This is a genomic window from Streptomyces fungicidicus, from assembly GCF_003665435.1.
Lineage (GTDB): Bacteria > Actinomycetota > Actinomycetes > Streptomycetales > Streptomycetaceae > Streptomyces > Streptomyces fungicidicus.
The window spans coordinates 1,922,357-1,978,669 of sequence record NZ_CP023407.1; the positions used below are offsets into that span (position 1 = coordinate 1,922,357).

Here is a 56,313-nt window from a genome sequence, read left to right on the forward strand (position 1 = left end):
GGGCGGGGTGTGCGCAGCCCGGCGCCAACGGGGTGCCGTCGCGCCCACCCGTGCCGCCCCAGCGGCACGACTGCCCGCGGAGTGCGAGGGCTGGCGGCCGGCGGCACGACTGCCCGCGGAGTGCGGGGGCCGGCGGCATGGTTGCCGCGGAGGGTGGAGGTGTGGATGGGCTCGGGGAGCGGAGGGGGCGAGTGCTCGCGGGGTGCGGCAGATGGAGCGGATGGCCGCCGTCGGCGCGGAGGGGGCGGGGCGGGGGTGGCCGCCCGCAGTGGCTGGCGCGTCCGCGCCCCGAGGTATTCCAGCGGGCACAGTCGCGCCAGTCCGAGGACGGCCACCCCCGACCCGGCCCCGACCCACCCACCCACCGTGGGGCGGCGGCGGAGTGGTGCCGGAACGCAGGGCCCTGACGGACCCCACCACCCCGCCGCCTGGTCTACGGCTTGCGGGCCACCGCGCCGTAGCCCGGAATGACGCCGTCGTCCTGCCCCGGCACCGGTTCACCCAGCTCCGGGTGCCACTGCTGCGGAACCTGGACGCCGGGCTCGACCAGCTCCAGCCCGTCGAAGAAGCGCGCGAACTCCTCACGGGAGCGGAGCGCCAGAGTGACGCCCGCCGCCTTGAGCTTGTCCGTGGCCGCCTTCGACTCCTCCGGAGTGAAGTCGGCCGTCGCGTGGCTGACGACCAGATAGCTCCCGGAGGGCAGCGCGTCCAGCAGCCGCCCGACCAACTCGTGCGCCCCGTCCTCGTCGGAGACGAAGTGCAACAGCGCGATCAGCGACAGCGCCACCGGCTCCCCGAAGTCGAGGACCTTCCGCGCCCCCTCCAGGATCACGTCCGGCTCACGCACATCGGCCTGGAGGTACTCGGTCACCCCCTCGTCCGTGCCGCGCAGCAGCGCCGCCGCGTGGGCCAGCACGATGGGGTCGTTGTCGCAGTACACGACACGGGCGTCGGCCGTGATCCGCTGAGCCACCTGGTGCAGGTTGGGCTCGGTGGGGATACCGGTGCCGACGTCCAGGAACTGGCGCACCCCCTGCCCGGCCAGCCACCGCGTGGCCCGCTGCATGAACGCGCGGTTCACCCGCGCCATCACCGGCACCCGCGGGTCGAGGGTCAGCATCTGCCGGCCCATGGCCTCGTCGACCGGGTAGTTGTCCTTGCCTCCGAGATACCAGTCGTACATCCGCGCGGGATGCGGCCTGCTCGTGTCGATCTGCACGGGGTTCTGCCCGGTCATGACGGACTCCGTAATTCTCTGCAACTGTTAGTGATCAATTCAGTGCCAAGCCGAAATGGAAAACAAACAAGGTGGAGCGAGCAACAGACCTCAGGACAGCAGGAAATCCGCCTCCCCCGCCTTCGCTCCTTCGATGAAGGCCGTCATCTCGGCCGAGGTGTAGATCAGTGCCGGCCCGTCCGGATCAGTGGACTGACGCACCGCGATCCGGCCGTCGTCGAGCTTCATCGCCTCCAGGCAGTTCCCTCCGTTGCCACCGCTCCACGGCTTGTGCCAGCCCTCGCTGCCCAGCTCCCGCGCGGGCATTCCGTTGTAGATCCGCCCGGTGCGCACCCGCCGCGAGGACAGGGACTTCTGGGGCTTGGTGAGTTCCATTCACAACTCCTTGCGGAGATCCCGGAGGATCTCCTTCGTGCGATGTGCCGTAGCGGCCTGCGCCGCCATGCGGTCCATGACCTCGAGGTGGGTCGACACCTCGGCACGCGCGTCCAGGTAGACGGCGCCGGTCAGGTACTCGCTGTAGACCATGTCCGGAAGTTCGGGCATGGCGAATCGGAACAGCACGAACGGCCCGTACGTGCCGGGGTGCGGCCCCCCGGCGAACGTCGCGATCTGCAGCGTCACATTGGGCAGTTTCGTGGCCTCGAGCAACTTGTCGATCTGGGCACGCATCACCTCCGGGCCGCCGACCGGGCGGCGCAGCACGGTCTCGTCCATGACGACCCACATGCGGGGCGCGTCCTCACGGGTGAGCAGGTCCTGCCGCTGCATGCGCAGGGCGACGTGGCGCTCTATGTCCTCGGGCTGGGTCTGCCCTATCGCACCGGAGCGCAGCACGCCGCGCGCGTAGTCCTCGGTCTGGAGCAGTCCGGGGACGAAGTGGGGTTCGTAGCTGCGGATGAGGGAGGCGGCGCCCTCCAGGCTGACGTACATGGAGAACCAGCCGGGCAGGATGTCGTGGAAGCGCTGCCACCATCCGGGGCGGTTGGCGTCCTCCGCCAGCTGCACGAAGGCGTCGGCCTCGTCGTCGGAAACGCCGTACGCCTTGAGCAGCATCTGGAGGTACGGGATCTTGAGCGCGACCTCGGCCATCTCCATGCGGCGGACGGTCGCGGGTGCGACACGGAGGATGCGGGCCGCTTCCTCACGCTTGAGCCCCGCGCGTTCCCGCAGGTCCAGCAGGCGCCGGCCGAGGACGACCTGTCCGACCGTCGGCGCGGACCGGGGTTCGCTCACACTCCACCTCCCTCGAACAAATCCTGACAGCCCGGCGGCGCCATTCGAAGATCCTTTCGAAGATCCTTCACGCTCGAACTGATATTCGAACGGATCTCCGGCGATCCCAACTGGCGCCGCGCGAAGTGCTGTTGCGAGCAGTGTGCCATGACCGTCCAGACCGTCATACCGCACTCTGCATTTTTCATAGTGACACTTGCCAAGTGTTCACGGCGGGGCGATAGTGGCAAGCGTGATTCCGTCCGCGCCCTTAGGAACAGACGCCGCCGCAGGTTCCGTCAGCCTCGGCGCCGCCTCGGCATCCGACCTCCCGAGGTCCGTCGCCGAGCGCCGGTTCCGCTTCGAGCTGGCCGCTCATCCGGGTTCCCCCGCCCAGGCGAGACGCCTGACACGGGCGAGGCTGACCGGCTGGTCGGTGTGCGCGGACACCTGCGACACGGCGGCCCTGGTCGTCTCCGAACTGGTCACCAACGCCATCGTGCACACCGCGAGCAGCCGCATAGTCTGCGAGCTGCACGACGGTGGTGAGCTGGTGCGCATCGCCGTGGGCGACGAGGGCTGCGCACCGGACCAGCCGCGGGCCAACACCCGGCAGCAGCCGGAGGACGAACACGGCAGGGGACTTCTCCTCGTCGACTCCCTGTGTCACTCCTGGGGCGCCCACGAGAACGGCACCGGCCTCCTGGTCTGGGCCGACCTCCCCCGCACGGCGGACGCCCCCGCCGAACCCGCGAAACCAGCACAAACCGCCGAACCCGCGGAGCCCACCGGCGACCTCGGCTGGGGCGCCCGTCCGAAGCCCGGCCCGCCCGGCACCCCGGACGACAGCGACCCCGACGAGCCCGAGCAGTCGCACCGCACCAGGGCGGCCGCCCCCGGGCACCGGCACCACCCGGTCCCCGCGGGCCGGCGCGCCCCCCGCACCTGGGGCCGGGCGTGACGGCCCTGTCCGGCACCCGCGTGCTGAGCCTGGACTCGCTGGTGCGGATCCAGCGCGGCCGGAGCACCCCCGGCACCCCCCGGCGGCTGCCCGTCCCGGAGGGGATGACCGCGCCCATGGGCTGTGACGCGGTCGCGGCGCCCGCCCGCCTCGGCCCGCTGGTGCTGCCGAGACTGCCCCGCGTGGGCTGCGTGTACGCCGACGACGCGCACTGGTGGTGGCTGGTCCCGTCCGATTCCGACTACGCCCTGGAGTGGCCCGCCCCCGCGCACTACGCGACCGGCGCGGTCCTCCCCGGCCCGTCGGACGCCTCCGGCGCCCCGGGCCTTCCCGGACTGATCCACCGCCCCGACGGCACGCTGCCCTACACGCCGCCGATCCCGCTCTACCTCACCCTGTGCCGGCTGACCGGCACCACGCCCACCTGGTCGCGCCCGGTCACCGCCTGAACACCCCCGGGCGCTCGGCCCGGCCCGGCGACACCCGGCGGTACCCGGAGCTCCCTGGTCACGCCGTCGCGTCACCCCCGCCGCCGTCGCCGCGGACGATCACCAGGAACATGTCGGTCGCGAGGTCCATGACGACCTCAGCGGGCAGGCCCTCCAGGCGTCGCGCGTGCGCGAACTCCTCCGCCGGCCAGGAACCGCGCGGCCCACCCGCGGGAAAGCGTTCGAGCACCGTTCGCCCGTTCACCCTGCCACCTCCATGTTGCGTTGTACTCGTAAGAGTTAAACGCCAACCATGGGGCGAACGCCCTGCTCAGTGACGGTACTGAGACGTAGTTGACACCCGTTCACCGCCAAGTGTGATCCGGGCCTCGGCTCTACGGAGCAATCCGTCACCTTGTGTGTCAGTCGTCGTACTCGTCGTGATAGCGGACGCGGTCGCTTCCCGCGGGCGCCCCGAGAGCCGACGCGCGCCCCCTGGGTTCCTCCCACTCCTCCTGCCGGCCGAGGGCGGTGAGGTCCAGCAGGCTGGTCGTCGAGCCGAGCCCGTCGAGACCGCGCTCGTACGTCGAGTACGTGTGGAAGACCCGGTCGCCGTCGCGCAGGAAGCAGCTCAGGCCGGGCCGCTCGGTGAGCTCCCCCTCGTCTGCGACGGTCACCTCGAAGTCCGCGTTGAACTCGGAGAGGTACGACGAGTACCAGGGCAGCGTCCAGCCCATCCGCGCCTTGAACGGCAGGATCTTCGTGTACGGCGCCCGGGAGACGGCCGCGAACGTGGTGCCCCGTGCCCTCAGGTGGGCGAGGTGACCGATCTGGTCCAGGAACCCGGAGCAGCTGCGGCATCCGGCGTCCCATTCGGGGGCGAACATGAAGTGGTACACGACGAGCTGGCGCCGCCCCTCGAAGAGGTCGGCCAGCGTGACCTTGCCGTCCCCGCCCTCGAAGACGTACTCCCGGTCGACGGCGACCATGGGCAGCCGGCGCCGCTCGGCGTTGAGCGCGTCCCGCGCGCGGGTGGCGGCCTTCTCCTTGACCAGCAGTTCCTGGCGCGCCGCGCGCCATTCGGCGCGTGAGGCGACTTCCGGAAGCGACATGATTCCTCCTGTGCGACGAATCCCGTTGCCAGGAATGACCGGCGGTCGCACCGGAACTCATCGCCGCGCCGCGAAAAACTCTTCAGCAGACGACGCGGTCGTGGCCCGGGGGAAGCCGCACCGCGACGCCCCCACGGGTCCGCACCCGGTCCGCGAGCTCCGCCAGCCGTTCGACGTGCCGGGGGTCGGGACCGCCGGTGTCGTCGAGGTGGACGGCGCAGGCGGTGGTGGTGTCGACGAGGAGTTCGAGGGTGGCGGCGATGTCGTCGGTGCCGTCGGCGTGCCGGGAGAGCGACGGGAGTTCGGCGGAGGCGAGGGCGATGGCGGCGCGGGCCTCGGCGAGGGTGCGGTAGGCCTCACGGCGCAGCGCCCAGCGGGCCCGGCGGTCGCCGGACCCGCCCAGTACGTGGTCGAGGTAGGCCTGCGCGGCGCCGCCGGCCTCGGTGAGCCGGGCGCGGATGGCGTCGCCGCCGCGCTGTCCGGGCAGCGGGAGATGGCCGGCGACCAGGACGACGGCGCAGGCCAGCAGGGTCTCGCCGATGCGTCCCAGGGAGGCCTGGGGTTCGCCGCCGGCCATCACCAGGGCCAGCACGAGCACGGTGACGACGGCGGTCTGCGCGGCGAAGTGCCGGGTGGCGACGGGGATCAGCGCCCCGCTGACCGCGACGAGGGCGACGAGGCCTTCCGGCCGGGGCAGCACGGCCGCCAGCCCGGCGAACAGGAGCGCCCCGAGCACGGTCCCGGCGGCCCGGGACAGCACCCGGGAGGCCAGCGGACCGAGGTCGGGTTTGACGAGGAAGACGGCGGTGGCGGGAAGCCAGTACCAGTGGGTGTGCTGCCCGTACCAGTGGGTGTGGTGCAGGGCCTGGGCGAGGCCGGCGCTCGCCCCGAAGCAGAGCGCGACCCGCGTTCCGTACTCCCGGCCGCGGGCGCCGAGGACGGTGCGCAGCCGGGCGGCGCGGGACCGCTTGCGGGCGTGCAGGCCGCCGCCGTCGGCCCGGTCGAAGGCCTCGGCGGCGTGCAGCAGTGCGTCGTCGAGGGCGCGCAGTGCGGGGACGGTCCGGGAGGGGGCGGGCAGCGGGCCGGTCGGGGCGGCGCCGCGTACGGCGGTGGCGAGGCGCCGGGGTCCTTCGGAGGCGCGGGCCGGCACGGGCTCCCCGGCCCAGGCCAGCGCGGTGGCCGCCTCGGCGAGCGGCAGGGCGGCGGCGTACTGGGCGTGCAGCCGGCGTTCGGCCGCGGTGGAGGGGTGCGGCCGCAGCCGGGGCCCGGCGAGGGCGTCCTGCGCCTGGTCGAGGGCGGCGGTGAGGGCGGCCCGGCGTGCGGTGGCCGTCTCCGAGCCGGTCGCTTCGAGCAGCGCGGCGACGGCGTCGTACACCCCGGCGACGGCGTCCCGCTCGCCGTCGAACCGGAAGTTCCCGGCGAGCGAGCCGGGCGTGGGCAGCGCGAGGCGCAGCAGGAGCAGCCATCCGGCGCCGGCGAGGAAGGCGGACGCCCGCAGCCAGCCGGGCTCGGGCAGCGGCATCCCCGCCCCGACGGCGGCCCCGACCAGCAGCTGTGTCCCGACGGCGGACCCGACCGGCCCGAGCGCGCTGACCGCCCCGGCGGCCAGGCCGAGCAGGGTGAGCAGCAGGGTGAGCAGGACGGCCGGCAGATGGTCACCGGCGTACGTGCCGACGACCAGCCCCGCCGCCCCGGCGAGCGCGGGCCCGCCGATCCGTCCGACGGAGGCCCGCCGGCTGCCGGGCCGGTCGTTGATCCCGGCGAACATGGCGCCGATGGCGGCGACCACGCCGAGCGTGGGCCGCCCGGCGAGGACGGCGGCGAGCAGCAGCGGCCCGCCGCCCAGCGCACCGCGCGTGACCGCGCTCCACGGCACCGGTCCCCGCTGGGCGCGCAGGGCGTGGGCCAGCCACGGGGGTACGGCACGGGTCACGGGGCTCCAGTCGTCGCGTCAGGGCGGAGGGTGCTCGCGGGCGACGATGACCGGGCGGAACGAAACGCGCCTCCCACGGTAATCGCTCCCGTGGAAACGAAGCGAACGCTCCCGTTTCCACGAGATGACAATGCGGACCGCGCGCCACGTCAGCGGCGCGAGACCTCGTACCGTCCTACGCTCCGTGTGGACACGGCTGTCGCCTCGACCTTCCGGGTGGGCGACCCTGCGGTCATCCCTGGTCTCCATCAAGGTGAACGGGCCAGCCGACCCCGCGTATTCCGACGCCCGGTCGCCGGACCGCCGGGGCGCGGCGGGCACGGACGCTCCAACCCCCGTCTCTCGTAACGCCGTTGTCACGTGTTCCACGGGTTCGGGGAGGCCGGTCCGCCCGAGGTGCGCACGGAGTGCGCCGGGAGGACGATGGAGAAGTGTGGAGATGCCCGGAAAGTGGTCAACACCGGGGTGTGAGCAGGATGGTTGACGGTGGGACAAGGGGGCGTGGGGCCGGGGAACGGGCGGCGGACGACCCTTGTGGCGCCCGCCGTCACGACCGGCCCCGCCACCGGGCCCGTATCCCGGGATTCGCGCGTGAGGGAGCGGAGATCGGGCTGGGCGACGCCGTCACCCGGTTGACCACGGCCGTGGGGGTCCGGCCCTGCGGCGGCTGCGGCCGCAGGGCCGAGGCGCTGAACCGGTGGATGACGATCGGCGGCCGGGACCGCTGAGGCGCCTCCGGGGCGCGTAGACGATCAGGACGGCCGGAGTCCGGGCCCGCCGTGGCCGGAGGGCCCGGCAGAGCATGGGTGAGGAGTGACCGATGGACCCCGAGACCACCGACGTCGTCACGGACGTGAGCCCTCCGGCGGAGACCGGGGTGCGGCCGGCGTCCGCTCCCAGCCCCGAGGACCCGCGTCCCGCGCCCGGTGAGCCCGCCGTCACCCAGGCCTCCTGCGGATGCGGAGGCGGCACAGCCGCCTCCGACGAGGCCGGCCGGGCGTCCGGCGGCGACACCGACGCGGGCTACGTCTACGTCCTGGGCCGGGTCCACGCAGTCTTCCCCGACCTCTCCGTACAGCACGAGTTCTTCCAGGCGGCGAGCGCCTCAGGCACCGCCGACGCCACCGACGCGGACGCGCTCCACCGCGTCCTGTCCGACCCGGAGAACCACTACATCGCGCGGCAGATGTGCTACGTCCTCTCCGTGCAGGGGGTCGACACCTACATCCTGGAGCCCGCCGACCCGGCCGGTCTGGACGACCTCGTGGACGCCCTGCGCCCGGTCACCGGCCGGCGCGACCTCGCCGTGGCCGTCGGCCGTCTCGGGCCGGTCGCGCCGCCGGGCACCTGCCAGGGGCTCTCCGTCCCGCTGGTCCGCGTCGAGAAGATCTGGGCCTTCGACAGCAAGGAGCTGATCCGAGCGGTCGACCGTCCCGACGACACCTCCCGCAAGGAGTTCGAGAGGACCGCCGGAGCCCTGCTCGACCGGCTGCTCCAGCTCGGCGACAACGCGGGCACCGAACCGGCCGACCGGGCGCTCAACTACCTGGCGGTCAGGGACCAGGAGATCTACCGGAAGACCCACGAGCGGTACGCCGAGGGCTACACGCTCTCCGCGGTGGAGGCCGGGCCCTCCCGGCTCAGCTCCGGATCGCACATCGTCATCACGGTCGTCTTCTCCTACACCCACCGCAGGACCAACGTCACCGAGCAGTGGTCCGCCCGGGTCGGTCTGGCGGGGCTCTTCCCCTTCCGGGTGACCGCGCTCCAGCCCTACTACGCCCGGTGAACCACGAGAGACACGAGAGAGAGGAAGAGGCGAACGGACATGCGTATCCCCGGATTCGCCGTCGAACCGGCGGCTCGCGGAGTGAAACCCGGTGATCTGTTCCTCCCCCAGCAGTTCACCTGCGAGGAGGAACTGGCCCCGGTCTGCCGCCACAAGTGCCAGGGCTCCCACAACTTCCCCGTGTGCGTGCGGAAGTGCGTGAAGGAGTTCTGCTCGGAGAAGTGGTGACCGCGGGATGAGCTACCTCCGGGCCGCACGCGCCCGGAGGAGCGGCACCACCCGACGCCCCGGCGGCCCTCGCCCCGTCCGGCGGGGCCGCGGGGGCGGTGACCGGCCCCACCCGTACCCCGGCCGCAGACGGGAGGGCACCCGTGGACCCCTTGGACCTGATCCGCCTCACGCCGCTCAGGGCGCGCACCTCCGGCCGGTCCTCGGTCGTCGTCGGCCTGATCGACGGCCGTGTCGCCCCGGACCACCCCGCCTTCGGGGGCCGCCCGGTGCGGGAACTCGGGCCGGCAGCCCGTGCGGGAACCTGCCACCGTGCCGACGTCTGCTGTGCGCACGGCACCGCCGTCGCCGCGGTCATCGCCGGGGCCGAAGGCGTCTGCCCCGGCTGCACCCTGGTGTCCCGGCCCCTCTTCACGGACCGGCCGGCCGGCGGCGGACCCGCGACCTGCCTCCTGGGCGTGCGGACGGCAGAGCTTGCCGAGGCCATCACGGAGACCGTCGACGCGGGCGTCCACGTCCTGAACCTCAGCATGGCCCAGCCCGCGCCCTCCGGTGCCCGCGACCCCGCTCTGGAGGCCGCCCTCGACCATGCCGCCGACCGGGGCGTGATCCTCGTGGCCGCCGCGGGGAACCAGGGGCGGCTCGGCTCCTCCGTCCTCACCGGACACCCCTGGGTCGTCCCGGTGACCGCGTACGACCGCGCCGGGCGCCCCATGCCCCAGTCCAACCTGGGCGCGTCCATCGGCCGCCATGGAGTCGGCGCCCCCGGCGAGCGCGTCGTGGCGCCGGGACCCGGCGGGCGGCCCCTCGTCCTGAACGGCACGAGCGCCGCCGCGCCGTTCGTCACGGGTGCGGCCGCCCTGCTGTGTTCGGCGTTCCCGGCGGCCGCCCCGGCGGCCGTACGGCACGCGGTCACCCACGGACCCGGCCCGCGGCACTCGGTCGTTCCGCCGCTGCTGGACGCGTGGGCCGCCTATACGACGCTCCGCGACCGTTCCTGAGCGGTGTGCGTTCCGCACTCCCGGCCGCGGGCGCGGGGGGCGGGGTCCGGAACCCGGTGGTCTCAGGAGCCCAGTGGCTCCAGGTCGTTGAAGTGGAGGGGGTGCAGGATCACGGGCTCGTCCGAGAGCCAGTCGTCCTCCACGACGTAGTAGCCCTTGGCGCGGCTGCGCCCCTGCGCCCATTCCGTGAGGCTGCGCAGGGCCGCCGCCCCGTCCGAGAAGCTGCGCCAGGCGGTGCGGCCGGCGCCGAGGCCGTACAGGGCCGCGTGCGCCCCGTCCTTGATCCGGTCCTTGGCGTGGTAGGAGAACCCCGAGGCGTGCCCGGTGTCGAAGTCGGTGACCCGAACACCGTTGAGAGCCGTCCGGTTGCGGATCCGTGCGAAGGTGCCCGCCAGTTCACGGGCGTAGTAAAGGATCAGCGCGATGTCCTCGGCGGTGTGGCCGGCGCGGGTCGCCAGGCCGGGGTGGTAGGCGATCTCCAGCCGCTCGTGTTCGCGCGCCACGAAGAAGTGCTGGACGACCGGATTCCGCTGCCGGAGGACCGGAAACTGCACTTGGTGCGGAGGGTAGAGGAACTGCACGTCCTCGATGTACAGGGTCGCCGGCTCGCCCGACGCGAGCTCCACCCGCGCCAGGTATCGCCGGTGCGCCGTCAGGAATCCCGGAATCACATTGCTCATTTCGCGCCCCCCTATTCTCTGGTGTGGTTGTACTTGAGCACCGCGGCCCTGCTCCCCTTCGCCACGACCAGGACCTCGTATGCGTCGGCGCCGGACACGAAGACGAATCGCCAAGCGGCTTCGCTCACTTCGTAATCCTGTTCGCGGATCTCCAGCGGCTCGTCCTCCGGAAGATCGAATTCCTCGATCAGTTCCCGACGAGCGAGATCCACCAGATCGGAGCGCTTCAGCCTGACTTCCTCCTTCGGCTTCTTCTCGCTCCGCGCGTCCTGCGCCGGCGGAAGCCCGCGGTCGCCGGGGTCCGGCGCCGCGCCGGTCCCAGCGGCGTCGGCGTCCCGCTTCCTGCGCCACCAGGACTTCGCGTCCCGCAGCGACCGCCAGGTCAGCAGCGCGGCCGCCGCGGTACCGGCGCCCTCCGCCGCGAGGTGCAGCCCGTCGTGCAATGCGGAAGAGTCGTCGCCGGTTTCACCGTCCGGTACGTCAAGGCCCGCGACATGACCCCCTCGAACAAAATCGAGCACAACTGGATCGACTTCGCTCAGCATTTGTCTCAGTCTTTCCGACCCCATGACGCCACCCCCCGCGTTCCGGAACACTCCGGCTCCGCCTTCAGGTCGTTCCCCTCCCCATGACGGGTTAATCGCCTTATGCTGCGGGCACATTCCCTTTCTCGCGGGGCGCACGGCGCACTCTCGGCACACCGGAAACCGTCCCAGGAGTTTCATGACCGCACGGGAATACCGCGCCAGACTGGAACAGGCGAGAAAGGCACAGGCGGACGCCGAGCGGCGGGCGGCCTCACTGCGGCGGAAGGAGGCCTCGGCCCGTGCCGCCGCCACCCAGCAGCGCGCCTCGGCGGCACGTACCCGGAGCGCCGGCATCCGCGACAGCAGGCTCCGCACCGCCGCCCGGCGCGAGAGGGACGCCAACACCGCGGCGCGCGACGCCGCTTCGTGGGAGGCCCGCGGCGCCCGCCTCGGCACCCGGGCGGCGGCACTGGACGCACTCCGCGCGGAGGCGGAGGCGGAGGAGCGCGAGGCCGTGGAGACGGTACTGCGGCAGGAACGGCGGGAGGCGATACTGCGGATCGCCTCCGAACAGGCACGGATCGACGCACGACTGACCCTGACGGAGGGGAAGATGAACGACGTCCTGAGGCACCTGCGCGCACCCAGGCCGGAGCCCCTGCGGGTCCTGATGCTCGGCGCGGCGGCCGGCGGCGACCTGCGCATCACCCGCGAACAGGCGCGCATCCGCGCGGCGGTGGAGCGCGCGCTCCACCGCGACCTCGTGGAACTGGACGCCCACCCCGCGGCGACGGCCGCCCACCTCCTCGACGGACTCACCCGGTTCCGGCCGCACGTCGTGCACTTCTCGGGTCACAGCGCGGAGGACCTCATCGTCTTCGAGCAGGACACCGACCACTTCCACGACGGCGCCGTCGTCTCCGCCAGGGCCTTCGCCCGTGCCATCGCCGCGGTGGACGAGCAGCCGCTGCTGGTGCTGCTCAACTCCTGCGACTCCGCTCCCCAGGCGTCCCGCCTGGTCGACACCGTCCCGCTGGCGATCGGCATGTCGGCGTCCATCGGGGACATCGACGCGATCACCTACGCGGCGCGCTTCTACGCGGCCGTCGCCGACGGCCAGTCGATCCGCTCGGCTCACGCCCAGGGCCGGGTGGCGATCGAGATGGCGGGCCTCCTCGACCACGACCTGCCCACCCTGTTCCACGCCGGCGACGTCGACCCGTCGGCGGCCTTCCTCGTCACACCACCCACCACTGCCCCGCCCCCGCTTCCGCACCCGACGGACGAGGACCCCGAAGCCCTGCCCAGCCCGTGAGACCGTGACCCGGCGGGCCACCCCCGCCCCTCGGCCGACGCTCAGCCGGAGCGCCGCACGGCCGCCTCGACGGCACCCTCGAACAGCGCCTCCGCCGCCGTGACCACATGGACGAGGGCGTCCGGGCTCGCCGTCAGCGACTCCAGCAGGGCATCGGCTCCGGTCAGCCCCGCACGGCGGATCAGGCCCTTGTCGTTGGTGACCCACTCGCCGCGCGCCGCGAGTACCGCGTGGGCGGTCTGGGTCGCGGCGACGGCGATGCTCCCGGCCACCTGGGTGAGCGCGCCCCGGGGAGCGTGCCCGTCCTTCGCGTAGGCCAGGGTGGCGGTGGCCGTGCCGTGCCAGCGGGGCGGGGCGGACTCGCGCAGTGCCCGCGGATAGGCGGCGGGGCGGGGCAGTTCGCCGCGCAGCACCTCGTTGACCGCGAGTTCGGCGGCCAGCAGGTACGTCGGGATGCCGGCCAGGTGGAACATCAGCGGCTCGACGCGGAAGCGGCCCTCCGCCGCCTCCGCCAGTTCGTGCTCGACGACGTCGAGGTCGCGGTAGTGGACGTCGGCCCGGCGCCCGTCGATGGTGAGCCACGCGCCGCCGTTGAAGACGCCGCCGCCCCAGCCGCCGATCTCGGAGACCTCGCCCTCCCAGCCGACCGCGCGCAGGTCGTCCGGGTCGAAGGCGCCCCGGTAGTAGACCGCCAGGTCCCAGTCGCTGTCCGGGCGCTCGGTGCCCTGGGCGCGCGAGCCGCCGAGTGCGACGGCTCGGACGCCGGGGAGGGCGGCGAGCCGGCCGGCGGTCGCGTCGAGGAAGGCCCGGTCGGAGGGGGAGGGCGGCACGGCGGCGGCTCCTGGCGGTCGGCGACGGTCGTCCGGGCGGCGGGGCCGGCCCGTGGGCAGCGTACGGGGACGCCCGCGCACGGTCGAACGACATACGTGCCCCCCGCCCGCGGCCCGTCCCGCGTGCGGCGCGGGGCGGGCGGGGGCGGCTGAGTTCCCGGGCCGGTCCGGGTCAGCGTCCGGACTGGAGGGCGCTCCAGGTGGCCGGTCCGGCGATGCCGTCCGCCGTCAGACCGCGGCTGCTCTGGTAGGAGACGACCGCGCTCTCGGTGGCGGAGCCGAAGGTGCCGTCGACGGCCACCGTCCTGCCCAGCGCGGCGGTCAGCGCACGCTGCAGCCGCTTGACCGCCTCGCCCGTGCTCCCGCCGCGCACCGTGACGACCTGGCCGGCGGAGAGCAGCGCGGTCCATGTCTTCGGGCCCACCGCACCGTCTGCCACCAGCTTCCGCGACGCCTGGAAGGCCTTCACCGCGCTCTCGGTCGCCGGCCCGAAGCTGCCGTCCACCGTGCCCGGGTCGAAGGACTGGGCCTTCAGCAGCGTCTGCAGCGCCCTGACGTGTTCGCCGGTGGCACCCCTCTTCAGCGTCGGGTAGGAGCTGAAGCTGATGCCGTCCGTGCTGCCGGCGGTGCCGCCGACCAGCTCCATGTAGTACGCCCAGTTCCAGTGCGCGCCGGGGTCGGTGTGGTCGTTGTCCGGGAGCTCGCTGTGGCCGCGGATGTGCGTACGGTCCTTGGGGATGCCGTAGGTGTCGCACAGGTGCCGGGTGAGTGCCGCCGAGGAGCGGTACATCGAGTCGGTGAACCAGCTCGGGTCGTCCACCCAGCCCTCGTGCTCGATGCCCAGGGAGGACGAGTTGGCGGAGCGGGCGTGCCAGGCGGTGTCGCGGTCGCGGACCGTCTGGGTGACCTCGCCGTCCGAGGAGCGGATGACGTAGTGCGCGCTGACCTGGGCGGCCGGGTTCTGGAACCAGCTGATCGCGCCGGCGTAGGAGCCCTGGGTGACGTGGACGACCACCTTGTCGATGGCCGCGGAGCGCCCGGCCGTGTAGTTGCTCGGCGAGGCGGGCACCCACCGCGCCGGCCCGTAGTCGGTGCTCTGGACGCCGAAGGAGGCGTCCCCGGCCGACGGGGCGGCGTAGGCGCCCTTGTCGGGGCTGACGCGCCGCCCGACGACCACGATCTCCTCGGCGCTGTCGGCGCCGCCCGGCCGGGCGAGCAGCCCCTTGGCGAGGAAGTCGTAGACGGTGTCCGCGTAGCGGGCGGCGGCCTGCTTCCCGGCGCCGCTGTAACGGGCCACGGCCCGGTACCAGGCGCCCGGGTCGCGGCGCTCGGTGGCGCTCAGCCGGAGGTCGTCGGCATAGGAGCGCAGCACGGCGGCGGCGCCGTCGATGTTGGCCGCCGGGTCGGCGCGCAGCTGGGCGAGCGGGCGGCCGGTGAGTTCGGCGGCCTCGCGCAGGGTCCGGTGGCCGGGGTTGTCGACGAGGTGCATGACGCCGAAGCCGTGGGCCTGGCTCGGCGCGCCGTTGTGGCCGTCGAGGTGCGTCTCGCTCCAGCCGACGGCGACGAGGAGGTCGCGGGGGACGCCGTGACGGGCGGCGGCCTGGGCGAAGTCACGAGCCGAGGGGGCCTGTTGGGCCTGGGCGGCGGCCGTAGGCGCCGGGGAGGGGGCCGCACCGGCGGGCATCGCGGTGAGGGTGAGCGCGGAGACGGTGGCCGCGACCAGGGTCGCGGTGGTGAGGCGCCGGCGGGTTGCTGCGATGCGCGGGGGCATGGGGGCTCCTGGCGGTTCGGGACAACGGACACAACATGACAGGCGCATGACAATCACGCATGACCGTCACGACCTGATGCGTTACATGCACCGCTCAGCTTGCACCTACGCGCGTTGACAACTCAAGAGCCCACGAACGTCCGTCAGTTGCGGGGCGGGGCCGAGACACCGGCACACCGGGGCGGGCGCGCGCGGCGCGGCCGGGAAACTCGGGTGCGGCGGCAGGCCCACCGGGGGACGATGCGGGGTGCCTTCCGTCCCCCCGAGATCGGAGCCCGCGTGATCCGGCGCGTCACCGTCCCCACGCTCTTCCCACCGCCCGTCTACTCCCACGCCTCCGTCGTCGAGGCGGGCACCAGGCTGGCGTTCCTCGCCGGGTCGGTCCCGCTGGACGCCGCGGGAGACCTCGTGGGCGAGGGCGATCCGGTGCGGCAGGCCCAGCGGGTGATCGCCAATCTCGAGGAGCAACTGCACGCGGTGGGGAGCGACTTGGCACACGTCGTCACGACCGACGTGTACGTGGTGAGCAGTGAGCCCGCGGTGCTGGCCGCCGTGTGGGAGGTGGTCAGGGCGTCCGGGCTGAGCACGGGCCCCCACTCGTCGACCCTGATCGGCGTGGCCTGCCTCGGGTACACCGGGCAGCTCGTGGAGATCACGGCTACGGCGGTCGTGCCGGAGGCCGGGGACTCATGACGAACGGCGCACGGGACGTGCTGCTGCGGCGGGCGCTGGCGTCCGACGCCGAGGCCGCCGCCGCGGTCTGGCTGCGGTCGTTCGCCGCCGCGCTGCCGGGCGTGGTCCGGCCGCGGTCCGACGACGAGGTCCGCGCGTACTTCCGGCACGTGCTGGTGCCCGCGCGGGACACCTGGCTGGCGGAGGCGGCGGGCGGGGCCGTGACCGGGGTGATGGTGCTGGAGGGCGAGGAACTCGAGCAGCTGTACCTCGCCCCCGAGTGGCGCGGACGCGGGATCGGCGACCGGTTCGTCGCGCTGGCCAAGGAGCGCAGCCCCGGGGGCCTCACGCTGTGGACCTTCCAGGTCAACGGCCCCGCGCACCGCTTCTACGAGCGTCACGGCTTCACGGCCGTGGAGTGGACGGACGGCGCCGGGAACGAGGAGCGGGAGCCGGACGTCCGCTACGTGTGGCGGCCGTAGCCGCCGGCGCGGCTACGGGTGCAGTACGACCTTGGTGTAGCCCTCGATCCGCTTGTCGAACTTGTCGTACGCCGACGCCGCCTGGTCCAGGGGCAGCTCGTGGGAGACCACGAAGCTGGGCTTCGCCCTGCCCTCGATGATCATGTCGCGCAGCTGCCGGTTGTAGCGCTTCACGTTGCACTGCCCCGTGCCGACCCGCAGGCCCTTCTCGAAGAGCTTGCCGATCGCGACGAGCAGCATGCCCTGCTTGGCCTGCTCGTCCGGGGCCCCGGGGTCGGACGGGACGTACAGGCCGGGCACGCCGAGCGCTCCGGTCGCGCGGACCGTGTTGACCAGCGAGTTCAGCACCGTCGCCGGTTCCTCGCGGTCCGTTCCGCCCTTCGTGGCCTGGTAGCCCACGGCGTCGACGCCCTTGTCCGTGCCGACCCCGTCGGTCTGGTCCTTGATCTGCTCGACCGGGTCGCCCTCGGCGAAGTTGATGGGGACCGCGCCGATCTCCTGGGCCTTCTGCAGCCGCTCGGCGACCCGGTCCACGACGAACACCTTCTTCGCGCCGCGCAGCAGCGCCGAGTAGGCGGCCATGAGCCCGACCGGCCCCGCGCCGTACACCGCGACGCTCTCACCGGGGCGGACCTGGGCGAGTTCGCAGCCGTGGTAGCCGGTGGGGAAGATGTCGGCGAGCAGGATGAAGTCGGTCTCGTGCTCCTTCCCCTGCGGCAGCTTCAGACAGTTGAAGTCGGCGTAGGGCACGCGCAGGTACTCGGCCTGGCCGCCCTTCCAGGGGCCCATGGCGACATAGCCGTAGGCGCCGCCCGGGAAGCCGGGGTTGACCGTCAGGCAGTAGCCGGTGAAGCCCTCGGCGCAGTTGCGGCAGAATCCGCAGGCGACGTTGAAGGGCATGACCACGCGGTCACCCTGCTTCAGCGAGGTGACGCCCTGGCCGACCTCCTCGATGATCCCCATGTTCTCGTGGCCGAAGACGATGCCCGGCTCGGCCGCGGTGCGGCCCTCGTACATGTGCAGGTCGGAGCCGCATATCGCGGTGGAGCTGACCTTCACGATCACATCGTTCGGATGCTGGACGGTGGGCTTCTCGACGTCTTCGACCTCGACGCTGAACGGTCCCTTGTACACGACGGCCTTCATGGCTGAGACCTCCGATCTCGGGTGAGTCATCTCTCATGGTTCCGCTCTCCACCCGGTCGGGCAAACCGGTAATCTGCGGCGACATGGGGCATACGAGTCCGATGCCGATCCAGCACGAAGAGAGGAAGAGGCGGGGAAATGGCAGCACAGCGACTGGGAACTCTGCTGGTCCCGGTGCCGGGGCTGTCCGGCACCGTCTACCCGCCGGGAACGACCGTCACGGTCCGTGGCCGCGGCTCGTCCGTCGACGCCTTCGTCCACGGCGACTGGCTCTCGCTGGCGTGGTGGGAGTTCTCCGACGGCCTCCGCGAGGACATCGCCGACCGCTGACGCGGGCCGGGGCGGACCGGGCCCGGGGTGGAGCCGGGCCCGGGTGCGGGCTCAGGTGACCTTGACCCAGTCCAGGGTGCGCTCCACGGCCCGCTTCCAGTCCTGGTAGCCCTCCTGGCGCTGCTCCTCGGACCACTCCGGGCTCCAGCGCTTCGACTCCTGCCAGTGGGAGCGCAGCTCGTCCGTGTCGTTCCAGAAGCCGACGGCGAGCCCGGCGGCGTAGGCGGCGCCCAGCGCGGTGGTCTCGGCGACCACCGGACGGCTGACCGGGACGCCCAGCACATCGGCCTGGATCTGCATGCACAGGTCGTTCGCGGTCACGCCGCCGTCGACCTTGAGCACGTCCAGGTGCACGCCCGAGTCCTGCTCCATGGCCTCGACCACGTCGCGGCTCTGGTAGCAGATGGCCTCCAGCGTGGCCCGCGCGATGTGCGCGCCGGTGTTGTAGCGGGCCAGCCCGACCATGGCGCCCCGGGCGTCGGAACGCCAGTAGGGGGCGAACAGGCCCGAGAAGGCCGGGACGAAGAACATCCCGCCGTTGTCGTCCACCTGGCGGGCCAGCTGCTCGCTCTCCGGGGCGCTGTTGATGATCTTCAGCTGGTCGCGCAGCCACTGCACGGCCGCGCCGGTGACGGCGATGGATCCCTCCAGCGCGTACACCGCGGGCTGCCCGGCGAACTGGTACGCCACCGTCGTCAGCAGCCCGTGCTGCGAACGCACCAGCTCCGTACCGGTGTTGAGCACCAGGAAGTTGCCGGTGCCGTAGGTGTTCTTGGCCTCGCCGGGTGAGAAGCAGACCTGGCCGACGGTCGCCGCGTGCTGGTCGCCCAGGACACCGGTGATCGGGACGGCGGCGCTCAGCGGCCGCGAGGTGCGGGCCGTGCCGTACGCCTCGGGGTCGGACGAGGCGTGGATGGCCGGCAGCATCGCGCGCGGGATGCCGAAGATGCCGAGGAGTTCGTCGTCCCAGTCCAGGGTCTCCAGGTTCATCAGCATGGTGCGGCTGGCGTTGGTCACGTCGGTGGCGTGCACACCGCCGTTGGGTCCGCCGGTGAGGTTCCACAGCACCCAGGCGTCCGTGTTGCCGAACAGGGCATGGCCGGCCTCGGCGGCCTCGCGCAGTCCGTCCACGTTCTCCATCAGCCACTTGATCTTGCCGCCGGAGAAGTAGGTGGCCGGCGGCAGCCCCGCCTTGTGCCGGATGACGTCGCCGTGGCCTTCGCGTTCGAGGGCCGCGGCGATGCGGTCCGTGCGGGTGTCCTGCCACACGATGGCGTTGTAGTACGGGCGGCCGGTCCGGGGGTCCCAGACCACCGTCGTCTCACGCTGGTTGGTGATGCCGATGGCCCGCAGGTCCTCGGCCGTCAGACCGCCGGCCCGGAGGCCGTTCTGGATCACCGTGTTGGTGCGCTCCCAGATCTCCACCGGGTCGTGCTCCACCCAGCCCGAGCGCGGCAGGATCTGCCGGTGCTCGAGCTGGTGCCTGGCCACCTCGTTGCCGGAGTGGTCGAAGATCATGAAGCGTGTGCTGGTGGTCCCCTGGTCCACGGCACCGACGAATTCGGGCATCGCTGCCACCTCCTGGCGTTACGAGGGCTCTTCCGTGGCCGGGCCCTCTTCGGCGTCGCCCATCCTGGCCTTGAGCACCGGGCTGATGATCAGGTCGTACGCGAACACTCCGAGGACCCCGCCGATGAGCGGTCCGACGATGGGGATCCACCAGTAGTCGCTGAACCAGCCGAACGTCCCGGGCAGGGCGATCGATCCCCAGCCTTCGAAGAACGTGAAGAGCCGTGGGCCGAAGTCTCGCGCGGGATTGATCGCGTATCCGGCGTTGGTGCCGAACGTCAGACCGATGGCGACGACCACCAGGCCGATGATGAACGGGTGGAGATTCGCCATCGGAGCGGTGTTGCGGGTGTCGATGAGCGCGCAGATCAGCAGGAGCAGGATGCCGGTTCCCACGATCTGGTCGAGCAGGGGTCCCCACCAGGAATCCCCGAAGTATTCGGCGGGAAACGTGGCGAAGATGGAATAGGTGCCCAGCGACTTGTCACGCGGGAGGCCCGCCTTGGTGTTGGACGCGTCGATGGCCCAGTGGTAGCAGGCGTAGATGAGTGCGGCGGCCACGAAGGCGCCCAGCACCTGGGCCAGCCAGTAGGGCAGCACCTTCCGCCAGGGGAAGTCCCGTCGTACGGCGAATGCCAGGGTCACGGCGGGATTGATGTGGGCGCCGCTGATGCCGCCGGCCACATAGACGCCGAACACCACGGCGAGGCCCCAGCCCCACGAGATGATGAGCCAGTTGGCGGGTCCGAATTCCACGAACTGCCGGCCCGAACCGGGAAGTCCGACGACGGCCACGGCCACCGATCCGATGCCCAGCAGCAACAGGACGAACGTCCCCAGGAATTCGGCAAGCATCTCGCCGACGATTCCTTTTCCGTATCCACGTCTTTGTGCGACGCGCTCAGCCATCGGCCCTCCTCGGCTGGAATGGCGCAATCCGTCCCTCCCCTCACCGGAAGCGTATGCGGGCCTTGTCGGTCATGCCCGTCGGGAAACGGAATTCCCTCCCATGGAGCAAGGCGGGCCGGTGTTCACCCGCCGTGGCGCGCGTACCGGTCCGTCGCCGCCACCAGCGCGTCGTCGCCGGCCTGGCCGGCGTCGTGGCCGGCCTCGTCCACGATCGTCAACTCGCTGCCCGGCCAGGCGTGATGGAGCCGCCAGACGATGCCGAGGAGGTTGCCGAAGTCGAGACTGCCCTGAACGAGGGTGCCGGGGACGCCCTCCAGGAGGTGGGCGTCGCGCAGGACCACCTCCGCGTCGCCGGCCCCGCCGTCGCCGAGGAAGTGGTCGTTGCCCCAGTAGTGGGTGACGGTACGGGCGAAGCCCCGGCGGAACACCGGGTCCTGGAAGCGCGCGACCGAGCCGGGGGGCGCGGGGATCGTCGCGGTCTCCCAGTCGGTCCAGGCCTTCGCCGCCCGCTCCCGCACCTCCGGGTCCGGCGACTCCAGCAGCCGGTTGTACGCGGCGGCCAGGTTGCCGTCGCGCTCGCCGGCGGGCAGTGCGGCGAGGAACCGCTCGTGGGCCTCCGGGAAGATGTTCCCCAGCCCCCTGGTGAGGAGGTCGACTTCGGCGTGGGAGCCGGTCGCCACGCCGGTCAGCACCAGTTCGGAGACCACCCCGGGGTGGGTCTGCGCGTACCGCAGTCCGAGTACGGACCCCCACGACACGCCCCACACCAGCCACCGTTCGATGCCGAGGTGCGCGCGCAGTCGCTCCAGGTCCGCGAGGAGGTGGGCGGTGGTGTTCACGCGCATGTCGGTGGCGGGGTCGCTCGCGGGCGGTGTCGAGCGTCCCGCGCCGCGCTGGTCGAGCAGCACGATGCGGTAGGCCGCGGGGTCGAAGTAGCGCCGGAGGTTGGGGCCCGCGGACGAGCCCGGTCCGCCGTGCAGCACCAGCGCGGGCCTGCCCCGCGGGTTGCCGCTGGTCTCCCAGTACACGCGGTTGCCGTCACCGACGTCGAGCATGCCGTGGTCGTACGGTTCGATCTCCGGATATCTGCTCATCGGAGCAATCTAGAGGTACCGGCGGAGACGGCTCAGCTTCATTTCGGCGGAGGCAGTCCCGCCGCCCCGGCCGCCGTGCGCAGCACCTCCCTGAGCATCTCGGGGGTGAGGCGGCCGGTGAAGGTGTTGCGCTGGCTGACGTGGAAGCAGCCGAACAGGTGCAGACCGGGGCCGTCGGGGGCGTCCAGCGTGACATGGGCGCCGTGCGCGAAGGCGGGGCGGGGCCGGGGCACGGTCCAGCCGGCCTCGGCGAACGCGGGCAGCGCGGCCTGCCAGCCGAAGGCGCCGAGTACGAACGCGGCCCGCACCGTCGGCCGCAGCAGGTTCAGCTCCCGCACCAGCCAGGGCCGGCAGGCGTCCCGCTCCTCGGGCGTGGGCCTGTTGGCGGGCGGGGCGCAGTGCACGGGCGAGGTGACCCGCACGCCGTACAGCTCCAGGCCGTCCCCGGCGTGCACGGACGTCGGCTGTGAGGCGAGCCCCACGTCGTACAGCGCCCGGTACAGCACGTCTCCGGAACGGTCCCCGGTGAACATCCGTCCGGTGCGGTTCCCGCCGTGCGCGGCCGGCGCCAGGCCGATGATCAGCAGCCGGGCGTCCGGCGGCCCGAACCCCGGCACCGGCCTCCCCCAGTACGTCCAGTCCGCGAAGGCGGCCCGCTTGGTCCGGGCGACCTCCTCCCGCCACTCGACCAGCCGGGGACAGGCACGGCAGCCCGCGATGCGCTGGTCGAGCCGGTCGAGGCCGCTGGGGTCCATGTCTCCACGGTAGGTGTTCGGGGCCGCCGAAAACCCGGCGCCACCGGCCGGACCGGGGAGCTAAGGTCGGGACCATGGCTTCTGAGCACGCCGAGGACCCCGCAACCGCCGCCGCCGTGGCCGCCGCGGAGGCGGCGGGGCCGACCGGCGGTGAGTCCGTGCGGATCGACAGCTGGATCTGGTCGGTGCGTCTGGTCAAGACACGGTCCCTCGGCGCGGCCGCCTGCAAGGGCGGGCACGTCCGGGTCAACGGCGAGCGCGTGAAGCCGTCGCACTCCGTGCGCGTCGGTGACGAGGTGCGGCTGCGGGCCGAGACCCGGGAGCGGGTCGTCGTGGTGAAGCGGCTGATCCGCAAGCGGGTCGGCGCCCCGGTGGCCGTCCAGTGCTATGTGGACAACTCCCCGCCGCCCCCGCCCCGCGAGGCCGTCGCCCCGGCCGGCATCCGCGACCGCGGCGCCGGACGCCCGACGAAGCGCGACCGTCGCGACATGGAACGGCTGCGGGGGCTGGGCGCGCCCGGCGCGTTCGGCCCGCCGGGCGGCTTCGGGCCGTCCGGCGGCGCCGGAGGCCCGGCGAGGCCCGAAGGCCGCGGCTTCGCCGGTGGCCCGGACGCCGGGTCCGGGGGACGTGACGGGTCCGGCGGACGCGACGGGCGTGGCGGGTCCGACGGGCGCCGGGGCCGGGGCAAGAGGTCCGGCGGTACGGCCAGGCCGTGACTACACGGTGTGGATTCCCGCGGTCCGCTGCACCGGAGCGGGCCCCCGGGCGCTCAGGCGCCGGGCACCGCGATCGCCCTCACCCATGTCCCGTCGTCCGTCAGACAGCGGTCCACTTCCAGGCCCGCCTCCCCCAGGGCCGCCTCGAACTGCTCCCTGGTCAGCGGACGGGCGCGGAAGGTCTGGGTCCAGACCGCGTCCGGGAACACGTACTCCGCGTGCACCGAGTCGACGCCGTCACCGACCGGCTCCGACGACACGATCCGCACGGTGAAGCCGGACGGGTCCACCCGCTCGCGCGGCACATTGGTGTGGTAGTCCTCGCCCTCCCGCTGGATCAGTACGCGTCCGCCCTCCGCCAGGTGCCGCCGGCAGGTGCGCAGCATGCCCCGCCGGACCTCCTCGTCCCCCGCGTGCACCAGGAACGACGCGAGCAGCACCACGTCGAACGTCTCGCCGAGGTCGAGCCTCTCTATGGACCCGCGTATCGTCCGGGCCCCGCGCACCCGCTCCAGCATCTCCACGGACTCGTCCACCGCCGTGACGTCGAAGCCGCGCTCCAGCAGCGCGTGCGTCATCCTGCCGACCCCGCAGCCCAGCTCCAGGATCCGCGCCCCGGCCGGCACCGCGGAGGCGATGACGTCCGGCTCGTCCCCGACGGGCAGCCGCGAGTACAGCTCCACCGCGCAGCCGTCCGGGGTGATCACCCCGGGACCCGTGCCCTCGTACCCCTCACGCATTCTCAGCTCCATGCCCGCCCAACGGACGGCGTCCGGACACCCGTTCCCCACCGGCCGAGCTTCACCCGACCGAGTGAAGGATGCTGGGTGGTGGGACCCCGTGCAGAGGGGCCGGCGGGGGCCGGCGCGGACGGGAGTGGTGATCGTATGCGTACGGGCAGTGAGCCGGTGACCGCGCGCAGTGCGCTGCGGATGCGGTTCTGGCTGAGCGTGTGGGGCGTGGTCTGGTCGGTGTCCGGGACGGTGGCGTTCGCGCTCTCGGGCCACCCGGGATGGGCGCTGCTCTGCGGGTTGCTGTGGCTGCTGATCACCGTCGACCTGGTCGTCGTCCTCCGGCACATCCACCAGGGGCCGCACTACCAGCCGGGGCCCGGCGTCCCCCCGTACCAGCCGCCGAGCAGCCGTCCCTAGCGGGCGGCGGTCAGGCGTCGAAGCGGGCGGCCTTCAGGTACTCCGGGTTCGGGTCCAGCGCGGCCGCCAGCCGGAAGTGGCGCTTGGCCGGGTGGGGGCGGCCCTGCCGCTGATAGGTGCGGGCGAGCGCGAAGTGGGCGAAGGCGTTGTCCGGCTCGCGCTCCAGGACCAGGGAGAACTCCAGCTCGGCGGGGCGCAGCTGGGCCGCCGCGAAGAAGGCACGGGCGCGCAGCAGCCGCGCGGCCGTGTTCTCCGGGTGGACGTCGATCACACCGTCGAGCAGTTTCACGGCACCGCGCGGGTCCCTGGAGGCGAGCAACTGCTCGGCGGCACGGAAGTCGATGACATGCGTTTCCGGCGTACGTCCGGTCGAACCGCTGGTCTCGGGCACGGCGGGATCCTTCCCTCACTGAACGGGTTCAACGCCCCGCCCGGTGCGCCCTATTCCGCGGGGGACCGCCGGGACGCCCGGTCCTCCAGCTGGGACCACACGTCCCCGACCCGCCGGCGCAGCGCGTCGAGGGGCACGTCGTTGTCGATGACGATGTCGGCGATCGCCCGGCGCTCCTCGCGGGACGCCTGGGCGGCCATCCGCGCGCGGGCGTCCTGCGCGGTCATGCCGCGCCGGTCCACGAGCCGGTCGAGCTGGGTCTCGGGGCTCGCGTCGACGACGATCACCAGGTCGTAGAGGGGGGCGAGGCCGTTCTCGGTGAGGAGGGGGACGTCGTGGACGACCACCGCGTCCACGGCGGCGGCCTCCTCCAGCTCGCGGGAGCGGGCGCCGACCAGGGGATGGACGATCGCGTTGAGGACGGCCAGCTTCTCCGGGTCGGCGAAGACGAGGGAGCCGAGCTTCGGCCGGTCGAGGGCGCCGTCCGCGGTGAGGATCTCCTCGCCGAAGGCGTCCACGACCGCCGCCAGGCCGGGCGTGCCCGGTTCGACGACCTCCCGCGCGATGCGGTCCGCGTCGATGAGCACGGCCCCGTGTTCGACGAGCAGCCGCGACACCTCGCTCTTGCCGGCGCCGATCCCACCGGTCAGGCCCACTTTCAGCATGGGAGCAGCCTAGGCGGTGCCTGCGGCGCCGGTTCCGGAGGGCGTCAGTTGTCGCCCTCCCGCTCGGCCAGGAAGCGTTCGAACTCGCGGCCGATCTCGTCCGCCGACGGGATCTCCACCGGCTCGGCGAGCATGTTGCCCCGGGTCTCGGCGCCCGCGGCGGCGTCGTACTGGTGCTCCAGGCCCTGGATGAGGGCGGTGAGTTCCTCGTCGCCCTCCCGGATCTGGCGGTCGATCTCCGTCTGGGTGCGGTGGGCGTCGGTGCGCAGGGAGTGCGCGACGCCCGGCAGGACCAGTCCGGTCGCGGCCGTGATGGCCTCCAGGGCGGTCAGCGCGGCGTCCGGGTACGGGGAGCGGGCGATGTAGTGCGGCACGTGAGTGGCGACGCCCAGCACGTCGTGGTCGGCCTGCATCAGCCGGTACTCGACGAGGGCCTCGGCGCTGCCCGGCACCTGCGCCTCGTCGAAGGCGGTGCCGGCCACCGGGACCAGGTCGGTGCGGTTGCCGTGCGGGGTGATGCCGACGGGGCGGGTGTGCGGGACGCCCATGGGGATGCCGTGGAAGTTCACCGACAGGCGCACGCCGAGCCGCTCCACGATCTGCCGGACGGCGGCGGCGAAGCGCTCCCACTCCACGTCCGGCTCGGGCCCGGAGAGCAGCAGGAAGGGCGCTCCGGTGGCGTCCTGGACGAGGTGGACCTCGAGGGCGGGCACCTCGTAGTCGCTCCACCGGTCGCGGGTGAAGGTCAGCAGCGGGCGGCGGGCGCGGTAGTCGACGAGCCGGTCGTGGTCGAACCGGGCGACGACCTGGTGGGGCAGCGAGTCGAGCAGCCGGTCGACGATCTGGTCACCGGTCTCCCCCGCGTCGATGTACCCGTCGAAGTGGTAGAGCATGACAAGTCCGGCCGACTCCTGGGCCAGCGCCATGTCGACGACGCTCAGCCCCTTCGGCTCCCAGGCGTACAAACCCTGCGGATCAAGCACAGTGACCGCTCCTCCTCGTGTTCGTACTGCACAACGTGCCGTGCGCCACCCGCATTCCCCGGGGAGCGGGGGGGAACGCAGCACCGAGGGCCCGCACCTCGAAAGGTGCGGGCCCTCGGTCAACGGTCAAGCGTCGGCGCGGAGCGTCAGCTCTGGCCGCCCGCCAGCTTCTCGCGCAGCGCGGCGAGCGCCTCGTCCGAGGCGAGCGCGCCGGACTGGTCGCCACCCTCGGAGGAGTACGAACCGCCACCGGACGCGGCCGGAGCGGCGGCCTCGCCACCCTCGGCGGCGGCCTTCTCGTCCGCCTCGCGGGACTTGATGACCTGCGCCTGGTGCTGCTCGAAGCGCTGCTGCGCCTCGGCGTACTGCGTCTCCCAGGCCTCGCGCTGGGTCTCGTAGCCCTCGAGCCAGTCGTTGGTCTCGGGGTCGAAGCCCTCGGGGTAGATGTAGTTGCCCTGGTCGTCGTAGGACGCGGCCATGCCGTACAGGGTCGGGTCGAACTCGACCGTCGACGGGTCGGCACCGAAGGCCTCGTTGGCCTGCTTCAGCGAGAGGCTGATGCGACGGCGCTCGAGGTCGATGTCGATGACCTTGACGAAGATCTCGTCGTTGACCTGGACGACCTGCTCCGGGATCTCCACGTGGCGCTCGGCCAGCTCGGAGATGTGGACCAGACCCTCGATGCCCTCGTCCACGCGGACGAACGCACCGAACGGAACCAGCTTCGTGACCTTGCCGGGCACGACCTGGCCGATCTGGTGGGTGCGGGCGAACTGCTGCCACGGGTCTTCCTGGGTCGCCTTCAGCGACAGGGAGACGCGCTCGCGGTCCATGTCGACGTCCAGGACCTCGACCGTGACCTCCTGGCCGACCTCGACGACCTCGGAGGGGTGGTCGATGTGCTTCCAGGACAGCTCGGAGACGTGGACCAGACCGTCGACGCCACCCAGGTCCACGAAGGCACCGAAGTTGACGATCGAGGAGACGACGCCGGAACGGACCTGACCCTTCTGGAGGGTGGTGAGGAACGTCTGGCGCACCTCGGACTGGGTCTGCTCCAGCCAGGCACGGCGGGACAGGACCACGTTGTTGCGGTTCTTGTCCAGCTCGATGATCTTCGCCTCGAGCTCCTTGCCCACGTAGGGCTGGAGGTCGCGGACGCGGCGCATCTCGACCAGGGAGGCCGGGAGGAAGCCGCGGAGGCCGATGTCGAGGATGAGACCACCCTTGACGACCTCGATGACGGTACCGGTGACGATGCCGTCCTCTTCCTTGATCTTCTCGATGGTGCCCCAGGCACGCTCGTACTGGGCGCGCTTCTTCGAGAGGATCAGGCGGCCTTCCTTGTCCTCCTTCTGGAGGACCAGGGCCTCGATCTCGTCACCGACGGCGACGACCTCGTTGGGGTCGACGTCGTGCTTGATCGAGAGCTCGCGGCTCGGGATGACACCTTCGGTCTTGTAACCGATGTCGAGCAGGACCTCGTCCCGGTCGACCTTCACGATGACGCCGTCGACGATGTCGCCGTCGTTGAAGTACTTGATCGTCTCGTCGATCGCGGCGAGGAATGCTTCCTCGTTACCGATGTCGTTGACCGCAACCTGCGGGGTGGTGGCGGTGGTCTCGGTGCTGCTCGTCATGTGGGAAAGGGCTCCGGTACGGACATTGAAGTCGTAGGTACTGCTACGCCGGAGCCCGTTTCGCTCTGCAGAAGCCGGACAGCCAAGGAAGCGCCCACCAGGGAAAACGGTGATGACGCCTCGAAAACCGAGGGGACATACAACAGATGCAAGCGCAGCCTGCTACGTCTGAGGTGCGCAGGCTCGCAGCGCAACTTGTAGCATACGGGGGCAGCCGGGCAGGGTCAATGCGCGAAGCCGCCCACCCGGGGCGGATCGCCGCATAACCGGCACAATTCCCGTCATCCGAGGCCACGCAGGGGCGGTGAGCCCCTTCCGCGACACGCCCGGGACCGGCTGGTTGGACGGAAGAGTACGACGAGGGAGCCGATCATCCAAGAGCCCGAAGCGCCCGAACCGGAGGCGACCCGGCGGCAGGCCGGTGTCACCGAGAGCTCCCACGCCAATCGTGGCTGGTGGGACCGGAACGCGGACGAGTACCAGATCGAGCACGGCACCTTCCTCGGCGACGACCGTTTCGTGTGGGGCCCCGAGGGGCTGGACGAGGTGGAGGCCGAGCTGCTCGGCCCGCCGGAGGAGCTGAAAGGGCGGGACGTACTGGAGCTGGGCGCCGGCGCGGCGCAGTGCTCCCGGTGGCTGGCCGCCCAGGGGGCGCGTCCGGTGGCGCTGGACATCTCGCACCGGCAGCTGCAGCACGCGCTGCGGATCGGCGGGCCGTTCCCGCTCGTGTGCGCCGACGCGGGCGCGCTGCCGTTCGCGGACGGTTCCTTCGACCTGGCCTGCTCGGCGTACGGGGCACTGCCCTTCGTGGCCGATCCCCGGCTGGTGCTGCGCGAGGTGCGGCGGGTGCTCCGGCCGGGCGGCCGGCTGGTCTTCTCGGTGACGCACCCGATCCGCTGGGCGTTCCCCGACGAGCCCGGCCCCGAGGGACTGAGCGTGTCCGCGTCGTACTTCGACCGCACGCCCTACGTGGAGCAGGACGAGCGGGGCCGCGCGGTGTACGTGGAGCACCACAGGACGGTCGGGGACCGGGTCCGGGACGTCGTCGCCTCCGGGTTCCGGCTGGTGGACCTGGTGGAGCCGGAGTGGCCGGCCTGGAACACCTCCGAGTGGGGCGGCTGGTCCCCGCTGCGCGGCGGCCTGATCCCGGGAACGGCGGTCTTCGTGTGCGTGCGGGACTGAGTACGTGATCCGTCATGACGCGCTCGACTCCCTCCCGGTACGCGACGCCCTGCCCGGGCTGACGGGCGCGCTCGACGCGCACGGCACCGCGGTGCTGGTGGCGCCGCCCGGCACCGGCAAGACGACGCTGGTGCCGCTGGCGCTGGCCGGACTGCTCGGGGACTCCCCCGCGCGGCGCGTGGTGGTCGCCGAGCCGCGGCGGATCGCGGCCCGCGCGGCGGCCCGCCGGATGGCGTGGCTGCTGGGCGAGCGGGCCGGCGGGACGGTCGGCTTCACGGTGCGCGGGCAGCGGGCGGTGGGGCCGCACACGCGCGTGGAGGTCGTCACGACCGGTGTGCTCCTCCAGCGCCTGCAGCGCGACCAGGAGCTCGCCGGGGTGGACGTGGTGGTGCTCGACGAGTGTCACGAGCGGCATCTGGACGCGGACACGGCCGCGGCGTTCCTGTGGGACGTGCGCGAGACGCTCCGCCCCGACCTGCGGCTGGTGGCCGCGTCGGCGACGACGGACGCGCGGGGCTGGGCACGGCTGCTGGGGGACGCGCCGGTGGTGGAGGCGCGCGGCGCCGCGTACCCGGTGGAGACGGTGTGGGCCCCTCCCCCGCGTGCGGTACGGCCGCCGCACGGGATGCGGGTCGACCCGGCGCTGCTGACGCATGTGGCGTCGGTGGTGCGGCGGGCGCTGGCCGAGCGGGACGGCGACGTGCTCGCGTTCCTGCCCGGCGTCGGGGAGATCGCCCGGGTGGCCGGGCAGCTCGGGGACCTCGGCGGGACCGAGGTGCTCCAGGTGCACGGGCGGGCGCCGGCGGCCGCGCAGGACGCGGTGCTGTCCGCCGGGGAACGGCGCCGGGTGGTGCTGGCGACCTCGGTGGCGGAGTCGTCGCTGACGGTTCCCGGCGTGCGGGTCGTCGTGGACTCCGGGCTCGCGCGGGAGCCGCGGGTGGACCACGCGCGCGGGCTGAGCGCGCTGACGACGGTACGGGCCTCCCGCGCGGCGGGACGGCAGCGGGCGGGACGGGCCGGGCGTGAGGCGCCGGGCGCGGTGTACCGGTGCTGGGCGGAAGCGGAGGACGCGCGGCTGCCGTCCTTCCCGTCCCCCGAGATCAAGGTGGCCGACCTGACGGCGTTCGCGCTCCAGGCGGCCTGCTGGGGCGATCCGGACGCCTCCGGACTGGCCCTGCTGGATCCGCCGCCGGCCGGCGCGATGTCCGCGGCCCGGGCCGTTCTGACGGCGATCGGCGCGGTGGAGCCCGACGGGCGGGCCACCGGGCGGGGTGCGCGGCTGGCCCGTCTGGGCCTGCACCCCCGGCTGGGCCGCGCCCTGCTGGACGCGGCCCCGGTGGCGGGCGCGGACCTCGCCGCCGAGACGGTCGCCCTGCTCTCGGAGGAGCCCCCGCGCGACTACGGCGACGACCTCGCCGGCGCGCTGCGGGCCGCCCGGCGCGGCCGTGACGCGTACGCCGCGCGCTGGCGCACGGAGGTCCGCCGTCTGCGCCGTCTGGTGCCGGAGCCCTCCGGCGGAGCCGGGAACCCGGCGCCGGACGCGCGCGGGGAGGACGAACGGGTCGGGCTGGTCGTCGCGTCGGCGTTTCCCGAGCGGGTCGCCCGGGCCGTCGAGGGGTCGCTGCTGATGGTGGGCGGGCCCCGGGCCGAGGCGGGGGCGGGTTCCGGGCTGCGGGGGGCCGAGTGGGTCGCCGTCGCCGTGGCCGACCGGCCGGTGGGACGGGGGCACGCGCGCGTGCTGCTCGGGGCCGCTGTCGACGAGGGCACCGCCCGGCTCGCGGCGGGCGCGCTGCTGGAGCGCCGTGACGAGGTGCGCTGGGCCGACGGGGACGTCGTCGCGCGGCGGGTCGAGCGGCTCGGGTCGGTGGAGCTGGCCGTGCGGCCGCTCGCCGACGCCGGCCCCTCGCTCGTACGGGACGCGCTGCTGGACGGGCTGCGGCGGGAGGGGTTCGGTCTGCTGCGGTGGCCGGCCGGGGCGGTCGCGCTGCGGCAGCGGCTGGCGTTCCTGCACGGCCGGCTCGGTGAGCCGTGGCCCGACGTGTCCGACGGGGCGCTGCACGCGCGGGTGGACGAGTGGCTGGAGCCGGAGCTGGGGCGTGCCCGGCGGCGGGCCGACCTCGCGCGGATCGACGCCGGCCAGGCGCTCGGGCGGCTGCTGCCCTGGGCCTCCGGGGAGGCCGCGCGGCTCGACGAGCTCGCCCCGGAGCGGATCACCGTACCGAGCGGGTCCGGGATCCGGATCGACTACTCGGACCCGGAGCGGCCGGTGCTCGCCGTGAAGCTCCAGGAGATGTTCGGGCTGCAGGAGTCACCGCGGGTGGCCGGGGTGCCGCTGCTGGTGCATCTGCTCTCCCCGGCCGGGCGGCCCGCCGCCGTCACCGCGGACCTGGCGTCCTTCTGGCGGGACGGCTACCGGGGCGTACGGGCCGAACTGCGCGGCCGCTACCCCAAGCACCCCTGGCCGGAGGATCCGGCCACCGCCGAGCCGACCCGGCACACCAGCGCGCGGCTCAGGCGGTGATCCGTTCCGGTTCCGCTCAGGCGGTGGGGCTCGCCGACGGTTCGGCGGACGCCGACGGTTCGGCGGACGGGGCCGGTTCGGCGGACGGGGCCGGGGACTCCGTCTCGGCCGCCGCCACGGTCAGTTCGACGGTAAGGGTCGCCCCGCCCGCGGTGGTGACGCGGAGCAGGAACGTGCCGGCGGTGTCGTCCGCGTAGAGCTGCGGCAGCTTCAGCAGGCCGTTCGCGTCCGTCCGCAGGCCGCCGAGGGTGCGGACGGCGTTGCCGTCGGCGTCCTTGAAGTAGGGGCCCTTGTCGTTCACCGCCGGGTCGTCGGCCGAGGTGACGAGCGTGGCGGTGGCGGCGACCTTGTCGGCGGCCGCGCCCTCGTAGGTGGCCTTCAGCTCGACCGGGTCCGCGAACTCGCCGCCCGGGACGCAGGTGAGCGCCTTGTCGCCGGTGCGGACGAGGGTGTCGGCGGCGCGCTCGGTGACGGTCGCCTTGTAGGCGACGCCCTTGACCGTGCGGCCGGCCACGGTGGCCCGGACGGCGACGGGGCCGGTCTTCTCGCCCGCCTGGAGCGCGGGAGCCACGGCGACGCCCGAGCTGTCGGTGACGACGGTGGCGACGCTCTCGCCGCCGCTGAAGGTGGTGTCGGTGTCGCCGACGACGGTGAAGCGGATCCGCACCTTGGCCACCGCCTTGCCGGCGTCCGTCTCGGCGCGGGCGCGGAGCCGCTCGCCGAAGGTGTCGCCCGCCATCGCGGTGAGCTTCGCGGTGCCGGCGTCCTCCAGGTGGTCCACCGTGTCGGTGGGGGTGGGCGGAGTGGTGCCGGGCGGGGTGGTCGGGGTGCCGCTGCCCGGGTCGGCCGGCGGCTTGGGGCTCGGGGCTGCGCCGGACGGCTTGCCGGGCGTGCGGCCGGGCTCGGGCGACGTGCCCGGCGTGGACGGGGAGGAGGGGTAGGTCGGCGTGGGACGCACCGTGGTGTCGCTGCGGTCCGCCGGCAGCGTGCCCGTGCCGTCCGGGATCTCGTGGGTGCCCTTGCGGTAGTACTCCAGCCACGACAGGACGGTGTTCAGGTACTCCGTCGAGTTGTTGTAGCTGAGGATCGCCCTGTCGAGGTCGCGCTGGTCGGACAGGTCCCAGTCGAAGCGGCACAGGTAGTGGCCGGCGGCGAGGGCGGCGTCGTAGATGTTGTTGGGGTCCTCGCGGCCGTCGCCGTTGCCGTCGCGGCCCGCCCACTCCCAGGTGGAGGGGATGAACTGCATGGGGCCGACGGCCTGGTCGTAGCTGCTGTTGCCGTCGTAGGCGCCGTTGTCGGTGTCCTTGATGAGGGCGAAGCCGTTGCCGTCGAGCTGGGGGCCGAGGATGGGCGAGAGGGTGGTGCCGTCGGCGCTGACGCGTCCGCCGCGGGCCTGGCCCGACTCCACCTTGCCGATGGCGGCGAGGAGTTGCCAGGGCAGGTTGCAGCCGGGCTTCTTCTCGCGCAGCGAGGCCTCGGCCTTCTTGTAGGCGTCGAGGACGGTCGCGGGTATGCCGGCCTCCGACACACCGGACGTGTCCGTGCCGGTGCTCGCGGACGGGGAGGGGTTGGGGCTGTTGAGCGGCGGCAGGTCCGTGTAGTAGGGGGAGTTGCCGGTCGCTCCGGAGCCCTCGGCGGTCTCGGGCGAGGGCGTGGCATCGGCGGCGGACTGTCTGTCCGGGCCGTCGGCCGTCACGCCCGGGGCCTGGGACGCGGACAGGGCCGCCACGGCCAGTGCGGCCACCGCGGTGGTCGCCGCGCCCTTGTACAGCCTCCTGCCGAAATGCGCCGCCATGGAGTGAGCCCCTCCCGTGGACGCCGTGACGTCCGTCAACGTGTGTTGTGTTCGCCCTGTTGTGACGATCCACCCGCCCCGCCGGTTGCCCTCTCGCGGACATCCGGCGCGACGACCCTCGCGACCCTACGACAACTTCCTTTGCCCGGACACCCGTTCATGCCCCATTTTCACCGGTTGACCACGTTCGGCGTCGCGCATACTGAGGCCTGTCGATCATCGCGGCCGGCCGGGCCGGTCAACCGCTGCCACGAGGAGCCGAGTTGCCGTTCACGCTGAGCCACGCGGCGGCGGTGCTGCCCGCCGTGCGCACGGACGGGAGCGGGCGGGGCCCGCTGGTGCCCGCCGTGCTGGTCGCGGGCAGCTTTGCTCCCGACATGACCTATTACGCGGCGAGTGTCCTGTCGGGGGCGATGGAGTTCGGCGACGTCACCCACGGGTTCCCGGGGGTGTTCACGGTCGATGTGCTCATCGCCTGGGCGCTGGTGGGGCTGTGGCTGCTGGTGCGGGAACCGCTGGTGGCGCTGTTGCCCCGGGCCCGGCAGGGGCGGGTGGCGGTGCTCCTGAGGTGCGGTGCGCCGCGGGCGCGGGTGCGGGCGTCGCTGGTGGCGCGCTGGTACGTCTCCGCGGTGCTGGGGGCGTTGACGCACGTGGTGTGGGACGCGTTCACGCATCTCGACCGGTGGGGGATGCGGGTGTTCCCCGTGCTGGGCGAGGAGGTGGCCGGGTCTCCGCTGTACTGGTACCTGCAGTACGGCGGTTCCGCGGTGGCCGCGGTCGTGATCGCGGTGTTCGCGGCGCGGGCGCTGCGCCGGGCGCCGGCCGGCGCCGGGCCGGCGGGGGTGCCGGTGCTGTCCCGCGGGGACCGGTGGTGGGCCCTCGCGCTGCTCGGGGGCTGCGCGGCGGTGGGGGCGGGGCACCGGGCCTCACGGTGGTGGGCCTACTGGGGCGCGACCGCGAAGCCCTGGGAACTGATTCCGACCGTGTGCTTCGGCGCGGGCGCGGGGCTCGCGCTCGCGCTGCCGCTGTACGCGGTGGCCGTCAGGGTTTGGCGTCCGGCCACGGAGGTCCCGGCGGGTGCGGATACGCGGCGGCCGAGCCGTACGGCCGCACCCTGAGGGTGTCCCCGGCCGCGACGAACACGGTGACGGTGCGGACCGGGCGGGGGCGGGGCAGCAGGGTGAGCACGAGGGTGAGGTAGGCGCGGGTCAGCTCGGCCCACAGCCGCCAGGGTGGCTGCTCGTCCCGGCGGGCCGCGGGGGCGGGGCCGGTGACGCGCCGGCGGAGGTTCGCCGTGGCGCTCCGCAGGGCGGTCGCGAGGGTGGCGGGGATGCGGGCGGTGCTTGCGGCGGCCGCGAAGACCGGAACCGGCTCGGACGCCCCGGGGGTGGGTCCGTCGGTGCCGGTCCGCGGGGGTGCCGCGCTGCGGTGAAGCATGCGTATACCCATGCCTCGCATGGTGTCCCTCCCGGCGGGACGGCGGCGCTTCTGCGAGGGCCACGCGAGTGAAGCCCCCGCCGGCACCGGGGCGAAGCCCCCGGGCCCCGGCCGGTTCGGCACCGCCGGGGCGGGCCCGTCCTTGGTGCTCGCCGTTGCGGCGGATATGGGCGGCGGGCCGCACGGGGGCGGGGGGCTCCCCGAGGCTGCCCGGCGGGTATCGGTGGAGGTGGGGCGGGGAGGGGTGGCTCCCCGCCCTTTGGTCAGTGGGCTGCGGATTCCCAGTCGGGGCCCGCGCCCACCGAGACGCCCAGGGGGACCCGGAGTTCGACGGCGGTGGACATTTCGCGGCGGACCAGGTCCTCCACCGCGGCGCGCTCGCCGGGGGCGAGTTCCAGGACGATTTCGTCGTGGACCTGGAGGAGCATGCGGGAGCGCAGGTCCGCCTCGCGCAGGGCGCGGTCCACGTTCAGCATGGCGATCTTGACGATGTCCGCCGCCGTGCCCTGGATCGGCGCGTTCAGCGCCATGCGCTCCGCCGCCTCGCGACGCTGGCGGTTGTCGCTGTTGAGGTCGGGGAGGTAGCGACGGCGGCCGAAGAGGGTCGCCGTGTAACCCGTGGCCCGCGCTTCGTCGACCACCCGGCGCAGATAGTCCCGTACGCCGCCGAAGCGCTCGAAGTACGCGTCCATCAGGGCGCGCGCCTCCGCCGCCTCGATGTTGAGCTGCTGGGAGAGGCCGAAGGCCGACAGCCCGTACGCCAGGCCGTACGACATCGCCTTGATCTTGCGGCGCATCTCCGCGTCCACCGCGGACTGCTCGACCGAGAACACCTGCGCGGCCGCCGTGGTGTGCAGGTCCTCACCCGAGGTGAACGCCTCGGTCAGGCCCGCGTCCTCGGAGAGGTGGGCCATCACGCGCAGTTCGATCTGGCTGTAGTCGGCGGTGAGGAGCGACTCGAAGCCCTCGCCGACCACGAAGCCCCGGCGGATCGCACGGCCCTCGTCCGTGCGGACCGGGATGTTCTGCAGGTTGGGGTCGGTGGAGGAGAGCCGGCCCGTCGCGGCGACCGTCTGGTTGAACGTGGTGTGGATGCGGCCGTCCGCGGCGATCGTCTTGATCAGGCCCTCGACGGTGACCCGCAGCTTCGCCTGCTCACGGTGGCGCAGCATGATCACCGGCAGTTCGTTGTCCGTCTGCGTCGCGAGCCAGGCCAGGGCGTCGGCGTCCGTGGTGTAGCCGGTCTTCGTCTTCTTCGTCTTCGGCAGGGCCAGCTCACCGAAGAGGACCTCCTGGAGCTGCTTCGGCGAGCCCAGGTTGAACTCGTGCCCCGCCGCCGCGTGCGCCTCCTTCACCGCCTGCTGCACGGCGCCCGCGAACATCTGCTCCATCGCCTGGAGGTGCTCCCGGTCGGCCGCGATGCCGTGCCGCTCCATGCGGGCCAGCAGCGCGGACGTGGGCAGCTCCATGTCGCGGAGCAGATCCGCCGCGCCCACCTCCGCGAGGCGGCCCTCGAAGGCCTCGCCCAGGTCGAGGATGGCGCGGGCCTGCACCATCAGCGCCTCGGCCTCCGCGCCGTCGTCCGCGCCGAAGGCCAGCTGGCCGTCGGGCGCGGCGGCGGGCGCCAGCTCGCGGTGCAGGTACTCCAGGGACAGCGCGTCCAGGTCGAAGGAGCGGCGGCCCGGCTTCACCAGGTACGCGGCGAGCGCGGTGTCCATGGTGACGCCCTCGATGGTCCAGCCGTGCTCGGCGAAGACCCGCATCGCGCCCTTGGCGTTGTGGAACACCTTGGGGCGCTCCGGGTCGGCCAGCCAGGCGGTGAGCGCCCGCTCGTCGGCCTCGTCCAGCTCGGACGGGTCGAACCAGGCGGCCGGTCCGGCGGCCGTGGCCAGCGCGATCTCGGCGACGGAGCCCGTGCCGAGCGCCCAGGTCCCGACGGTGGCGATCCCGAGGGGGCCGGTGCCGTGCTCGCCGAGCCAGGCGGTCAGCTCGCCGGTGCCCAGCACGGTGCCGTCCAGCTCCACGCCCTCCGTGACGACCGGGGTGGCCTCGGCCTCCTCGGCGCCCGGGTCGACGGCGAACAGCCGCTCGCGCAGGGACGGGTTCCTGATCTCCAGGGTGTCCAGGATCATCGCCACGGCCTTGCGGTCGTAGGCGGCGCGCTCCAGGGCGAGGACGCCCTGGGACAGCTCGACCCGGCGCTCCAGCTCGGTGAGGCGGCGGTTGAGCTTCACGGACTCCAGGTGGTCGCGCAGGTTCTGCCCGGCCTTGCCCTTGACCTCGTCGACGCGCTCGACCAGCTCGGCGAAGGAACCGAACTGGTTGATCCACTTCGCGGCGGTCTTCTCGCCGACGCCGGGGATGCCGGGCAGGTTGTCCGAGGGGTCGCCGCGCAGTGCGGCGAAGTCGGGGTACTGCGCGGGTGTCAGACCGTACTTCTCGAAGACCTTCTCCGGGGTGAACCGGGTCAGCTCGGAGACGCCCTTGGTCGGGTACAGCACCGTGGTGTGCTCGGAGACCAGCTGGAAGGAGTCGCGGTCGCCGGTGACGATCAGCACCTCGAAGCCCTCGGCCTCGGCCTGGGTGGCGAGGGTGGCGATGACGTCGTCCGCCTCGAAGCCCTCGACGGCGAAGCGCTGGGCGTGCATCGCGTCGAGGAGCTCGCCGATCAGCTCGACCTGGCCCTTGAACTCGTCGGGGGTCTTGGAGCGGTTCGCCTTGTACTCGGTGAACTCCTCCGAGCGCCAGGTCTTGCGGGAGACGTCGAAGGCGACGGCGAAGTGGGTGGGGGACTCGTCACGGAGCGTGTTGGCCAGCATCGACGCGAAGCCGTAGATCGCGTTCGTCGGCTGGCCCGTCGCGGTGGTGAAGTTCTCCGCGGGCAGCGCGAAGAACGCGCGGTACGCGAGGGAGTGCCCGTCCATGAGCATCAGGCGTGGGCGGGGGGCGCCGGCGGTCCGGTCGGTCTTCTTCGATGCTGTGTCTGCCACGTGTCCGATCCTGCCACGTGGCACTGACAGTCTGTTCCGGCCGCGTCCGGCGGCACGGATTCGCCCCCTCCGCCCCTTCCCGTTCCCGTCCCCGGGGGCTGCGCCCCCGACCCCCTCCGGCCCTGCGGGCCTGGTCCTCGAACGCCGGACGGGCTGAGTCGAGACGGCGTGGGAGGATCGGAGGCGTATCTCACACGTGTGCGTGGACAGGAGTGCGTGATGGCAACGAAGCCGCCCAAGGGCGATCCGGTTCAGGACGCGCCGCAGGTCGGCGGGCCGAAGCACGCGGCTGCGGGGCTCACGGCGGTGGGCCACACCCTGCGGATGGCGCAGCAGCAGATGGGCGTGAAGCGCACGGCGCTCACCCTGCTCAGCGTGAACCAGAAGGACGGCTTCGACTGCCCGGGCTGCGCCTGGCCGGAGCCGGAGCACCGGCACCGCGCGGAGTTCTGCGAGAACGGCGCGAAGGCGGTCGCCGAGGAGGCCACCCTGCGCCGGGTCACCCCGGACTTCTTCGCCGCGCACCCGGTCGCCGATCTGGCCGGCCGCAGCGGTTACTGGCTGGGCCAGCAGGGCCGGCTGACGCACCCCATGTACCTCCCCGAGGGCGGGGAGCACTACGAGCCGGTGACCTGGGAGCGGGCGTTCGACATCGTCGGCGAGGAGATCGCCGCCCTCGGCTCCCCCGACGAGGCCGTCTTCTACACCTCCGGCCGCACCAGCAACGAGGCCGCCTTCCTCTACCAGCTCTTCGCGCGGCAGCTCGGCACCAACAACCTGCCCGACTGTTCCAACATGTGCCACGAGTCCTCCGGCTCGGCCCTGTCGGAGACGATCGGCGTCGGCAAGGGCAGCGTGCTGCTGGAGGACCTGTACAAGGCCGATCTGATCATCGTCGCGGGCCAGAACCCCGGTACGAACCATCCGCGCATGCTGTCCGCGCTGGAGAAGGCCAAGGCGAACGGCGCGCGGATCATCAGCGTCAACCCGCTGCCCGAGGCGGGCCTGGAGCGGTTCAAGAACCCGCAGACCGCCAAGGGGCTCACCGCCGGCGCCGCCCTGACCGATCTGTTCCTGCAGATCCGCATCGGCGGCGACCAGGCCCTGTTCCGTCTCCTCAACAAGCTGATCCTGGAGTCGCCCGGCGCGGTCGACGAGGAGTTCGTACGCGAACACACCCACGGCTACGAGGAGTTCGCGAAGGCCGCGGGCGCCGCAGACTGGGCGGAGACGCTCACCGCGACCGGCCTCACGCGCGCGGACATCGAGCGGTGCCTGGAGATGGTCCTCGCGTCGGAGCGCACCATCGTGTGCTGGGCGATGGGACTCACCCAGCACAAGCACTCCGTGCCCATGATCCGCGAGGTCGTCAACTTCCTCCTGCTGCGCGGCAACATAGGGCGCCCGGGCGCGGGCGTCTGCCCGGTGCGCGGCCACTCCAACGTGCAGGGCGACCGCACCATGGGCATCTTCGAGCGGCCCGCGCCGGCCTTCCTGGACGCCCTGGGGAAGGAGTTCGGCTTCGCGCCGCCGCGCGAGCACGGCTACGACGTCGTACGGGCCATCCGCGCGCTGCGCGACGGGAAGGCCAAGGTGTTCTTCGCGATGGGCGGCAACTTCGTCTCGGCCTCCCCCGACACGGAGGTCACCGAGGCGGCGATGCGGCGGGCCCGGCTGACGGTGCACGTGTCGACCAAGCTGAACCGCTCGCACACCGTCACGGGAGCGCGCGCCCTGATCCTGCCGACGCTGGGCCGTACCGAGCGCGATCTGCAGGGCGGCGGCGAGCAGTTCGTGACGGTCGAGGACTCCATGGGCATGGTGCACGCCTCGCGCGGCCGGCTCGAACCGGCGAGCCCGCGGCTGCTGTCCGAGCCGGCCATCGTGTGCCGGCTGGCCCGGCGCGTCCTCGGCGCGGACAACACGGTGCCGTGGGAGGAGTTCGAGAAGGACTACGCCACGATCCGCGACCGCATCGCGCGGGTGGTACCCGGCTTCGAGGACTTCAACGCGCGTGTGGCCCGCCCCGAGGGGTTCGCGCTCCCCCACGCCCCGCGCGACGAGCGCCGCTTCCCCACCGCCACCGGGAAGGCCAACTTCACCGCCGCGCCGGTGGAGTACCCGGAGCTGCCGGAGGGCCGGCTGCTGCTGCAGACGTTGCGCTCGCACGACCAGTACAACACCACGATCTACGGTCTGGACGACCGCTACCGCGGGATCAGGAACGGCCGCCGCGTGGTGCTGGTGAACCCGGAGGACGCGCGGGCGCTGGCGCTCGCGGACGGCTCCTACGTCGATCTGGTCGGCGAGTGGAAGGACGGCGTGGAGCGCCGGGCCCGGGGCTTCCGCGTCGTGCACTACCCGACGGCGCGGGGCTGTGCTGCGGCGTACTACCCGGAGACCAACGTGCTGGTGCCGCTGGACGCCACCGCGGACACCAGCAACACCCCGGCCAGCAAGTCCGTCGTGGTGCGTCTGGAACAATCGGCGACCGACTGAGCGTTCGCTCAGCAGACAGCGCACCGACGCACGACGAATGGAGCCGGGTCCATGGGCGAGCAGCAGCAGGTGAAGTTCCCGCAGGAGGTCATAGACGAGTACGCCGCGCTCGGCGTGGACCTGCCGGCGCTGTTCTCCGCGGGCCATCTGGGCACGCGCATGGGCGTGCAGATCCTGGAGGCGTCGGCGGAGCGGGTCGTCGGGACGATGCCGGTGGAGGGCAACACCCAGCCGTACGGGCTGCTGCACGGCGGCGCCTCGGCGGTGCTGGCGGAGACGCTGGGGTCGGTGGGCGCGATGCTGCACGGCGGCAGCTCCAGGATCGCGGTCGGTGTCGACCTCAACTGCACGCATCACCGCGGCGTCCGTTCCGGTCTGGTCACCGGCGTCGCCACGCCGGTGCACCGGGGGCGGTCGACGGCGACGTACGAGATCGTCATCACCGACGGGGCGGACAAGCGGGTGTGCACCGCGCGGCTGACCTGCCTGCTGCGGGACGTCCGGCCCGGCGACGGGGAACAGGCCGCCGGCTGAAGGCCGTTGGGAGTGCGGGGTCCCGCACCCCGCACCCCCATTGCCTCCGGCCGGCCGGCGCTCTAGCGTTCGGGGCATGCGACGGGACGGCACCTCTCGGGCGTGCGCGGGGGCGTCCGTCGTGCCCTGTCCGGCCGCGCCGGGGGCCCGGCGGTGACCGGGTACGGCACGGCGTTTTCCGGCCACGCGCGGGGACGTGGCCCGTCGGCCGCGATGAGCGGTACCGCCGCCCCATGGTCGCCCCGGGTGACGTGCGACGCGGAGCCGTGCGCGGAACGTGTCGGCCGCCGGTCGCAGGAGGCGATCCGTTCCGCTCGGGCCGCCGGACGTCAAGAAGCCGTCGTAGCCGGTCGGTTGACAGACAGTGAGGGACGCGAGGCCCGCGCCGGCGGGCCCGGCGGGAGGCCCCGGCGGTGAGCGGAGTCGGCCCCGTCGAGCCGGGAGAGGGCTCGCACGCCCTGGACGCCTTCCCCGCCGCCCGCACCCGACGCACGTGCCCCGCGGGGCACTTCGAGCGGCACCGCAGGGCGGCGCTCGGCGGACTCCTCGCCGTCGCCGTACTCGCCGGCGGCGGCTACCTCTACGCCACCCGGCCCCGTCCCGAGCCGCCGCCCGACCCGCCGTACCCGAGTCAGGTGACCGCCATCGATTACCTGAACGCGCAGGCCACGGGCGCGAGCACCGCGTCGCGGAGCTTCACCTTCACGGTGGAGATGACCACGGAATCCGGCCCTCCGGTAACCGTCACCCGGATATCCCAGCCGTACGCGGGGATGTCCGTAACGTCCAGCCCACCTACCCCTTTCCGGACAAGAGTTGGATCCCCCCGCAAGATCACCATCACCATGCGGGTGACGGAATGCGGAAAAGTGCCGCGGAATGCCGGACTCCCTTTCCTGGACGTAACACTGCGTAATCCGCGCGCAATAGAGGTGCACAGCTTCATCCTCGGGACGCCGTACGCACGGGACCTCTCCCGGGCCCTGGAAGTAGCCTGCAGCAACGAAAAACGGTAACGACCAAAACCGCCGACACACCTGAACCGACCCCTCCGGGTCCTGCGGTTTCTCAGCATCCGGACAGGGCAAAACGGCGAGAATTCTGCTCTTCCCCCCACTCAGTACCGCTCTGCAATACGTCGTGTCATAACAAGAGCGTCACAGCCTTGGCCAGAGTCTCCTCCGCATTCCCCACCCACGCTTAGAGTCACGGCCAGTCACCGCGCCGCCTGATTCTCACTTCGGCCCAGCGCTCGACTCGGCCGTTTCCACCGGGAGGCGGCTGTCAGGGGAAAGGACTGGATCGTGCGTCAACGTTCGCTCATCGCCATCACCGCCGCCCTGGCGGCGGGTGCGCTCACCCTCACGGCCTGCGGCTCACGCGACGAGGACGGCGGCGGCAGCTCGGACGCCGGCAACGGTGGCACCACCGTGATCATCGGCGTCGACGCGCCGCTGACCGGCGACCTTTCCGCGCTGGGCCTCGGTATCAAGAACTCCGTGGACCTCGCGGCCAAGACCGCCAACAAGGAGAAGTACGTCGAGGGCGTCACCTTCAAGATCGAGGCCCTCGACGACCAGGGACAGGCCTCCGTCGGCCAGCAGAACGCCACCAAGCTCGTCGCCAACAAGGACGTCCTCGGTGTCGTCGGCCCGCTGAACTCCTCCGTCGGCGAGTCCATGCAGAAGGTCTTCGACACCGCCAAGCTGGTCGAGGTCTCCCCCGCCAACACCAACCCCGCCCTCACCCAGGGCGTGAACTGGCAGAAGGAGAAGACCCGGCCGTACAAGTCGTACTTCCGCACCGCGACCACGGACGCCATCCAGGGCCCGTTCGCCGCGCAGTACGTCTACAACGACGCCAAGAAGAAAAAGGTCTTCGTCATCGACGACAAGAAGACCTACGGCGCCGGTCTCGCCGCCACCTTCACCGAGGAGTTCAAGAAGCTCGGCGGCAAGGTCGTCGGCACCGAGCACATCAACCCCGACAGCAAGGACTTCAACGCCGTCGCCACCAAGGTCAAGCAGTCCGGCGCCGACGTCGTCTACTACGGCGGCGAGTACCCGCAGGCCGGTCCCCTGAGCAAGCAGATCAAGGAAGCCGGCGCCAAGATCCCGCTGGTCGGCGGTGACGGCATCTACAGCGCCGACTTCATCAAGCTGTCCGGCGCGGCCGGCGCCGGCGACCTCGCCACCTCCGTCGGCGCGCCCGTCGAGGAGCTCCCCTCCGCCAAGGAATTCGTCGCCAACTACAAGGACGCCGGGTACAAGGAGGCCTTCGAGGCCTACGGCGGCTACTCCTACGACTCCGCCTGGGCGATCATCGAGGCCGTCAAGAAGGTCGTCGAGGACAACGACGGCAAGCTCCCCGACGACGCCCGCTCCAAGGTCGTCGACGCCATGCAGAACGTCTCCTTCGACGGAGTGACCGGCAAGGTCTCCTTCGACGAGTTCGGTGACGCCACCAACAAGCAGCTCACCGTGTACTCGGTCAAGGACGGCAACTGGGCCACCGTGAAGTCCGGCACCTTCACCGGCTGACCACCGCCCGCACCACTCCCACGAGCCGCGCGGGGCGCTGTTCCACTGGCGTCCCGCGCGGACTCGCATCCGGCCCCATCCGTCGAACGTTCCGAAGCTCGGAGGACATGCGGTGAACGAACTGCCGCAGCAGCTGGTCAACGGCCTGCTACTGGGATCCATGTACGGCCTTGTCGCCATCGGCTACACAATGGTCTATGGCATCGTCCAGCTCATCAACTTCGCCCACGGCGAGATCTTCATGGTCGGCGCCTTCGGCGCCCTGACCGTGCATCTGTACATCTTGCCCGACGGCACCTCCATCTGGGTGGCACTCCCCCTGATGCTGCTCGGCGCCGTGATCGTCTCGGTCCTGGTCGCCATCGGAGCGGAACGGTTCGCCTACCGCCCCCTGCGTGGCGCGCCCCGTCTGGCTCCGCTCATCACGGCCATCGGCCTCTCCCTCGCGCTGCAGCAGGCCGTCTGGGCCTTCTACCCCGAGGCGAAGTCCAAGCTGCCCTTCCCCCAGATCGAGGGCGGGCCCTTCAGCATCGGCGGCGCCACCATCCAGACCGGTGACATCTTCCTGCTCGTCGCCGCCCCCATCAGCATGGGCTTCCTCGCGTACTTCGTGATGCGCACCCGGACCGGACGCGGCATGCAGGCCACCGCGCAGGACCCGGACACCGCCAAGCTCATGGGTGTCAACACCGACCGCATCATCGTGATCGCGTTCGCCCTCGGCGCCGTCTTCGCCGCCATCGGAGGAGTCGCGAGCGGCCTCAAGTACGGCCAGATCGACTTCAAGATGGGCTTCATCCTCGGCCTCAAGGCCTTCACCGCGGCGGTCCTCGGCGGCATCGGCAACATCTACGGCGCCATGATCGGCGGCGTGGTCCTCGGCGTGGCCGAGACCCTGGCCACCGCCTACATCGCCGACATCCCCGGCCTGGACAAGTTCGGCAGCCAGTCCTGGGCCGACGTCTGGGCCTTCATCCTCCTCATCCTCGTGCTGCTGTTCAGGCCACAGGGCCTGCTCGGCGAACGCGTTGCGGACAGGGCGTGACTCCGATGACCACACAGACCACCGCCGCGACCCCCGCGGCCGCTCCCACCGAGAACGCCTCCACCGGCCTCATCGGCATACCCCCGCACATCGGCAGGGCCCTCGCCACCGGCGGCAGCATCCTCGCCGTCGTCTCCACGTTCCTCGCCTGGACCTGGACCGACGAATTCCCCGGCGACCTCACCTTCTACGGCTACCCCGGCGGACTCCAGGTCCTCGTCCTCGTCGGCGGCGCCCTCGCCACCCTGTTCGCCCTCTCTTCCTACGGCGTCAAGGGACTCGGCTGGCTCACCCCCGCCGGCGCCGACGCGGCCCTCAAGTACGCCGTCCTCGGCACCTTCGTCACCGCCTGGTACACGATCCTCGCGATCAGCTTCAAGCTCGGCGGCCTCGTCAACCTGGAACCCGGCGGCTACGTCGTCGCCGCGGCCACCCTGATCGCCCTCCTCGGCGCCCTCGCCCTCCCCTTCGAGCGGCCCGAACCCGACCCGATCGACCCCGACGCCACCGGCTGGGAGCTTTTCAGGCACCAGGCCGGCCACCGCTGGGCCACCGTCCGGGCCGCGTTCGCCTCCGGCAGCCCGCGCCCGGTGCGCGCCCTGCCGTCGTACGCCGAGATCCTGATCATCGTGGCCGTCCTGGCACTCGCCCTCGTCGTCTTCACCTACGGCATCGGCACCGAGTACGACGAACTCTTCATCGGCTTCCTCATCACCGCCGGCTTCGCGTTCGCCGCGCTCAACGGCGCCGGCCTGGTCGCCCACGCGTCCCAGATCACCGCACGGCACACCAACATCACCGTCTGCGGCGCCTTCATCGCGGCGGCCTGCTTCCCCTTCACCCAGACCGACGACCAGTACGCCACCCTCGGCGTCTACATCCTCATCTTCGCCACGGTCGCCCTCGGTCTGAACATCGTCGTCGGCCTCGCCGGTCTGCTCGACCTCGGCTACGTCGCCTTCCTCGGCGTCGGCGCCTACGCCGCCGCGCTCGTCTCCGGCTCCCCCAGCTCGCCCTTCGGCGTCCACTTCCCGTTCTGGGCCGCCGTCATCGTCGGAGCCGTCGCCTCCCTCGTCTTCGGCGTCCTCATCGGTGCCCCGACCCTGCGGCTGCGCGGCGACTACCTCGCCATCGTCACCCTCGGCTTCGGTGAGATCTTCCGTATCGCCGCCAACAACACCGACGGCACCTCCGGACCCGACCTCACCAACGGCTCCAACGGCATCGCCTCGATCCCGGACCTGAACATCCTCGGCTTCGACCTCGGGGTCCCGCACGACATCGCCGGCTTCACCATCGGCCGGTTCGCCAACTACTTCTTCCTGATGCTGCTCATCACGGCCGTCGTCGTCCTCGTCTTCCGGCGCAGCGGCGACTCCCGCATCGGCCGCGCCTGGGTCGCCATCCGCGAGGACGAGACGGCGGCCGAGGCCATGGGCATCCACGGCTTCCGGGTCAAGCTCATCGCCTTCGCCGTCGGCGCCACCCTCGCCGGCCTCGCCGGCACCGTGCAGGCACACGTCACCTACACCGTGACGCCCGAGCAGTACCTGTTCGCCGGCACCACCCCGCCCAACTCCGCCTTCCTGCTCGCCGCGGTCGTCCTCGGCGGCATGGGCACCATCGCCGGACCCCTCATCGGGGCCGCGCTGCTCTTCCTGATCCCCAACAAGCTCCAGTTCCTCGGCGACTACCAGCTCCTCGCCTTCGGACTCGCACTCGTCCTGCTGATGCGCTTCCGCCCCGAGGGCCTCATCCCCAACCGGCGCCGCCAACTGGAGTTCCACGAAGAGGCCGAAGCGCCCACAGTCCTGAGCAAGACAGGGGCCTGACCACCATGACCACCGACACCACCACCAAGGACACCGCACCGGGCGCACCCGCCCCCGGTACCACCGTCCTCGACGCACGCGGCGTCACCATGCGCTTCGGCGGCCTCACCGCCGTCCGCGACGTCGACCTCACCGTCAACAGCGGCGAGATCGTCGGCCTCATCGGCCCCAACGGCGCCGGCAAGACCACCTTCTTCAACTGCCTCACCGGTCTCTACATCCCCACCGAGGGCGAGGTCCGCTACAAGGACAAGGTGCTGCCGCCCAAGTCCTTCAAGGTCACCGCCGCCGGTATCGCCCGGACGTTCCAGAACATCCGCCTCTTCGCCAACATGACCGTTCTCGAGAACGTTCTCGTCGGCCGTCACACCCGCACCAAGGAAGGCTTCTGGTCCGCCATCCTGCGCGGCCCCGGCTTCCACAGGGCCGAGGCGGCCTCCCGCGCACGGGCCATGGAACTCCTGGAGTTCGTCGGTCTCGACGCCAAGGCCGACCACCTCGCGCGCAACCTCCCCTACGGTGAGCAGCGCAAGCTGGAGATCGCCCGCGCCCTCGCCAGCGAGCCCGGCCTGCTGCTCCTCGACGAGCCCACCGCGGGCATGAACCCGCAGGAGACCCGGGCGGCCGAGGAACTCATCTTCGCCATCCGCGACCAGGGCATCGCCGTCCTCGTGATCGAGCACGACATGCGATTCATCTTCAACCTCTGCGACCGCGTCGCCGTCCTCGTGCAGGGCCAGAAGCTCATCGAGGGCGACCCGGCCACCGTCCAGGGCGACGAGCGCGTCATCGCCGCCTACATCGGCGAGCCCATGGACAACGACCCCGGCGCCGCCGAAGCCGCCGAAGTCGAGGCCGCCGAGGCGGCGGCCGAATCCGCGGCCGGGGCAGACGCCGCCACGGACGCCGCGCCCGGCAAGGAGAACGACCGATGACCGCACTCCTCGAAGTCGAGGACCTCAAAGTCGCCTACGGCAAGATCCAGGCCGTCAAGGGCATCTCGTTCAGCGTCGAAGCCGGCGAAGTGGTCACCCTCATCGGCACCAACGGCGCCGGCAAGACCACCACCCTGCGCACCCTGTCCGGGCTCCTCAAGCCGGTCGGCGGCCAGATCAAGTTCAACGGCAGGTCGCTCAAGAAGATCCCCGCCCACAAGATCGTCTCCCTCGGGCTCGCCCACTCCCCCGAGGGGCGGCACATCTTCCCCCGGATGACCATCGAGGACAATCTCCGTCTCGGCGCGTTCCTGCGCAGCGACAAGGCCGGCATCGAGCAGGACATCCAGCGCGCCTACGACCTCTTCCCCATCCTCGGGGAACGCCGCAAGCAGGCCGCCGGAACCCTCTCCGGCGGTGAGCAGCAGATGCTCGCCATGGGCAGGGCCCTCATGTCCCGCCCCCAGCTGCTCATGCTCGACGAGCCCTCCATGGGCCTCTCGCCGATCATGATGCAGAAGATCATGGCGACCATCGCGGAGCTGAAGGCCGAGGGCACCACCATCCTGCTCGTCGAGCAGAACGCCCAGGCCGCGCTCTCCCTGGCCGACCACGGCCACGTCATGGAGGTCGGCAACATCGTGCTCTCCGGCAGCGGGCAGGACCTGCTGCACGACGAGTCGGTCCGCAAGGCCTACCTCGGCGAGGACTGAGCCGCACGGCGAGAGGCCCGCACCCCCTTCCCGGGGGTGCGGGCCTCTCGCCGTGGCCGGTCCGTCACTGACCCTTCGACGCCTTCTTCTCCTCGGCGTCGTCGATGACGGCCTGCGCCACCTGCTGCATGGACATCCGCCGGTCCATCGACGTCTTCTGGATCCACCGGAACGCGGCAGGCTCGGAGAGTCCGTACTGCGTCTGCAGCACCGACTTCGCCCGGTCCACCAGCTTCCGCGTCTCCAGCCGCAGGCTCAGGTCCGCGACCTCGCGCTCCAGCTCCTTGAGCTCCGTGAAGCGCGACACCGCCATCTCGATCGCGGGCACCACGTCGCTCTTGCTGAACGGCTTCACCAGGTACGCCATCGCGCCCGCGTCCCGCGCCCGCTCCACCAGGTCGCGCTGGGAGAACGCGGTCAGCATCAGCACGGGGGCGATGCTCTCCTCGGCGATCTTCTCCGCGGCGGAGATGCCGTCCAGCTTCGGCATCTTCACGTCGAGGATGACCAGGTCGGGACGGTGCTCCCGGGCCAGCTCCACCGCCTGCTCGCCGTCGCCGGCCTCACCGACGACGGAGTACCCCTCCTCCTCCAGCATCTCTTTGAGGTCGAGCCGGATCAGGGCCTCGTCCTCGGCGATCACGACGCGGGTCGTCATCGGAGGCACGTGCGACTTGTCGTCGTCGGGCACGTCTACAGGCTGGGGCGACTCGGGGGCGCTCACGTGGGCTCCTTGGTGCGGGGCAGACCGGTACTGCTGACAAGAGCGTACCCAGCTACGGTAAGGTGGGGGCACGGCGGGTGACCGTCGACCTTCGTTTTGCAGGGCGCCCCGGTAGCCCAGCGGTAGAGGCAATGGTCTCAAACACCATCCAGCGTCGGTTCGAATCCGACCCGGGGTACTTTTCCTTTGTATCCAAGGTCACCATTTGAGGGTGGATGTCCACCAATGCGGTGAACATCCCCTCCGTACCGCGCGTCAGGCGTGCGCGCCCCGGCCCGAACCCCCGGTGCTGTCGTCCTCCCCGATGTGGTGGACGCGGACGAGGTTCGTGGAACCGGAGACTCCGGGCGGGGAACCGGCCGTGATGACGACCGTGTCGCCCTTCTCGCAGCGTGCGTACCTCAGGAGCAGGTCGTCGACCTGGTCGACCATCGCGTCGGTGGAGTCCACGTGCGGGCCGAGGAAGGTCTCCACTCCCCAGGTGAGGCTCAGCTGGGAGCGGGTGGCCGGGTCGGGGGTGAACGCCAGGAGCGGGATCGGCGAGCGGTAGCGGGACAGACGCCGGGCGGTGTCGCCGGACTGCGTGAAGGCGACCAGGAACTTCGCGCCGAGGAAGTCGCCCATCTCCGCGGCGGCGCGGGCGACCGCTCCGCCCTGGGTGCGGGGCTTGTTGCGCTCGGTGAGGGGCGGCAGGCCCTTGGCGAGGATGTCCTCCTCGGCGGCCTCCACGATGCGGGCCATGGTGCGCACCGTCTCGACGGCGTGCTTGCCGACGCTGGTCTCGCCGGAGAGCATCACGGCGTCGGTGCCGTCGATGACGGCGTTGGCGACGTCCGAGGCCTCGGCACGGGTCGGACGGGCGTTGTCGATCATCGAGTCGAGCATCTGGGTGGCGACGATGACCGGCTTGGCGTTGCGCCTGGCCAGCTTGATGGCGCGCTTCTGGACGATCGGCACCTGCTCGAGGGGCATCTCGACGCCGAGGTCTCCGCGGGCGACCATGATGCCGTCGAAGGCGGCGACGATGTCGTCGATGTTCTCGACGGCCTGGGGCTTCTCCACCTTGGCGATCACGGGGAGGCGGCGGCCCTCCTCGTCCATGATGCGGTGGACGTCCTTGATGTCGCGGCCGCTGCGGACGAAGGAGAGGGCGATGACGTCGAACCCGGTGCGCAGCGCCCAGCGCAGGTCGTCCTCGTCCTTCTTGGACAGGGCGGGGACGGAGACGGCGACGCCGGGGAGGTTGAGGCCCTTGTGGTCGGAGACCATGCCGCCCTCGACGACGGTGGTGCGGACGCGGGGACCGTCCACGCCGGTGACCTCGAGGGTGACCTTGCCGTCGTCGACGAGGATGCGCTCGCCCGCGGTGACGTCGGTGGCGAGGCCTGCGTAGGTGGTGCCGCAGACGGTGCGGTCGCCCTCGGCTCCCTCCTCGACGGTGATGGTGAAGCTGTCGCCGCGTTCAAGGAGTACCGGACCCTCGGCGAAGCGGCCCAGGCGGATTTTCGGGCCTTGAAGGTCGGCGAGCAGGCCGACGCTGCGACCGGTCTCGTCGGCGGCCTTCCGCACCCGCCGGTAGCGCTCCTCGTGCTCGGCGTGCTCGCCGTGGCTGAGGTTGAATCGGGCGACGTCCATTCCCGCGTCGACCAGTGCCTTGATCCGGTCGTACGTGTCGGTGGCGGGGCCCAGTGTGCAGACGATCTTCGCTCGGCGCATGTGTCGAGCCTAGAGCTTACCGACCGGTAGCGACTTGGCCGCGTGTGACGACTCAACGGCCTGCGGATGAAGGGTTGTTGACAAGTGTTGAATTGTGCGCCGGGCCGCTCCGATGAGCAGGTCGGGCTCGAGGACCGGTTCTACAGACGGGGCGGCCGGAGGGTGAAGCGGGCGGTGACCTCGGCATGGATCCGCTGTCGCCGGGGTTCGAGGTCGAGCGGCGCCGGGCCGGCGTCCTCGGTGGCGGCGGCGAAGGCCATGGAGCGGGTCCGGGCGAAGGGCTCGGGCTGTTCGGGCATGGTCCCGGTGTCGCCGAGCTCGATGAGGGCGGCGAGCTCGGTGCCGAGCGCCTCGGCGTACTCGCGGGCCCGCCGCAGGGCGTCGTGCACCGCCTGCTGCCGTGCCTCCCGGTGGGCCGGGGAGCCGGGGCGCAGGGTCCACCAGGGGCCGTCGACGCGGGTGAGCTCCAGATCGGCCAGTCGGGTGGCGAGTTCGCCCAGGGCGGTGAAGTCGCCGAGCTCGGCGGTGAGATGGACCGCCCCGTGGTGGGCGCGGACCCGTTCGCCGCGGCCGTGCGCGCTCAGTTCCGGGGTGACGGTCAGGGCTCCGGTCTCGAGGTGCTCGACGGCGTCGCCGCAGGACTTGAGCAGCTCCAGGGCGGCGGCGTTGCGGCGGGTGAGGTCGTCGAGGGTGGAGCGCCGGTCGCGGCCGCGCGCGGTGAGGGTGACGGCGATGCGGGCGAGGTCGGGGGCCGCTTCCAGGTGGGCCTCGCCGCGGACGGTGAGATGGGGTGCGCCGGGGGTGCCGTAGGGGTGTGGGGTGGTCATACCTCCCACTGTGGCACCGGTCGCGCGGGGGCGGGACGGTCTGCGGACACCGGATCGCAACCTGGCGGGTCTGTTCCGCGTCGGCGTGTTCAGGTCAGAATCATCGGGCGAATCTACGCGCGTTGTTCGTCGTTGTCCGAGGAGAGCCTGACATGCCGTTGAACCGCCGGAAGTTTCTGAAGAGGTCCGCCGTCACCGGGGCGGGGGTGGCGCTGGCGGGTGCGGCGGCTCCCGCGGCGGAGGCGGCCGGTGCAGCCGGGGCGGGACGGGGAGGGAAGCCGGTGAAGCGGTACGCGCTGACCGTGATGGGGACCACCGATCTGCACGGCCACGTCTTCAACTGGGACTACTTCAAGGACGCCGAGTACACGGACACGGCCGGCAACGCGCAGGGTCTGGCACGGGTGTCGACGCTGGTGGACCGGGTCCGCGCGGAGAAGGGCCGGCGCAACACCCTGCTGCTGGACGCGGGCGACACCATCCAGGGCACCCCGCTGACGTACTACTTCGCCAAGGTGGACCCGATCACCGCCGAGGGCGGTCCGGTGCATCCGATGGCGCAGGCGATGAACGCCATCGGCTACGACGCGGTGGCGCTCGGCAACCACGAGTTCAACTACGGCATCGAGACGCTGCGGAAGTTCGAGGAGCAGTGCGACTTCCCGCTGCTGGGCGCGAACGCGCTGGACGCGAAGACGCTGAAGCCGGCCTTCCCGCCCTACTTCGTCAAGACGTTCCACGTGAAGGGCGGCCCCCCGGTGAAGGTGGCGGTGCTGGGGCTGACGAACCCCGGTATCGCGATCTGGGACAAGGCGTACGTGCAGGGGAAGCTGACGTTCCCGGGGCTGGAGGAGCAGGCGGCGAAGTGGGTGCCGAAGCTGCGGTCGATGGGCGCGGACGTGGTGGTGGTGTCGGCGCACTCGGGGTCGTCGGGGACGTCGTCGTACGGTGACCAGCTGCCGTACGTGGAGAACGCGGCGGCGAACGTGGCGCGGCAGGTGCCGGGGATCGACGCGATCCTGGTGGGGCACGCGCACCAGGAGATCGCGGAGCTGCGGGTCGTCAACGACACGACGGGCCGGGAGGTCGTGCTGTCGGAGCCGCTGTGCTACGCGGAGCGGCTGACGCTGTTCGACTTCGAGCTGGTCCTCGAGCGGGGCCGCTGGCGGGTCGAGTCGGTGAAGGCCTCGCTGCGCGACGCGGCGACGGTGGAGGACGACCCGAGGATCACCCGGCTGCTGCGCGACGAGCACGCGCGGGTGGTGGAGTACGTCAACCAGGTGGTGGGGTCGGCGACCGAGACGCTGACGACGGCGGAGGCCCGCTACAAGGACGCGCCGATCATCGACCTGATCAGCAAGGTGCAGGAGGACGTGGTCAGGGCCGCGCTGGCGGGCACCGCGTACGCCTCGCTGCCGGTGCTGTCGCAGGCGTCGCCGTTCTCCCGGACGTCCGAGATCCCGGCGGGCGAGGTGACCATCCGGGACCTGTCGAGCCTGTACGTGTACGACAACACGCTGGTGGCGAAGCTGATGACGGGCGCGCAGATCCGGGCGTACCTGGAGTACTCGGCGGAGTACTTCGCGCAGACCGCGGCCGGTGCGCCGGTGGACGTGGCGAAGCTGACGAACGCGGGCGGCCGTCCGGACTACAACTACGACTACGTGTCCGGGCTCGGGTACGACATCGACATCGCGCAGCCGGCCGGGTCGAGGATCACGAACGTCACCTACGGCGGTGCGCCGCTGGACGACGCCCAGCAGTTCGTGTTCGCGGTGAACAACTACCGGGCGAACGGCGGCGGCGCGTTCCCGCACGTGGCGTCGGCGAAGGAGCTGTGGGCGGAGTCCACGGAGATCCGCACCCGGATCGCGGAGTGGGTGACGGCGAAGGGCGTGCTGGACCCCGCGGACTTCGCGTCGGTCGACTGGAGGCTGACGCGGGAGGGCACCCCGGTGTTCTGACCGCCGCCTTCGCGTACCGGTGACTCAGGTCCCGTCCGCCAGTGGGGTGAGCCGTGCGGCTTGCCGGGCGGGCGGGACCTGTGGTGTTCCGGGGCGCAGGCCGAAGGTGGTGAAGGCGGTGCGGGCGGGCAGGGGGTAGGCCGGTCCGCCGGTGAGGTGGTTGAGGATGGTGGCGCTGCGCCAGGCGGCGAGGCCGAGGTCGGGTGCGCCGACGCCGTGGGTGTGGAGCTCGGCGTTCTGCACGTAGATCCCGCCGGAGACGGCCGGGTCCAGGGCGAGGCGGTAGTGCGCGTCGACGCGGGGCCGGCCGGCGCGGTCGCGGCGCAGATACGGGTCGAGGGGGGCGAGCAGGTCGTCGAGGGGGCGTCCGCGGTGGCCGGTGGCGAGGACGACGGCGTCGGTGGTGAGGCGCGTGCGGGTGCCCTGCACGGTGTGCTCGAGGTGGAGCTCGATCCGGCCGGGGCCGGGGCGGCCGGCGGCGTGGACGTGGACGGCGGGGGTCAGGACGGTGTCGGGCCAGCCGCCGTCCAGGGTGCGCCGGTAGAGCTCGTCGTGGACGGCGGCGAGGGTGGCGGCGTCCACGGCCTTGTGGAGCTGCCACTGGGCGGGGACGAGCCGGTCGCGCACGGGTTCGGGCAGGGCGTGGAAGTAGCGGGTGTGGTCGGGGGTGAAGTGCTCCAGGCCGATCTTGGAGTACTCCATCGGGGCGAACGCCCCGGTGCGGCCGATCCAGTGCAGGCGTTCCCGGCCGGCGGGCCGGTGGCGCAGCACGTCGAGGAAGATCTCCGCGCCGGACTGCCCGGTGCCGACGACGGTGATGTGGCCCGCGGCGAGCAGGGTGTCCCGGTGGGTGAGGTAGTCGTCGGAATGGATCACGGGGACGCCGGGCGCGTCGGCGAGGGGCCGCAGCGGCTCGGGCACCCGGGGCTCGGTGCCGACGCCGAGGACGAGGTGGCGGGCGTGGACCGGGCCCGGGGTCCCGCCGCTCCCCCGGGGGCCGAGCCGGGTGAAACCGACCTCGAACAGGGCGCGCTCCGGGTCCCAGCCGACGCTGTCGACGCGGTGCCCGAAGTGGAGGGCGGGAAGACGGTCGGCGACCCAGCGGCAGTAGGCGTCGAACTCGGTGCGGCGGATGTGGAAGGACTCGGCGAAGTAGAACGGGTAGAGGCGTTCGCGCGCCCTGAGGTGGTTGAGGAAGGTCCAGGGGCTGGTGGGGTCGGCGAGGGTGACCAGGTCGGCGAGGAACGGCACTTGGAGGGTGGCGTCGTCGAGCAGCAGACCGGGGTGCCAGGTGAAGTGGGGCTTCTGGTCGTAGAAGGCGGCGCGGAGCCCCGGCAGGGGGTGGGCGAGCGCGGCGAGGGAGAGGTTGAACGGGCCGATGCCGATGCCGACGAGGTCGTGGGGCGGCGTGCTCATGGGCTGTCCTCCGGGGCGCGGTGCGGGGGAGGATCCAGCTTGTACGGAAGAGACCCGTCACGTCCGAAAAGCCCGGACCACACCCCTCGAAGGGGGTAAGTACCGCTTCGAGGGGTGTGGTGGGGCGCCCGTTACGCCTGCTGGACGCGCAGGGCGCGGCCGAGGTCGTCGAGCTGGTCGACGAGCTTGCGGCGCAGGGCGGGGATCGGGTCGGCCTTGCGCAGGCACTTCTCGCCGAGCTTCAGGGTCTCGGCGTCGACCGCGTGGGCGGGGAAGGCCCAGCGTCCGGCGGCCTCGGCGATGGCGGGGCCCCGGCGGGCGGCGACGGCCACGGCGTCCTTGAAGTAGCGGGACACGTAGGGCCGTACCAGGTCGGCCTGTTCGGGCTGCCAGAAGCCCTGGGCGGTGGCGGTGAACAGGTAGTTCGACAGGTCGGCCCGGTCGTCGGAGCCGAACATGGCGTCCCAGGCGCGGGCCTTGGCGTCCTCGTCGGGCAGGGCGGCACGGCAGCGGGCGGCGCCCTCCCGGCCGGTGGCGCTGGGGTCGCGTTCGAGCTCGGCGGCGATGGCGGCCTCGTCGGTGGCGCCGAGCACGGCGAGCCTGGCGAGCACCCGCCAGCGCAGCTCGGGGTCGAGCTCGGGGCCGCCGGGGACGATGCCCTCGGCGAGCCAGGCGGCGATGGCGTCGGGGTGGGCGGCGGTGTCGATGCGGTGCCGCACGGCGATCAGACGCAGACCGGGGTGGTCACCGTCCTCGGTGCGCCGGATGAGGTCGCGGCACAGCTCGGTGAGGGTGGCCAGCGCGGCCGGCCGCTGGTCGGGGGTGAGGTAGCGGCCGGCGATGTGGACGGAGGCGAAGGCGAGGACGCCCTGGACGAGAGCGAGGTCGGTCTCCTCCGGCAGGTGGGCGGCGGCGGTCGCCAGGTGGTCGGCGGGGGCGAGTTCGCCGTCGCGGACCATGTCGCGCAGCGTGTTCCACACGACGGCGCGGGTGAGCGTGTCGGGGATGCCGGACAGGCCGCGCAGGACGGTCTCCAGGGAGGTGTCGTCGAGGCGGATCTTGGCGTAGGTGAGGTCCAGGTCGTTGGGGACGACCAGGGCGGGGCGGGTGCCGGTGTGCGGCTCGGGGGCCGTGTCCTGGGGCACGTCGGTCTCGTAGCGCTCGCGCAGCAGGAGGCTGCGGCCGTCGTGGAGGTCACGGTCGTACACACCGACGGTGACCCGGTGGGGGCGTTCGCCCGTGCGGTCGAGGGCGAGGGTCCACTGGCCGGGGCGGGAGTCGACGGACGCGGTGAGGGTGTCGACGCCGGTGGTGCGCAGCCAGGCGTCGGCCCAGGCGTGGACGTCGCGCTCGGTGGCGGAGGCGAGGGAGTCGAGGAAGTCGGCGAGGCGGGCGTTGCCGAACCGGTGCCGCCGGAAGTGGGTGTTGATGCCGGCGAGGAAGTCCTTCTCGCCGAGCCAGGCGACGAGCTGGCGCAGCGCGGAGGCGCCCTTGGCGTAGGAGATGCCGTCGAAGTTGAGCAGGGCGGAGGCGGTGTCCTGGACGTTCTCGGGCGCCACGGGGTGGGTGGAGGGGCGCTGGTCGGCGTCGTAGCCCCAGGGCTTGCGGGTGACGCCGAAGTCGGTCCAGGTGTCGGTGAAGCGGGTGGCCTCGGTGAGGGTCTGGTAGCCCATGTACTCGGCGAAGGACTCGTTCAGCCAGATGTCGTCCCACCAGGTGAGGGTGACCAGGTCGCCGAACCACATGTGGGCCATCTCGTGGGCGACGACCATGGCACGGGTCTGCCGCTCGGTGTCGGTGACGGCGGAGCGGTAGACGAACTCGTCGCGGAAGGTGACGAGGCCGGGGTTCTCCATGGCGCCCGCGTTGAACTCGGGGACGAAGGCCTGGTCGTAGGAGTCGAAGGGGTAGGGCTCCTCGAACTTCTCGTGGTAGCGGTCGAAGCAGGCGCGGGTGATGTCGAGGAGCTCGTCGGCGTCGGCGTCGAGGTACGGGGCCAGCGAGCGGCGGCAGTGGATGCCGAAGGGCAGTCCGCGGTGTTCGGTGCGCACGGAGTGCCAGGGGCCGGCGGCGACGGCGACGAGGTAGGTGGAGATCAGCGGGGTGGGCGCGG

General features: G+C 72.2%; 51 protein-coding genes and 1 tRNA gene (1 of these 52 running past the window's edge). 24 read left to right on the plus strand and 28 right to left on the minus strand.

Features of this window, described 5'->3' with window-relative positions:
- Window positions 1-433: 433 nt before the first annotated feature.
- The 3 genes from CNQ36_RS08710 to CNQ36_RS08720 form a co-directional block, all read right to left on the minus strand.
- A complete protein-coding gene (locus tag CNQ36_RS08710; RefSeq protein ID WP_121545558.1) occupies window positions 434-1,237 on the minus strand; it encodes an SAM-dependent methyltransferase in 804 nt (267 codons plus the stop codon).
- Between the two features lie 90 nt (window positions 1,238-1,327).
- Entirely contained in the window at window positions 1,328-1,612 is a 285-nt protein-coding gene (locus tag CNQ36_RS08715) for a DUF397 domain-containing protein (RefSeq protein WP_004932607.1), read from the minus strand.
- Window positions 1,613-2,473 (minus strand): helix-turn-helix domain-containing protein, encoded by an 861-nt coding sequence (locus CNQ36_RS08720; protein WP_004932604.1) that lies wholly within the window; start codon window positions 2,471-2,473, stop codon window positions 1,613-1,615.
- A 223-nt stretch (window positions 2,474-2,696) separates the two neighbouring features.
- Between CNQ36_RS08720 and CNQ36_RS08725 the strand changes: the two genes are divergently transcribed.
- Together CNQ36_RS08725 and CNQ36_RS08730 are read left to right on the plus strand one after the other, a co-directional pair.
- Window positions 2,697-3,413 carry an ATP-binding protein gene (locus tag CNQ36_RS08725; RefSeq protein WP_228312933.1) on the plus strand — a complete coding sequence of 239 codons (717 nt, stop codon included), beginning with the start codon at window positions 2,697-2,699 and terminating at the stop codon, window positions 3,411-3,413.
- On the plus strand, window positions 3,410-3,862 hold the full coding sequence (locus CNQ36_RS08730) for a hypothetical protein (protein ID WP_121545560.1): 453 nt from the start codon (window positions 3,410-3,412) through the stop codon (window positions 3,860-3,862). Before CNQ36_RS08725 ends, CNQ36_RS08730 begins: the two co-directional genes overlap by 4 nt.
- A gap of 58 nt (window positions 3,863-3,920) precedes the next feature.
- On the opposite strand, the gene CNQ36_RS08735 is transcribed toward CNQ36_RS08730, so the two are convergent.
- The 3 genes from CNQ36_RS08735 to CNQ36_RS08745 all read right to left on the minus strand — a co-directional run bounded on the left by CNQ36_RS08735 (window position 3,921) and on the right by CNQ36_RS08745 (window position 6,886).
- Window positions 3,921-4,106 (minus strand): hypothetical protein, encoded by a 186-nt coding sequence (locus CNQ36_RS08735; protein WP_073937149.1) that lies wholly within the window; start codon window positions 4,104-4,106, stop codon window positions 3,921-3,923.
- 157 nt (window positions 4,107-4,263) lie between these two features.
- Entirely contained in the window at window positions 4,264-4,953 is a 690-nt protein-coding gene (locus CNQ36_RS08740; protein ID WP_121545561.1) for a DUF899 domain-containing protein, read from the minus strand.
- 82 nt (window positions 4,954-5,035) lie between these two features.
- Window positions 5,036-6,886, minus strand: coding sequence for an FUSC family protein (locus CNQ36_RS08745; RefSeq protein WP_121545562.1), 1,851 nt, complete (start codon window positions 6,884-6,886; stop codon window positions 5,036-5,038).
- 820 nt (window positions 6,887-7,706) lie between these two features.
- Here CNQ36_RS08745 and CNQ36_RS08760 point away from each other — a divergent pair.
- The 3 genes from CNQ36_RS08760 to CNQ36_RS08770 all read left to right on the plus strand — a co-directional run bounded on the left by CNQ36_RS08760 (window position 7,707) and on the right by CNQ36_RS08770 (window position 9,904).
- Window positions 7,707-8,675, plus strand: coding sequence for a cyanobactin maturation protease PatG family protein (locus CNQ36_RS08760; protein ID WP_121545564.1), 969 nt, complete (start codon window positions 7,707-7,709; stop codon window positions 8,673-8,675).
- A 39-nt stretch (window positions 8,676-8,714) separates the two neighbouring features.
- Window positions 8,715-8,903, plus strand: a complete 189-nt coding sequence (locus CNQ36_RS08765; protein ID WP_121545565.1) for a hypothetical protein — start codon at window positions 8,715-8,717, stop codon at window positions 8,901-8,903.
- 143 nt (window positions 8,904-9,046) lie between these two features.
- Window positions 9,047-9,904 (plus strand): S8 family serine peptidase, encoded by an 858-nt coding sequence (locus tag CNQ36_RS08770; RefSeq protein WP_121545566.1) that lies wholly within the window; start codon window positions 9,047-9,049, stop codon window positions 9,902-9,904.
- 62 nt (window positions 9,905-9,966) lie between these two features.
- Here CNQ36_RS08770 and CNQ36_RS08775 read toward each other — a convergent pair whose 3' ends face one another.
- Together CNQ36_RS08775 and CNQ36_RS08780 are read right to left on the minus strand one after the other, a co-directional pair.
- Window positions 9,967-10,584, minus strand: a complete 618-nt coding sequence (locus tag CNQ36_RS08775; RefSeq protein ID WP_163013220.1) for a hypothetical protein — start codon at window positions 10,582-10,584, stop codon at window positions 9,967-9,969.
- A gap of 11 nt (window positions 10,585-10,595) precedes the next feature.
- A complete protein-coding gene (locus CNQ36_RS08780) occupies window positions 10,596-11,129 on the minus strand; it encodes a hypothetical protein (protein WP_163013221.1) in 534 nt (177 codons plus the stop codon).
- Window positions 11,130-11,307: 178 nt separating this feature from the next.
- Between CNQ36_RS08780 and CNQ36_RS08785 the strand changes: the two genes are divergently transcribed.
- The gene (locus tag CNQ36_RS08785; protein ID WP_206278444.1) at window positions 11,308-12,426 is read left to right on the plus strand and encodes a coiled-coil domain-containing protein; all 1,119 of its coding nucleotides are present in this window, start codon (window positions 11,308-11,310) and stop codon (window positions 12,424-12,426) included.
- Window positions 12,427-12,467: 41 nt separating this feature from the next.
- On the opposite strand, the gene CNQ36_RS08790 is transcribed toward CNQ36_RS08785, so the two are convergent.
- Window positions 12,468-13,256 carry a nucleotidyltransferase family protein gene (locus tag CNQ36_RS08790; RefSeq protein WP_121545569.1) on the minus strand — a complete coding sequence of 263 codons (789 nt, stop codon included), beginning with the start codon at window positions 13,254-13,256 and terminating at the stop codon, window positions 12,468-12,470.
- A gap of 172 nt (window positions 13,257-13,428) precedes the next feature.
- Complete coding sequence (locus CNQ36_RS08795; RefSeq protein ID WP_121545570.1) at window positions 13,429-15,027, minus strand: peptidoglycan-binding protein; 1,599 nt, start codon at window positions 15,025-15,027, stop codon at window positions 13,429-13,431.
- 279 nt (window positions 15,028-15,306) lie between these two features.
- Between CNQ36_RS08795 and CNQ36_RS08800 the strand changes: the two genes are divergently transcribed.
- Both CNQ36_RS08800 and CNQ36_RS08805 read left to right on the plus strand, forming a co-directional pair.
- Complete coding sequence (locus tag CNQ36_RS08800) at window positions 15,307-15,720, plus strand: RidA family protein (RefSeq protein ID WP_121548403.1); 414 nt, start codon at window positions 15,307-15,309, stop codon at window positions 15,718-15,720.
- Window positions 15,717-16,181, plus strand: coding sequence for a GNAT family N-acetyltransferase (locus CNQ36_RS08805; protein WP_121545571.1), 465 nt, complete (start codon window positions 15,717-15,719; stop codon window positions 16,179-16,181). The genes CNQ36_RS08800 and CNQ36_RS08805 overlap by 4 nt, the downstream gene beginning before the upstream one ends.
- Before the next feature lie 12 nt (window positions 16,182-16,193).
- Here the strand turns inward: CNQ36_RS08805 and CNQ36_RS08810 are convergent, their stop codons facing one another.
- Window positions 16,194-17,327: a glutathione-independent formaldehyde dehydrogenase gene (locus CNQ36_RS08810; protein WP_121545572.1), complete on the minus strand. Its 1,134-nt coding sequence runs from the start codon at window positions 17,325-17,327 to the stop codon at window positions 16,194-16,196.
- Window positions 17,328-17,465: 138 nt separating this feature from the next.
- On the opposite strand from CNQ36_RS08810, the gene CNQ36_RS08815 reads away from it, so the two are divergent.
- Window positions 17,466-17,657, plus strand: coding sequence for a hypothetical protein (locus CNQ36_RS08815; protein ID WP_040907462.1), 192 nt, complete (start codon window positions 17,466-17,468; stop codon window positions 17,655-17,657).
- A 51-nt stretch (window positions 17,658-17,708) separates the two neighbouring features.
- On the opposite strand, the gene glpK is transcribed toward CNQ36_RS08815, so the two are convergent.
- From glpK to CNQ36_RS08835, 4 genes are all read right to left on the minus strand, one after another.
- On the minus strand, window positions 17,709-19,226 hold the full coding sequence (gene glpK / locus CNQ36_RS08820) for a glycerol kinase GlpK (protein ID WP_004932569.1): 1,518 nt from the start codon (window positions 19,224-19,226) through the stop codon (window positions 17,709-17,711).
- 18 nt (window positions 19,227-19,244) lie between these two features.
- Window positions 19,245-20,081, minus strand: coding sequence for an MIP/aquaporin family protein (locus tag CNQ36_RS08825; RefSeq protein ID WP_240659418.1), 837 nt, complete (start codon window positions 20,079-20,081; stop codon window positions 19,245-19,247).
- A gap of 176 nt (window positions 20,082-20,257) precedes the next feature.
- On the minus strand, window positions 20,258-21,229 hold the full coding sequence (gene pip, locus CNQ36_RS08830) for a prolyl aminopeptidase (RefSeq protein ID WP_121545573.1): 972 nt from the start codon (window positions 21,227-21,229) through the stop codon (window positions 20,258-20,260).
- 38 nt (window positions 21,230-21,267) lie between these two features.
- Window positions 21,268-21,984: a uracil-DNA glycosylase gene (locus CNQ36_RS08835; RefSeq protein ID WP_121545574.1), complete on the minus strand. Its 717-nt coding sequence runs from the start codon at window positions 21,982-21,984 to the stop codon at window positions 21,268-21,270.
- Window positions 21,985-22,058: 74 nt separating this feature from the next.
- Here CNQ36_RS08835 and CNQ36_RS08840 point away from each other — a divergent pair, with 74 nt between their 5' ends.
- On the plus strand, window positions 22,059-22,700 hold the full coding sequence (locus CNQ36_RS08840) for an RNA-binding S4 domain-containing protein (protein ID WP_004932558.1): 642 nt from the start codon (window positions 22,059-22,061) through the stop codon (window positions 22,698-22,700).
- Window positions 22,701-22,753: 53 nt separating this feature from the next.
- On the opposite strand, the gene CNQ36_RS08845 is transcribed toward CNQ36_RS08840, so the two are convergent.
- Entirely contained in the window at window positions 22,754-23,440 is a 687-nt protein-coding gene (locus tag CNQ36_RS08845) for a class I SAM-dependent methyltransferase (RefSeq protein WP_228312934.1), read from the minus strand.
- 147 nt (window positions 23,441-23,587) lie between these two features.
- Here CNQ36_RS08845 and CNQ36_RS08850 point away from each other — a divergent pair, with 147 nt between their 5' ends.
- Window positions 23,588-23,851 (plus strand): DUF6343 family protein, encoded by a 264-nt coding sequence (locus CNQ36_RS08850; protein WP_121545576.1) that lies wholly within the window; start codon window positions 23,588-23,590, stop codon window positions 23,849-23,851.
- A 10-nt stretch (window positions 23,852-23,861) separates the two neighbouring features.
- On the opposite strand, the gene CNQ36_RS08855 is transcribed toward CNQ36_RS08850, so the two are convergent.
- From CNQ36_RS08855 to rpsA, 4 genes are all read right to left on the minus strand, one after another.
- On the minus strand, window positions 23,862-24,242 hold the full coding sequence (locus CNQ36_RS08855; protein ID WP_004932551.1) for a tetratricopeptide repeat protein: 381 nt from the start codon (window positions 24,240-24,242) through the stop codon (window positions 23,862-23,864).
- A 50-nt stretch (window positions 24,243-24,292) separates the two neighbouring features.
- Window positions 24,293-24,907 (minus strand): dephospho-CoA kinase, encoded by a 615-nt coding sequence (coaE, locus tag CNQ36_RS08860; RefSeq protein ID WP_121545577.1) that lies wholly within the window; start codon window positions 24,905-24,907, stop codon window positions 24,293-24,295.
- 44 nt (window positions 24,908-24,951) lie between these two features.
- A complete protein-coding gene (locus CNQ36_RS08865; protein ID WP_121545578.1) occupies window positions 24,952-25,890 on the minus strand; it encodes a PAC2 family protein in 939 nt (312 codons plus the stop codon).
- A gap of 146 nt (window positions 25,891-26,036) precedes the next feature.
- A complete protein-coding gene (gene rpsA / locus CNQ36_RS08870) occupies window positions 26,037-27,530 on the minus strand; it encodes a 30S ribosomal protein S1 (RefSeq protein WP_037937712.1) in 1,494 nt (497 codons plus the stop codon).
- Window positions 27,531-27,866: 336 nt separating this feature from the next.
- Between rpsA and CNQ36_RS08875 the strand changes: the two genes are divergently transcribed.
- Together CNQ36_RS08875 and hrpB are read left to right on the plus strand one after the other, a co-directional pair.
- Complete coding sequence (locus tag CNQ36_RS08875) at window positions 27,867-28,712, plus strand: class I SAM-dependent methyltransferase (protein WP_176119518.1); 846 nt, start codon at window positions 27,867-27,869, stop codon at window positions 28,710-28,712.
- Between the two features lie 4 nt (window positions 28,713-28,716).
- A complete protein-coding gene (gene hrpB / locus CNQ36_RS08880; RefSeq protein WP_121545580.1) occupies window positions 28,717-31,233 on the plus strand; it encodes an ATP-dependent helicase HrpB in 2,517 nt (838 codons plus the stop codon).
- Window positions 31,234-31,249: 16 nt separating this feature from the next.
- On the opposite strand, the gene CNQ36_RS08885 is transcribed toward hrpB, so the two are convergent.
- Entirely contained in the window at window positions 31,250-33,028 is a 1,779-nt protein-coding gene (locus CNQ36_RS08885; protein ID WP_121545581.1) for a lytic transglycosylase domain-containing protein, read from the minus strand.
- Between the two features lie 263 nt (window positions 33,029-33,291).
- Between CNQ36_RS08885 and CNQ36_RS08890 the strand changes: the two genes are divergently transcribed.
- Window positions 33,292-34,146: a DUF4184 family protein gene (locus tag CNQ36_RS08890; RefSeq protein ID WP_121545582.1), complete on the plus strand. Its 855-nt coding sequence runs from the start codon at window positions 33,292-33,294 to the stop codon at window positions 34,144-34,146.
- Here CNQ36_RS08890 and CNQ36_RS08895 read toward each other — a convergent pair.
- The gene (locus CNQ36_RS08895) at window positions 34,070-34,477 is read right to left on the minus strand and encodes a hypothetical protein (RefSeq protein ID WP_121545583.1); all 408 of its coding nucleotides are present in this window, start codon (window positions 34,475-34,477) and stop codon (window positions 34,070-34,072) included. The genes CNQ36_RS08890 and CNQ36_RS08895 overlap by 77 nt on opposite strands.
- A 251-nt stretch (window positions 34,478-34,728) precedes the next feature.
- Window positions 34,729-37,455 (minus strand): DNA polymerase I, encoded by a 2,727-nt coding sequence (polA, locus tag CNQ36_RS08900; protein ID WP_121545584.1) that lies wholly within the window; start codon window positions 37,453-37,455, stop codon window positions 34,729-34,731.
- Between the two features lie 219 nt (window positions 37,456-37,674).
- On the opposite strand from polA, the gene CNQ36_RS08905 reads away from it, so the two are divergent.
- The 8 genes from CNQ36_RS08905 (at window position 37,675) to CNQ36_RS08940 (ending at window position 47,553) form a co-directional block, all read left to right on the plus strand.
- Complete coding sequence (locus CNQ36_RS08905; RefSeq protein WP_121545585.1) at window positions 37,675-39,954, plus strand: FdhF/YdeP family oxidoreductase; 2,280 nt, start codon at window positions 37,675-37,677, stop codon at window positions 39,952-39,954.
- A gap of 51 nt (window positions 39,955-40,005) precedes the next feature.
- The gene (locus tag CNQ36_RS08910; RefSeq protein WP_121545586.1) at window positions 40,006-40,488 is read left to right on the plus strand and encodes a PaaI family thioesterase; all 483 of its coding nucleotides are present in this window, start codon (window positions 40,006-40,008) and stop codon (window positions 40,486-40,488) included.
- 413 nt (window positions 40,489-40,901) lie between these two features.
- Entirely contained in the window at window positions 40,902-41,504 is a 603-nt protein-coding gene (locus CNQ36_RS35205; protein WP_121545587.1) for a Tat pathway signal sequence domain protein, read from the plus strand.
- A gap of 288 nt (window positions 41,505-41,792) precedes the next feature.
- Window positions 41,793-43,028 carry a branched-chain amino acid ABC transporter substrate-binding protein gene (locus tag CNQ36_RS08920; RefSeq protein WP_004932522.1) on the plus strand — a complete coding sequence of 412 codons (1,236 nt, stop codon included), beginning with the start codon at window positions 41,793-41,795 and terminating at the stop codon, window positions 43,026-43,028.
- Window positions 43,029-43,140: 112 nt separating this feature from the next.
- Window positions 43,141-44,073, plus strand: coding sequence for a branched-chain amino acid ABC transporter permease (locus tag CNQ36_RS08925; protein WP_121545588.1), 933 nt, complete (start codon window positions 43,141-43,143; stop codon window positions 44,071-44,073).
- 5 nt (window positions 44,074-44,078) lie between these two features.
- Window positions 44,079-45,905, plus strand: coding sequence for a branched-chain amino acid ABC transporter permease (locus CNQ36_RS08930; protein WP_121545589.1), 1,827 nt, complete (start codon window positions 44,079-44,081; stop codon window positions 45,903-45,905).
- 5 nt (window positions 45,906-45,910) lie between these two features.
- Window positions 45,911-46,840, plus strand: coding sequence for an ABC transporter ATP-binding protein (locus tag CNQ36_RS08935; protein WP_004932514.1), 930 nt, complete (start codon window positions 45,911-45,913; stop codon window positions 46,838-46,840).
- Window positions 46,837-47,553 (plus strand): ABC transporter ATP-binding protein, encoded by a 717-nt coding sequence (locus CNQ36_RS08940; protein WP_004932511.1) that lies wholly within the window; start codon window positions 46,837-46,839, stop codon window positions 47,551-47,553. Before CNQ36_RS08935 ends, CNQ36_RS08940 begins: the two co-directional genes overlap by 4 nt.
- A gap of 64 nt (window positions 47,554-47,617) precedes the next feature.
- Here CNQ36_RS08940 and CNQ36_RS08945 read toward each other — a convergent pair whose 3' ends face one another.
- The gene (locus CNQ36_RS08945) at window positions 47,618-48,277 is read right to left on the minus strand and encodes an ANTAR domain-containing response regulator (RefSeq protein ID WP_004932510.1); all 660 of its coding nucleotides are present in this window, start codon (window positions 48,275-48,277) and stop codon (window positions 47,618-47,620) included.
- A 105-nt stretch (window positions 48,278-48,382) separates the two neighbouring features.
- On the opposite strand from CNQ36_RS08945, the gene CNQ36_RS08950 reads away from it, so the two are divergent.
- Window positions 48,383-48,455 (plus strand) — tRNA-Leu (locus CNQ36_RS08950).
- Between the two features lie 77 nt (window positions 48,456-48,532).
- Here the strand turns inward: CNQ36_RS08950 and pyk are convergent.
- Together pyk and CNQ36_RS08960 are read right to left on the minus strand one after the other, a co-directional pair.
- Window positions 48,533-49,993 (minus strand): pyruvate kinase, encoded by a 1,461-nt coding sequence (gene pyk / locus CNQ36_RS08955; protein WP_121545590.1) that lies wholly within the window; start codon window positions 49,991-49,993, stop codon window positions 48,533-48,535.
- Between the two features lie 140 nt (window positions 49,994-50,133).
- Window positions 50,134-50,820, minus strand: a complete 687-nt coding sequence (locus CNQ36_RS08960) for an SIMPL domain-containing protein (protein ID WP_040907453.1) — start codon at window positions 50,818-50,820, stop codon at window positions 50,134-50,136.
- Between the two features lie 152 nt (window positions 50,821-50,972).
- On the opposite strand from CNQ36_RS08960, the gene CNQ36_RS08965 reads away from it, so the two are divergent.
- Window positions 50,973-52,784 carry a bifunctional metallophosphatase/5'-nucleotidase gene (locus CNQ36_RS08965; RefSeq protein ID WP_121545591.1) on the plus strand — a complete coding sequence of 604 codons (1,812 nt, stop codon included), beginning with the start codon at window positions 50,973-50,975 and terminating at the stop codon, window positions 52,782-52,784.
- A 24-nt stretch (window positions 52,785-52,808) separates the two neighbouring features.
- On the opposite strand, the gene CNQ36_RS08970 is transcribed toward CNQ36_RS08965, so the two are convergent.
- Entirely contained in the window at window positions 52,809-54,200 is a 1,392-nt protein-coding gene (locus CNQ36_RS08970) for a lysine N(6)-hydroxylase/L-ornithine N(5)-oxygenase family protein (RefSeq protein ID WP_121545592.1), read from the minus strand.
- Window positions 54,201-54,331: 131 nt separating this feature from the next.
- Window positions 54,332-56,313: the 3' portion of an aminopeptidase N gene (pepN, locus tag CNQ36_RS08975; RefSeq protein WP_121545593.1), read on the minus strand. Its footprint extends 523 nt past the window's final position; 1,982 of the gene's 2,505 nt are visible here — the last part of the coding sequence; the start codon falls outside the window, past its right edge; its stop codon occupies window positions 54,332-54,334.

Coding starts and splice junctions, on each gene's coding strand:
- CNQ36_RS08825 (WP_240659418.1), bottom strand. CDS start 20,081: ATGCTTGCCGAATTCCTGGGGACGTTCGTCCTGTTGCTGCTGGGCATC.
- CNQ36_RS08810 (WP_121545572.1), bottom strand. CDS start 17,327: ATGAAGGCCGTCGTGTACAAGGGACCGTTCAGCGTCGAGGTCGAAGAC.
- CNQ36_RS08935 (WP_004932514.1), top strand. CDS start 45,911: ATGACCACCGACACCACCACCAAGGACACCGCACCGGGCGCACCCGCC.
- CNQ36_RS08760 (WP_121545564.1), top strand. CDS start 7,707: ATGGACCCCGAGACCACCGACGTCGTCACGGACGTGAGCCCTCCGGCG.
- CNQ36_RS08805 (WP_121545571.1), top strand. CDS start 15,717: ATGACGAACGGCGCACGGGACGTGCTGCTGCGGCGGGCGCTGGCGTCC.
- CNQ36_RS08940 (WP_004932511.1), top strand. CDS start 46,837: ATGACCGCACTCCTCGAAGTCGAGGACCTCAAAGTCGCCTACGGCAAG.
- CNQ36_RS08845 (WP_228312934.1), bottom strand. CDS start 23,440: ATGCGTGAGGGGTACGAGGGCACGGGTCCCGGGGTGATCACCCCGGAC.
- pip (WP_121545573.1), bottom strand. CDS start 21,229: ATGAGCAGATATCCGGAGATCGAACCGTACGACCACGGCATGCTCGAC.
- CNQ36_RS08910 (WP_121545586.1), top strand. CDS start 40,006: ATGGGCGAGCAGCAGCAGGTGAAGTTCCCGCAGGAGGTCATAGACGAG.
- CNQ36_RS08795 (WP_121545570.1), bottom strand. CDS start 15,027: ATGCCCCCGCGCATCGCAGCAACCCGCCGGCGCCTCACCACCGCGACC.
- CNQ36_RS08785 (WP_206278444.1), top strand. CDS start 11,308: ATGACCGCACGGGAATACCGCGCCAGACTGGAACAGGCGAGAAAGGCA.
- glpK (WP_004932569.1), bottom strand. CDS start 19,226: ATGCCCGAATTCGTCGGTGCCGTGGACCAGGGGACCACCAGCACACGC.
- CNQ36_RS08965 (WP_121545591.1), top strand. CDS start 50,973: ATGCCGTTGAACCGCCGGAAGTTTCTGAAGAGGTCCGCCGTCACCGGG.
- CNQ36_RS08765 (WP_121545565.1), top strand. CDS start 8,715: ATGCGTATCCCCGGATTCGCCGTCGAACCGGCGGCTCGCGGAGTGAAA.
- CNQ36_RS08740 (WP_121545561.1), bottom strand. CDS start 4,953: ATGTCGCTTCCGGAAGTCGCCTCACGCGCCGAATGGCGCGCGGCGCGC.
- CNQ36_RS08775 (WP_163013220.1), bottom strand. CDS start 10,584: ATGAGCAATGTGATTCCGGGATTCCTGACGGCGCACCGGCGATACCTG.
- CNQ36_RS08930 (WP_121545589.1), top strand. CDS start 44,079: ATGACCACACAGACCACCGCCGCGACCCCCGCGGCCGCTCCCACCGAG.
- CNQ36_RS08840 (WP_004932558.1), top strand. CDS start 22,059: ATGGCTTCTGAGCACGCCGAGGACCCCGCAACCGCCGCCGCCGTGGCC.
- rpsA (WP_037937712.1), bottom strand. CDS start 27,530: ATGACGAGCAGCACCGAGACCACCGCCACCACCCCGCAGGTTGCGGTC.
- CNQ36_RS08850 (WP_121545576.1), top strand. CDS start 23,588: ATGCGTACGGGCAGTGAGCCGGTGACCGCGCGCAGTGCGCTGCGGATG.
- CNQ36_RS08715 (WP_004932607.1), bottom strand. CDS start 1,612: ATGGAACTCACCAAGCCCCAGAAGTCCCTGTCCTCGCGGCGGGTGCGC.
- CNQ36_RS08710 (WP_121545558.1), bottom strand. CDS start 1,237: ATGACCGGGCAGAACCCCGTGCAGATCGACACGAGCAGGCCGCATCCC.
- CNQ36_RS08780 (WP_163013221.1), bottom strand. CDS start 11,129: ATGCTGAGCGAAGTCGATCCAGTTGTGCTCGATTTTGTTCGAGGGGGT.
- coaE (WP_121545577.1), bottom strand. CDS start 24,907: ATGCTGAAAGTGGGCCTGACCGGTGGGATCGGCGCCGGCAAGAGCGAG.
- CNQ36_RS08815 (WP_040907462.1), top strand. CDS start 17,466: ATGGCAGCACAGCGACTGGGAACTCTGCTGGTCCCGGTGCCGGGGCTG.
- CNQ36_RS08885 (WP_121545581.1), bottom strand. CDS start 33,028: ATGGCGGCGCATTTCGGCAGGAGGCTGTACAAGGGCGCGGCGACCACC.
- CNQ36_RS08835 (WP_121545574.1), bottom strand. CDS start 21,984: ATGGACCCCAGCGGCCTCGACCGGCTCGACCAGCGCATCGCGGGCTGC.
- CNQ36_RS08895 (WP_121545583.1), bottom strand. CDS start 34,477: ATGGGTATACGCATGCTTCACCGCAGCGCGGCACCCCCGCGGACCGGC.
- pyk (WP_121545590.1), bottom strand. CDS start 49,993: ATGCGCCGAGCGAAGATCGTCTGCACACTGGGCCCCGCCACCGACACG.
- CNQ36_RS08970 (WP_121545592.1), bottom strand. CDS start 54,200: ATGAGCACGCCGCCCCACGACCTCGTCGGCATCGGCATCGGCCCGTTC.
- CNQ36_RS08960 (WP_040907453.1), bottom strand. CDS start 50,820: ATGACCACCCCACACCCCTACGGCACCCCCGGCGCACCCCATCTCACC.
- CNQ36_RS08905 (WP_121545585.1), top strand. CDS start 37,675: ATGGCAACGAAGCCGCCCAAGGGCGATCCGGTTCAGGACGCGCCGCAG.